General features: G+C 37.8%; 43 protein-coding genes. 36 read left to right on the plus strand and 7 right to left on the minus strand.

Going from position 1 to position 45162, the window contains the following annotated elements; all coding sequences use genetic code 11:
• From NC799_RS15165 to NC799_RS15250, 18 genes are all read left to right on the plus strand, one after another.
• The coding region (locus NC799_RS15165; protein ID WP_272447286.1) for an FGGY-family carbohydrate kinase at nt 1-399 on the plus strand (399 nt) is incomplete at its 5' end.
• Nucleotides 400-703: 304 nt separating this feature from the next.
• Entirely contained in the window at nt 704-1681 is a 978-nt protein-coding gene (locus NC799_RS15170; RefSeq protein WP_272447287.1) for a sugar ABC transporter substrate-binding protein, read from the plus strand.
• On the plus strand, nt 1678-3144 hold the full coding sequence (locus NC799_RS15175) for a sensor histidine kinase (RefSeq protein WP_272447288.1): 1467 nt from the start codon (nt 1678-1680) through the stop codon (nt 3142-3144). Before NC799_RS15170 ends, NC799_RS15175 begins: the two co-directional genes overlap by 4 nt.
• On the plus strand, nt 3119-4654 hold the full coding sequence (locus NC799_RS15180; RefSeq protein WP_272447326.1) for a response regulator: 1536 nt from the start codon (nt 3119-3121) through the stop codon (nt 4652-4654). The genes NC799_RS15175 and NC799_RS15180 overlap by 26 nt, the downstream gene beginning before the upstream one ends.
• Nucleotides 4655-4687: 33 nt before the next feature.
• Nucleotides 4688-5773, plus strand: coding sequence for a sugar ABC transporter substrate-binding protein (locus tag NC799_RS15185; protein ID WP_272447289.1), 1086 nt, complete (start codon nt 4688-4690; stop codon nt 5771-5773).
• 347 nt (nt 5774-6120) lie between these two features.
• Entirely contained in the window at nt 6121-7230 is a 1110-nt protein-coding gene (locus tag NC799_RS15190; RefSeq protein ID WP_272447290.1) for a sugar ABC transporter substrate-binding protein, read from the plus strand.
• An 83-nt stretch (nt 7231-7313) separates the two neighbouring features.
• Nucleotides 7314-8834 (plus strand): sugar ABC transporter ATP-binding protein, encoded by a 1521-nt coding sequence (locus tag NC799_RS15195; RefSeq protein WP_272447291.1) that lies wholly within the window; start codon nt 7314-7316, stop codon nt 8832-8834.
• Nucleotides 8835-8846: 12 nt separating this feature from the next.
• Nucleotides 8847-10022, plus strand: a complete 1176-nt coding sequence (locus NC799_RS15200; protein ID WP_272447292.1) for a sugar ABC transporter permease — start codon at nt 8847-8849, stop codon at nt 10020-10022.
• Between the two features lie 134 nt (nt 10023-10156).
• Nucleotides 10157-11173: an NADH:flavin oxidoreductase/NADH oxidase gene (locus NC799_RS15205; protein ID WP_272447293.1), complete on the plus strand. Its 1017-nt coding sequence runs from the start codon at nt 10157-10159 to the stop codon at nt 11171-11173.
• Nucleotides 11174-11341: 168 nt separating this feature from the next.
• Entirely contained in the window at nt 11342-12337 is a 996-nt protein-coding gene (locus NC799_RS15210) for a substrate-binding domain-containing protein (protein ID WP_272447294.1), read from the plus strand.
• Between the two features lie 21 nt (nt 12338-12358).
• Nucleotides 12359-14167 (plus strand): cache domain-containing sensor histidine kinase, encoded by a 1809-nt coding sequence (locus tag NC799_RS15215; RefSeq protein ID WP_272447295.1) that lies wholly within the window; start codon nt 12359-12361, stop codon nt 14165-14167.
• Complete coding sequence (locus NC799_RS15220) at nt 14160-15350, plus strand: response regulator transcription factor (RefSeq protein ID WP_272447296.1); 1191 nt, start codon at nt 14160-14162, stop codon at nt 15348-15350. The genes NC799_RS15215 and NC799_RS15220 overlap by 8 nt, the downstream gene beginning before the upstream one ends.
• Before the next feature lie 240 nt (nt 15351-15590).
• Nucleotides 15591-16670 carry a multiple monosaccharide ABC transporter substrate-binding protein gene (gene chvE / locus NC799_RS15225; protein ID WP_272447297.1) on the plus strand — a complete coding sequence of 360 codons (1080 nt, stop codon included), beginning with the start codon at nt 15591-15593 and terminating at the stop codon, nt 16668-16670.
• Nucleotides 16671-16740: 70 nt separating this feature from the next.
• A complete protein-coding gene (gene mmsA / locus NC799_RS15230; protein ID WP_272447298.1) occupies nt 16741-18291 on the plus strand; it encodes a multiple monosaccharide ABC transporter ATP-binding protein in 1551 nt (516 codons plus the stop codon).
• Complete coding sequence (gene mmsB / locus NC799_RS15235) at nt 18275-19438, plus strand: multiple monosaccharide ABC transporter permease (protein ID WP_272447299.1); 1164 nt, start codon at nt 18275-18277, stop codon at nt 19436-19438. The genes mmsA and mmsB overlap by 17 nt, the downstream gene beginning before the upstream one ends.
• A gap of 467 nt (nt 19439-19905) precedes the next feature.
• Entirely contained in the window at nt 19906-20085 is a 180-nt protein-coding gene (locus NC799_RS15240; protein WP_272447300.1) for a hypothetical protein, read from the plus strand.
• A gap of 6 nt (nt 20086-20091) precedes the next feature.
• Complete coding sequence (locus NC799_RS15245) at nt 20092-20805, plus strand: sensor domain-containing protein (protein ID WP_272447327.1); 714 nt, start codon at nt 20092-20094, stop codon at nt 20803-20805.
• A gap of 157 nt (nt 20806-20962) precedes the next feature.
• Nucleotides 20963-22333: a hypothetical protein gene (locus NC799_RS15250; RefSeq protein WP_272447301.1), complete on the plus strand. Its 1371-nt coding sequence runs from the start codon at nt 20963-20965 to the stop codon at nt 22331-22333.
• Between the two features lie 139 nt (nt 22334-22472).
• Here NC799_RS15250 and NC799_RS15255 read toward each other — a convergent pair whose 3' ends face one another.
• Entirely contained in the window at nt 22473-23315 is an 843-nt protein-coding gene (locus tag NC799_RS15255; protein WP_272447302.1) for an aldo/keto reductase, read from the minus strand.
• 285 nt (nt 23316-23600) lie between these two features.
• On the opposite strand from NC799_RS15255, the gene NC799_RS15260 reads away from it, so the two are divergent.
• The 4 genes from NC799_RS15260 (at nt 23601) to NC799_RS15275 (ending at nt 26917) form a co-directional block, all read left to right on the plus strand.
• Nucleotides 23601-23801 carry a hypothetical protein gene (locus tag NC799_RS15260; protein WP_272447303.1) on the plus strand — a complete coding sequence of 67 codons (201 nt, stop codon included), beginning with the start codon at nt 23601-23603 and terminating at the stop codon, nt 23799-23801.
• Nucleotides 23802-23807: 6 nt separating this feature from the next.
• Complete coding sequence (locus NC799_RS15265; RefSeq protein WP_334313868.1) at nt 23808-24452, plus strand: GAF domain-containing protein; 645 nt, start codon at nt 23808-23810, stop codon at nt 24450-24452.
• A 175-nt stretch (nt 24453-24627) separates the two neighbouring features.
• On the plus strand, nt 24628-25089 hold the full coding sequence (locus NC799_RS15270; protein WP_272447305.1) for a hypothetical protein: 462 nt from the start codon (nt 24628-24630) through the stop codon (nt 25087-25089).
• An 874-nt stretch (nt 25090-25963) separates the two neighbouring features.
• Entirely contained in the window at nt 25964-26917 is a 954-nt protein-coding gene (locus tag NC799_RS15275; protein ID WP_272447306.1) for an arabinan endo-1,5-alpha-L-arabinosidase, read from the plus strand.
• A gap of 179 nt (nt 26918-27096) precedes the next feature.
• Here NC799_RS15275 and NC799_RS15280 read toward each other — a convergent pair whose 3' ends face one another.
• Together NC799_RS15280 and NC799_RS15285 are read right to left on the minus strand one after the other, a co-directional pair.
• A complete protein-coding gene (locus NC799_RS15280; protein WP_272447307.1) occupies nt 27097-27948 on the minus strand; it encodes a DegV family protein in 852 nt (283 codons plus the stop codon).
• A gap of 212 nt (nt 27949-28160) precedes the next feature.
• Entirely contained in the window at nt 28161-28610 is a 450-nt protein-coding gene (locus NC799_RS15285; RefSeq protein WP_272447308.1) for a CoxG family protein, read from the minus strand.
• A gap of 260 nt (nt 28611-28870) precedes the next feature.
• On the opposite strand from NC799_RS15285, the gene NC799_RS15290 reads away from it, so the two are divergent.
• The 4 genes from NC799_RS15290 to NC799_RS15305 all read left to right on the plus strand — a co-directional run bounded on the left by NC799_RS15290 (nt 28871) and on the right by NC799_RS15305 (nt 32020).
• Nucleotides 28871-29458: a DsbA family oxidoreductase gene (locus NC799_RS15290; RefSeq protein ID WP_272447328.1), complete on the plus strand. Its 588-nt coding sequence runs from the start codon at nt 28871-28873 to the stop codon at nt 29456-29458.
• A 158-nt stretch (nt 29459-29616) separates the two neighbouring features.
• Complete coding sequence (locus tag NC799_RS15295) at nt 29617-29868, plus strand: HPr family phosphocarrier protein (protein WP_272447309.1); 252 nt, start codon at nt 29617-29619, stop codon at nt 29866-29868.
• Between the two features lie 199 nt (nt 29869-30067).
• Nucleotides 30068-30439 carry a hypothetical protein gene (locus tag NC799_RS15300; RefSeq protein ID WP_272447310.1) on the plus strand — a complete coding sequence of 124 codons (372 nt, stop codon included), beginning with the start codon at nt 30068-30070 and terminating at the stop codon, nt 30437-30439.
• A gap of 375 nt (nt 30440-30814) precedes the next feature.
• Complete coding sequence (locus NC799_RS15305) at nt 30815-32020, plus strand: MFS transporter (protein WP_272447311.1); 1206 nt, start codon at nt 30815-30817, stop codon at nt 32018-32020.
• A gap of 194 nt (nt 32021-32214) precedes the next feature.
• On the opposite strand, the gene NC799_RS15310 is transcribed toward NC799_RS15305, so the two are convergent.
• The gene (locus NC799_RS15310) at nt 32215-32730 is read right to left on the minus strand and encodes a YehS family protein (RefSeq protein WP_272447312.1); all 516 of its coding nucleotides are present in this window, start codon (nt 32728-32730) and stop codon (nt 32215-32217) included.
• A 476-nt stretch (nt 32731-33206) separates the two neighbouring features.
• Between NC799_RS15310 and NC799_RS15315 the strand changes: the two genes are divergently transcribed.
• From NC799_RS15315 to NC799_RS15345, 7 genes are all read left to right on the plus strand, one after another.
• Complete coding sequence (locus NC799_RS15315; protein WP_272447313.1) at nt 33207-33587, plus strand: GntR family transcriptional regulator; 381 nt, start codon at nt 33207-33209, stop codon at nt 33585-33587.
• A gap of 1 nt (nt 33588) precedes the next feature.
• Nucleotides 33589-34278 (plus strand): ATP-binding cassette domain-containing protein, encoded by a 690-nt coding sequence (locus tag NC799_RS15320; protein ID WP_272447314.1) that lies wholly within the window; start codon nt 33589-33591, stop codon nt 34276-34278.
• Nucleotides 34275-35108, plus strand: coding sequence for a hypothetical protein (locus tag NC799_RS15325; RefSeq protein WP_272447315.1), 834 nt, complete (start codon nt 34275-34277; stop codon nt 35106-35108). The genes NC799_RS15320 and NC799_RS15325 overlap by 4 nt, the downstream gene beginning before the upstream one ends.
• Nucleotides 35109-35124: 16 nt before the next feature.
• Nucleotides 35125-36342: a hypothetical protein gene (locus NC799_RS15330; RefSeq protein ID WP_272447316.1), complete on the plus strand. Its 1218-nt coding sequence runs from the start codon at nt 35125-35127 to the stop codon at nt 36340-36342.
• Nucleotides 36343-36608: 266 nt separating this feature from the next.
• Nucleotides 36609-37535, plus strand: coding sequence for a nuclease-related domain-containing protein (locus tag NC799_RS15335; RefSeq protein WP_272447317.1), 927 nt, complete (start codon nt 36609-36611; stop codon nt 37533-37535).
• Nucleotides 37536-38293: 758 nt separating this feature from the next.
• Nucleotides 38294-38800 carry an RNA polymerase sigma factor gene (locus NC799_RS15340; RefSeq protein ID WP_272447318.1) on the plus strand — a complete coding sequence of 169 codons (507 nt, stop codon included), beginning with the start codon at nt 38294-38296 and terminating at the stop codon, nt 38798-38800.
• Nucleotides 38790-39923: a BsuPI-related putative proteinase inhibitor gene (locus NC799_RS15345; RefSeq protein WP_272447319.1), complete on the plus strand. Its 1134-nt coding sequence runs from the start codon at nt 38790-38792 to the stop codon at nt 39921-39923. The genes NC799_RS15340 and NC799_RS15345 overlap by 11 nt, the downstream gene beginning before the upstream one ends.
• Nucleotides 39924-40024: 101 nt before the next feature.
• Here NC799_RS15345 and NC799_RS15350 read toward each other — a convergent pair whose 3' ends face one another.
• The 3 genes from NC799_RS15350 to NC799_RS15360 all read right to left on the minus strand — a co-directional run bounded on the left by NC799_RS15350 (nt 40025) and on the right by NC799_RS15360 (nt 42178).
• Nucleotides 40025-41227 (minus strand): MFS transporter, encoded by a 1203-nt coding sequence (locus NC799_RS15350; RefSeq protein ID WP_272447320.1) that lies wholly within the window; start codon nt 41225-41227, stop codon nt 40025-40027.
• Nucleotides 41228-41248: 21 nt separating this feature from the next.
• Entirely contained in the window at nt 41249-41653 is a 405-nt protein-coding gene (locus NC799_RS15355) for a MarR family winged helix-turn-helix transcriptional regulator (protein WP_272447321.1), read from the minus strand.
• Between the two features lie 147 nt (nt 41654-41800).
• Complete coding sequence (locus tag NC799_RS15360; protein ID WP_272447322.1) at nt 41801-42178, minus strand: SET domain-containing protein; 378 nt, start codon at nt 42176-42178, stop codon at nt 41801-41803.
• Nucleotides 42179-42346: 168 nt separating this feature from the next.
• Between NC799_RS15360 and merR the strand changes: the two genes are divergently transcribed.
• From merR to merA, 3 genes are all read left to right on the plus strand, one after another.
• The gene (gene merR / locus NC799_RS15365) at nt 42347-42748 is read left to right on the plus strand and encodes an Hg(II)-responsive transcriptional regulator (RefSeq protein ID WP_272447323.1); all 402 of its coding nucleotides are present in this window, start codon (nt 42347-42349) and stop codon (nt 42746-42748) included.
• A 146-nt stretch (nt 42749-42894) separates the two neighbouring features.
• Nucleotides 42895-43194, plus strand: coding sequence for a putative mercuric transport protein (locus NC799_RS15370; protein ID WP_272447324.1), 300 nt, complete (start codon nt 42895-42897; stop codon nt 43192-43194).
• 107 nt (nt 43195-43301) lie between these two features.
• Nucleotides 43302-44942, plus strand: a complete 1641-nt coding sequence (merA, locus tag NC799_RS15375; RefSeq protein ID WP_272447325.1) for a mercury(II) reductase — start codon at nt 43302-43304, stop codon at nt 44940-44942.
• Nucleotides 44943-45162: the final 220 nt, after the last annotated feature.

Below are 45162 nucleotides of genomic sequence, written 5' to 3' on the forward strand. Positions count from 1 at the left end.
GTTCATTTGTTTACAGCGCTTGGTGCGATGAAGCTAGGCATGGATATTTTACTAAAAGAAGAAGGTGTCAAGCTAGACAAAATTCTAGGACACGGAGGCTTGTTTAAAACAAAAGGTGTTGGCCAAATCATCATGGCGGGCGCACTAAATGTTCCTGTCACTGTAATGGAAACAGCTGGAGAAGGTGGTGCATGGGGGATTGCCTTGCTTGCATCTTATATGATGAACAAACAAGATGGTGAAATTTTAGATGAGTATTTAAATGAGAAAATATTCGGTGATGAAGCAGGTGAAACGATCTCCCCTAATCCGAAAGATGTAGATGGCTTTGCGCAATTTATGGAACGATATACCAAAGGCCTAGCTATTGAACGTGCGGCCGTAGATAATTTGAAATAACGGTTTGTTTTCTGTTAGATGGTTGATATAGAAGATCAATTTCCGGTTCGAAAAGAGCCATAAATTAACACGGTAGTTGTGTCTCACGCTAAGAAGAGTGAGGCACAACAACCGTTTTTTTTTAAAAGATAAGAAAGCAAAAAAAAGATCCAAGAGCTGTCTAGCACAGGGCGTCTACCGAAGTGGTAGGACTGATGAAACGAAGAAAATAGTTAGTAATTACTACCATCTTCAAAACAGATTTTTTTATCAAATATTTGTTATAATTTAAAATAGTTTACTGACGATAAAGGAGTTAGCCCTCATGCGCAAAGTTAGTGTATTAGTCATTGCCATCATCTGTGTTACTATTTTTTATTTTACAATTGTATCAGCAGTTAAAGTTTTTCGTAGTAATTGGCAGTTGCCAGAGTCAACGGATCAAGCTGAGATTAAAAATAGAATTATTTTAATTACACAAGGGCTGGACACGCCTTTTTGGGACAAGGTTAGTGAAGGGGCATTAAACCAAGCGAAGGAAGAAGGAGCAAGGCTTGAAGTATGGGGGAGTATTGGAAATAACCAGGAAGATTTTCTAAAGAAAATTGATATAGCGATCTATTCAAAGGTAGATGGTATTATTGTTCAAGGTTTAGATACGGATGAATTCAAGGAACTTACTAAAGTGAAGGCAGCCGCTTATGGAATCCCTGTTATTACTGTAGCGAACGATGTACCGATGGCAGAAAGTCTTCGTAGGACATACGTTGGTTCTAATCAATACCGGTCTGGGAAAATCATAGCAAAGCAGCTTATCGATGACATGGGCCAGGTGGGCAAGGTTGTCCTCTTGATTGATAATAGAAATGAATATTACCAAACCCAACGTTTAGAAGGAATCACAGACTTGCTAAGTCGCTATCCAAACATTGAATTAATCGAGGCAGTAACAGGAGATAGGAGAGAGGAAGTAATTGAGACGACAAAGAATGTAATGAATCAACATCCAAACATTGATGCGTTAATAACCGTCAATGCTAAATTCACCGGGGATATGGTAGAGGAAATTGAAAGACGTTCAAAAGTGGAGCCGTACTATATCTATTCATTTGACGATGACCCTGTACCGTTATCACTTCTTCGCGAAGGTAAGATTGATGGAATGATTGAGCAATCTCCAGAAATGATGGGTGAACTTAGTGTTACCTTGGTCATGAAATGGCTAAGTGGGGAAATGCTTCCACTAGATTTAAAAGGCTACTTAACGGATATACGTATGGTTAAGCAGGAGGACGTCCAATGAATAGTATTCAGAAAAAGATATGGGTGCTCGCGTTAAGTGTTCTTTTAGTTATGTCAGTCATTTGGATTTCGCTTATTTATTACAATCAAAAAATGCAAGACCAATATAACAATATATTAGAACGGTATTTAATTATGAATGAAGTAACAAGTTCAAGCCAGGAAATGATAACAGCATTGAACAATCACCTGATTTTTCCTTCATCAGAAAATCAACAATTAATTAACCAAAAAAGAGAAGAAATAGTACAAATGAAGGATGAGATTGCTGATTTTACAAATGTCGAAAATGAGTTAGCCTTAACTAACTACGTTAATTTAATCGAAAGTCTTGTGGAAGCAACTCAACGTTCGATGGCTTTTCAAATCGAAGAACAAACGGAGAACTCGAATACTGCATTTACTGAATCGAACAATATTTCTAACTATATATCGGAAATGACGCTCACACTAATTAATAAAGAACTGAAGACATATGACCGTTTTTACAGAGGCATCATTAATCAATCGAAAGAGTTAATTAAACTTGGAATTTGGTTGCTACTATTAATCTCAACACTTCTACTGTTTTTTACTTATTGGTTCTCAGTTCGCATTACAAAACCAGTGGAGAAGCTAACACGTGCAGCAAGTGCACTATCGAGAGGGCGTTTTGATTTAAAAGTAGAAGTAGATTCTAAGGATGAAATTGCCTTTTTAGCAAAAATGTTTGATCAAATGCGAATCAATATTAATAATCTTATATCTGAAATCCATCAAAAAGCAGAGCTTGAAAAAGAGTTACAAGAAAGTAAATTGCTTCTAAAAGAAAGCCAATTGCGAAGTTTGCAAAATCAAATTAATCCTCATTTTTTATTTAACACATTAAATACTCTATCAAAAAAGGCATATATGGAAGGATCAGAAGAAACGAGTGATTTACTTGTTGATGTTGCTGGTTTACTTAGATATAACTTGAAGCACTTAGATAAGACGATGACGCTTTTTGATGAAGTGCGAGTATTACAGCAATATATTGAAATTCAAAAAGCAAGGTATACAGATAGACTGAGCTTTTATAAAGAAATAGATGAGTCTTGTCTAAGTATCGAAATACCGGGTCTAACATTACAGCCAATTGTGGAAAATGCAGTAATCTATGCTGTAGAGCCACAAGAAGAAGGTGGCGTTATTTGGTTCCGTATTAAGGATGACGTGGACAGGGTCAAGGTAGAGGTGGAAGACGATGGTCCAGGTATGACAGAAGAAAAGCAGAAACAACTTTTGGCGGACAAGCCTGAATTATCTAAAGGTCATGCTTCTGGGATTGGCTTAAGTAATGTAATGAAACGCCTCCGTCTTTTTAATGGCAGAGAAGATGTAATGAACATCGAAAGTGAGTTAGGAAAAGGAACAAAAGTGACGATCTATATTTACAAGGAGAAGGGAGTTGATCAAAATCATCAAGATAATGATAGTAGATGACGAGCCAGTTGAGCGTGATGGGTTACAAATTATTTTAGAACACAATTTTTCCAATCTTGAAATAAAACAAGCGAAAAATGGAAGAATTGCCATTGAATTAGCGACAGAATTCCAACCAGACTTAGTGTTTATGGATATTCAAATGCCGGGTGTTACTGGTCTAGAAGCCATCGAAAAAATCAGTGCTGACAACTCCCGTATTAAATTTATTATGGTAACTGCTTTTGCTACATTTGATTATGCCCATGAGGCAATGAAACTGGGTGTAAGAGACTATATTGTGAAACCGAGCAGGGCGAAAGAAATTGTAGAAATAGTAGGAAAAGTCCTATCTAAAATAGAAGAAGAGCGGGAGTCACTAAAAAGAAATAATTTCCAACAGGAAGCATTGCAAAAGGCAATGTCTTTATTTGAAACGGATATCGTGACACAATTGTTATTTGATCATGTTCATGAAGTTCATCTAGAAGAGTTGGTTGAGCTATTGGAAATCAAAGTAACGGAGGAAAAATTCGTTATGAGCCTGCTCCTTCCACTGGGTTCAGAAACATATTATTCTACAATCAGAGATCATATTAGGCAGACAGGAAGTGGTTGGGTTGGTGCCCTTTATGGTCGGCAACTGCCAATGATTATTTTCCGTAATGATGATCTATCATTTAGGTCCCAAGCAACTTTGTTAGCACGTGATCTCCTCTCGTTAGTTAAATCTGGTCAAGATACGGAGTGGTTTATTGGGATTGGAAATGTCTATCAGTCCTTAGATCAAATCAGACTATCCTATCAAGAGTCGTTAATTGCAACAAGAGATACAGACCTGCCAGTTAAGTTTCGCTTTTATAATGATTTACCTGCCCTTGTTCCTGGATTTGATGAACAAACGACCAAGAAAAATGAACAGCAATTTTTTGAACTAATACGTAGTGGTCAGTGGAATGATATTTTCAAAAGTTTTGCTGGATTTATTGATCAATTAGAGTTAAAAGGTACAAACTTATTACAAACACAACAGCGTGTAATGGAGCTTTTTTGGATTGCTTCCCGTGTACTAAGTGAAATGGGGGTAGAACTAGATGCGCCGTTGTATTCCTTTCATGCTACCGACTACCGGCAACTGCGCGGTGAGACAAGCCATTTGCTCAAGAGAATGAGGCAATCATATGAAACGCGTAATGCGGAGCTAGAGGCTGATACCATCCAACAGATCAAACAATATATTGTCGACCATGCCCATCAAGATATATCATTAGAAGCAATCGGCAAAAAAGTAGGATTGAGCCCAATTTATATAAGTAAACTTTTCAAAGAGCAGCTCGGGATTAATTATATACACTTCTTAACAGAATGTCGGATTGATAAGGCAAAGAAACTGATGAGAGATCCGGAAAAAACGTTAAAGGAAATCACCTTCGAGGTTGGTTACCATGACCCTAATTACTTTAGTAAGGTGTTTAAGAGGATTTGTCACGTCTCGCCAACTGACTACCGGAAGAAGTTGCATGAGGCATAACGGTTTATATAATAGGGAAAGGATCTGAGCCGATTGAAACGTTTGTTTTTTGTACTAAATATAGGAGTGTTTTTATTCCTACTAGGTACTATCCTTTCTGCCTGTGAAAAGGATCAGAATCTTAATACAAAGTTACCACTACAACCAATTAGTGATTCTAAAGACGTTATAACAGGACCAGAACAGGTTAAAATTGGTTTTGCAATGGACACATTGGAAGAAGAGAGATGGCTAAAAGACAAAATGCTCTTTAAAGAATCTGTAGAAGCATTAGGTGCAGAAGTGAAGATTATGGCCGCTAACGGTGATGATGCCTTGCAGGTTTGGCAAGCTGAAAAGATGATCAGTCAAGGAGTTGATCTGTTGGTGATTGTACCACACAACGCTGAATCAACGGCAGCTATTGTTAAGAAAGCGCATCAAGCTGGAATTAAAGTAATTGCGTATGACCGCTTAGTGAAAAATGCAGAACTCGATATGTATGTTTCTTATGATAACGAACAAGTAGGTGTCCTACAAGCGCAGACAATCACAAGTATTGTGCCTAGAGGGAATTACGTGTATATCGGAGGTGCTGTTACGGATAACAATGCATATTTGGTTAAAAAAGGAGTTTTTAGCGTACTACAGCCATTAATCGATAAAGGTAAGATAACCGTTGTATTTGACGATTGGACGAAAGATTGGCTGCCAAGTAACGCTAAAGAAAATATGAAGCTTGCATTAGAAGTAAGTGCGAATCAAATCGATGCGGTTATTGCAGCAAATGATGCAACAGCGGGTGCTGTAGTTGAAGCGCTTGAGGAACAAGGATTAGCAGGACAAATTCCTGTTGCTGGCCAGGATGCAGAGTTAGCTGCAGTCAAGCGTATTGTTGCCGGAACACAAACAATGACCGTTTATAAACCCATTAAAGCATTAACGGAAACGGCGGCAAATCTAGCTGTTAAACTAGCAAGAGGAGAGGATGTTAAAACGGTTAAGCAAGTTAATAACGGTAGAATTGATGTACCATCGATTTTATTGTCGCCGATTGCTGTTGAGCAATCAAATATAAATGATACTGTTATTGCAGACGAATTTCACACGAAAGAAGACGTTTTTCGTGGTCAACAATGAGTTGAAAATGGAGCAGAGAAACTTGAGTCTCAATCAAGTTTCTTTTTATTTGAAAAATCCAAGAGCTGTCTAGCTCCGGGCGCCAAGCCCGCCTGATGTCATAAGTCAAGCCCTTCTGTGGCAAAGACCACCACGTCAGGGCTTATCTTATGCCTGACTAGTCTAGAAAGGAGCTTTTCTTAATCTTGAAATTTGGCTTCTTCATTTCTAGTAAATTTTTACTATATTAAAAAAATACAGAAGGATAACAAAATAGTACTATAAGAAACCGTTTTTATGTGAATGCTTCGATGATATATTTACCTTGTAAGCAATTACAACAAGTTTTGAAAGGGGATTCAACAAATATGAAAAAACGGTTTAAATTTATTCCTGTATTAGCTGTTGCAATTATGACAGTACTTTTAATTGCAGGATGTAGTAATAGTGGAAGTCAAGGCGGGCTTAGTATTGGTATCGTGTTACCAACAAAGGATGAGCCGAGATGGGTTCAAGATGAAGCAAGATTTAATGCTGCTTTAGAAGATTCCGAATATACAACTGAAATTCTTTTTAGCCAAGGGTCTTCTGCTAAAGAGAAGGAAAACGTAGAAACATTAATTAGTAAAGGTATCGATGTACTTATTATCGCTCCACAAGACGGGCCAGCTGCTGGTTCTGCGGTAGAAGCTGCTAAAGAAGAAGGAATCACTGTCATCTCTTACGATCGTTTAATCACTGATACAGAGGCAGTAGATTACTATGTAACGTTTGACAGTATCGCAGTAGGAAAAGAGCAAGGTCAATATCTAATCGACAACACAGAAGGCACAGGAGTTCCTCTTTACTTATATGCTGGTGCATCTTCTGATAACAACGCATTCTTATTCTTTGAAGGGGCATGGAGCGTACTTCAACCAAAAATCGCTGATGGCACATTTGTAATTGCAAATTCATCAGAGGCAGAAGCATTAAAGGATAAAGCGGAACTATCTCGTGATGAAATGGGTAAAATTCTAGGACAAATAACAACGAACTGGGATCCAAATGAAGCAAAAAATAAAGCGCAAACAAACTTAACAGCAGCTAGTGCCGAACTAAAAGGCGATGTTGCAATCTTAGCACCAAATGACGGAACAGCTCGTTCCATTTCAGACGTATTCGGATCTGATGGTGATGTAACTAGCTATAAAATAACTGGTCAAGATTCCGAAAAAGCTTCTATTCAATACATTATTGATGGCAAGCAGTCAATGACAGTGTTTAAAGACGTCCGTACTCTAGTTACTGATGCAATGAATATGGCAGTAACAGTATTAGATGGTAATACTCCAGAAACAACTGGTTCTTACAATAACGGAAGTATTGATGTTCCGGCGAAACAAACAGAAGTTATCGTAGTAGATAAAGAAAATGTTAAAGAAAAACTTATCGATTCTGGATACTATGAAGCTAGTGAATTTACTGGATTAGAATAATTGATAAATAGAATTCAAGGGAATTAGTGTTAGATTTAAAATCTAACACTTTTCCCTAGTTGTCTGGTTAAGGAGGCAGAATGATGAGCGATTATATTTTAGAAATGAACCAGATATCAAAAGAGTTTACGGGTGTTAAGGCGCTCTCAAATGTCAATTTTAAAGTTGAACGAGGGGAAATACATTTTCTAGTAGGTGAAAATGGTGCTGGTAAATCTACGCTAATGAAGGTGCTTAGTGGTGTATATCCATATGGCGCATACTCTGGAGACATCGTTTTTAATGGGGAAGTACAACAGTTTAACAAAATTAGTGATAGCGTTGACGTTGGGATTGCAATCATCTACCAAGAGTTAGCACTTTTTCCTGATTTATCAGTTTATGAGAATATTTTTGCTGGAAATGAAATACAAAACAAAGGCAAGATTGATTGGAATAAAGCTATTGTTGACGCGAAAGTAATGTTAAACAAAGTTGGTTTAAAAGTAAATCCTGAAACATTAATCAAAGATTTAGGAGTGGGGAAACAGCAATTAATTGAAATCGCAAAAGCATTGAGCAAGGAAGTTAAATTACTTATCTTGGATGAGCCCACTGCTGCTCTTAATGAAGATGATAGTGAGAACTTATTACAATTATTACTCGAATTGAAAAAACAAGGCATTACCTCCATTATGATTTCACATAAATTGAAAGAAGTAATTGCTATAGCTGATAAGGCTACGGTAATTCGAGATGGTGAAACCATTTGCACATTAAATAGTTCAAAAGGCGAAATTACCGAAGCAAACATTATTAGAAACATGGTTGGTCGAGAAATTGAAGATATCTATCCAAAGCGACCGAAAAAACAACTTGGTGAGAATGTTTTAGAGTTAACTAACTGGACAGCCTACGATCCAAAACTAGGGAGAAACGTTGCAGCCAATGTGAACATGCACGTAAAGCAGGGTGAAATTGTAGGTATAGCAGGATTAATGGGTTCAGGACGAACAGAACTTGCTTTAAGTATATTTGGAAATGCAAAAAATTATAAGATTCAAGGTGACTTAATGTTAGAAGGTCAATTGACCAAATTCAAACATACGAGCGACGCAATAAAAGCAGGAATTGCTTATGTAACAGAGGATCGAAAAGGCGATGGATTATTTTTGCTACAGGATATAAAAAGTAACATCTCAATAGGTAATTTAAAAGAACTGTCTGCAACTGGTGTTGTAGACGAGAATAAAGAAATTGTCATAGCACAAGGTTACCGAGAATCATTAGGTATTAAAACACCAACCTTGCTGCAACTTGTTGGTAACTTAAGTGGTGGTAATCAGCAGAAGGTTTCCTTAGGGAAATGGCTATTTGTAGGGCCTAAACTTCTAATCTTAGACGAGCCAACACGTGGTATTGATGTTGGTGCTAAATTCGAAATCTATTCGGTTATGAATGAATTAATAAATAAAGGCATGAGTATTATCATGATTTCATCGGAACTTGGTGAAGTTCTTGGTATGAGCGATCGCGTTTATGTTATGGCAGAAGGTGAAATAAAAGGGGAACTATCATCTGAAGAAGCCAATCAAGAAAAGATTATGCAGCTTGCGACGCAATAGGAGGTAAAACGAATGAATTATATTAACGAGTTGAAAGGACTTTTAAAGACTAACATCCGTGACTACGGAATGTATATTGCATTAATTGTCATTATGATTACGTTTCAATTTTTAACGAATGGATTATTTATGTCTTCACGTAATATTAGTAACTTACTAGATTCTGCTGGGTATATTGCTGTTCTTGCAGTCGGTGTTATGTTGGTTATTGTTATCCGACATATTGACCTATCAATTGGATTCTTAGCCGGTTTCCTTGGAGCAATAGCAGCGATTCTATTGATGCAATACGGACTGCCAGTATATATTGTTATTCCAATTATTTTGGTTCTTGGAATTTGTGCAGGTGGAATCACTGGATTTCTAGTAGCTAAAGTTGGAATTCCGGCATTTGTTGCAACGTTAGCCGGTTGGCTTATTTACCGTGGCGCTATCCTACTTGCTACTGAAAAGACTGGTACAATAATTGTTGACAATGATGCATTTAACGCAATCGGAAATGGTTACATTCCATCCATTGCTGAAGTAGGTGGGTTGCATTTACTTTCTTTAATTATTGGTGCACTGGGAATCATATTTTATATTTATAGTGCCATCTCCAATCGTAAAAATAAGATTAAATATGAATTCGAAGTTGTATCAAAACCAATCTTTGTCTTACAGTTATTATTTGTTTCAGCAATTATGGCCTATATTACATGGTTGTTGGCAGGCTACAACGGTTTTTCTTGGACAGTTATTATTATCCTTCTTGTTGTTTTTGTTTATCATTTTATAACAACAAAGACAGTGGTCGGGCGTCATATTTATGCAGTTGGTAGTAACCCGGAAGCTGCTCACCTTACTGGTATTAATGTTAGTAAAATAACATTTTTAGTGTTCGGTTCAATGGGTATGCTTTCTGCACTATCAGGTATTCTATTTACAGCTCGTTTGCAATCAGCAACTACAACTGCTGGTACCTTATTTGAGCTTGATGCAATTGCTGCAGCTTTCGTTGGCGGTGTATCTGCAGCAGGTGGTGTTGGTAAAGTTACTGGTGCTGTGATTGGTGCTATTGTTATGGCAACCTTGACAAACGGTATGAACTTAATGGGTGTAGGTATTGCACCACAGTACATGATTCGTGGTGGAGTTCTTGCGCTGGCAGTTATCTTCGACGTCATGACACGTAAACAAAAAGCGTAATTACTAAGGGGCCAAGGCTTCTTGTCCGGAAGGGATGAGAAGCCTTGGCCCCTGTTTAGTAAATTAATCGCCATCCCCATTTATATAATTATGATAAAATAAAATGAGACGAAGACAGGGAGTGAGATTTTGATATGGATATGATGACACCGTTCTCTTATAAAGGTCTAGCATTGAAAAACCGAGTGGTTATGCCGCCAATGTGCCAATTTAAGGCAACAGCTGAGGACGGTATTCCGAATGAATGGCATTATGTTCATTATGTAAGTCGAGCGGTTGGTGGTGCCGGACTTATTATTTTTGAAATGACGAATGTTGAGCCAGATGGACGTATTACTGACCGATGCTTAGGTTTATGGTCGGACAAGCATACAGAAGCTTTTCGGAAAATAATAACGCAATGTAAGCAATATGGAGCAAAAACGTGTATCCAAATTGCTCATGCAGGACGAAAAGCAGAAGATGCTGAAGTGCCGGTAGCTCCGTCTGCCATTCCTTATTCGGAAAGTTCAAAAGTACCTCATGAACTAACGAAAGCAGAAATCAAGCGATTGATCGGTGAATTTCAAGCTGCGACAAAACGTGCTGTTGATGCAGGCGTTGATGCGATTGAATTGCACGGAGCACACGGGTATTTACATCACCAATTTCTTTCTCCACACCTCAATCAACGACAGGATGAATATGGTGAGGACCGTGCATTATTCGGAGTAGAGGTAATTGAGGCCATGAAAGCGGTAATGCCAGTAGAAATGCCACTAATCATGCGCGTTTCTGCAAACGAATATGTTGACGGTGGTTATGACTTAGCCTACCTTGTTGAGATGTGTACGCGTTTTAAGGTGGCGGGTGTCGATATGTTTCATGTTTCCTCAGGTGGTGAAGGGCCATTACTCACACAGTTTAGTTCAGAACCAGGTTACCAGGTCCCTTATGCAGATGAGATTCGTACACAGCTTGGCGTTCCTGTCATTGCAGTTGGAAAGCTCGATGACCCACACCTTGCTAATCAGGTGTTAGCACAAGGGAAAGCCGACTTAGTTGCGGTTGGTCGGGGGATGTTAGATGATCCGTATTGGGCACACCATGCAGCAATTAAGCTTGGCCAAGAATATCAGGCTCCAGGTGTGTATCAGGAACATCTTAAATAGCAGGTAAGGCCAGGTACAGGTACCTGGCTTTATTCGTTCGCCAAATGTTATAGGTTATTGGAATCTTAGTTTTATATAACAAGGTTGATCATTATCAGGAATTGGGCTGAAATTATTTTGGATTAGAGAATAGATTTTAGATATTGTGAATTGGAAGGGGTTACAAAATTGAAAAAACTTCTCCTCGTCTATTTGTTGTTAATCGGATTATTTGTTTTATATGTTTATAAATATCAAACGGATGTTGCAACCACACGACAATGGTCAGAATCGAAATTTCAAGGAAGCATGGATGAAACCTATGTGATGGTCACGTTTCAAGTCGGCATTGATTATTGGAAACGGGCACTAAAAGGTTTTGAAGATGCAGCCGAAGCATTGAATGTATCTGTCGAGTACAGGGGCGCTACACAGTATGATGTTAATGAAGAAATTACTGTGCTAGAACAGGTTATAGCTCGTAAGCCTGCCGGTATAGCTGTTTCAACAATGGATCCAAAAGCATTAAATCCAGTCATTAATAAGGCTGTCGAAGCAGGTATTCCGGTTGTCATGTTTGATGCAGATGCACCGGACAGTAAAGCGTATTCTTTTTTAGGGACAAATAATTACAATGCGGGAGTTGAGGCAGCAAAAAAAATGGCTGAGCTTCTAGGTGGAAAGGGAGAAGTGGGGGTTGTTACACAATTGTCCCAATTAAATCACCAGGAACGGACACAGGGCTTTAAAGATACTATCTTTCGGGATTATCCAGACATGGAGGTTGTCTCAATCAAAAGCGGAAGAGGGGACCAACTAGAATCGAAACAGGTGACAGAAGATATGTTGGAACAATACCCTGAGCTAAAAGGGGTATTCGCTACCGAAGCAAACGGTGGGGTAGGAGTTGGTCAAGCAGTAAAGGACAATCAAATCATGGATTCTGTTAAAATCATTAGTTTTGATACAGATAAAGGAACACTTGATATGATTGATGAGGGTATCATTTCGGCTACACTGGCTCAAGGAACTTGGAAGATGGGATATTGGTCGCTTCAATTTCTATTTCATCTTAATAAAGGGATTGTCGAAGATGAGGAAAATGGTTCGCCCCTACCAAACTATCTCGACACAGGTGTAACAATCGTAACAGAAGAAAATGTGGATGATTTTTATCCAAAATAAATTTCGTGAGGATTGATTTAGTTGAGGAATTGGATACAAATAAATAATATACCGATTAGATTTAAATTGATTTCTCACTTTCTAATTATTGGAATTATTCCAATTCTGTGCTTGGGGCTACTAATCAACTGGACAGTGAAGCGAGTTGTTGAGGAACAAGTCAATGAAAACACTCTACAACTGATTAGTAAGGTCAACGAAACACTTGAATTTTATATGAATAATATGCAAAGTATCACTTATTATATTGGCTCAAATGAAAAAGTAATTGATTTTTTGGGGACGGGTAGCGATCAAATATTAGATGATGCAGAATACGAATTACAGAGGTATCTTCGTAAATTCACCACACTATCACCAGAAGTAGCAGGTATCCTAGTAGTTAACAATCAGGGAAACTACATTAGTAATGAACTTATAGTTCCTAATAACCGTGACCTTACGAAAGAAACATGGTATAAAAAAGCAATTAATAACAAAGGAATTTTTACAATTATTGGACAACCAACGAATAGAAGCATTTCCTCATTAGTAAATTATAAAAACGATGAGGTAGTAACTGCAGTTCGGGCAATCATTGATCCGTTTTCACAAGAGGTTCAGGGTGTTATTCTAATAGATTTAAAGCTAAGGGTTATCGCTGAAACGCTGGTCGATGTTCGATTAGGTAAATCGGGGTATTTAATGGTGGTGGATGGATTAAATGAGACGATATATCAACCAGATGATCCCCTAATCAAAGCGTTACCGGAGGATCGGCTGTTTACCAGCGAAAATTCTGGTTCTTTTTCAAAGGAAATTAATAACGAAAAAATCCAATTTATTTACCAACGATCGCCATTCACTAATTGGACGACAATAGGAGTATTTCCTACCAAGGAGACAATTTTTGAGATTAGAGAAATTCAATTTTATTTAATTGTTTTCATCATGCTTATTTTGTTCTTTGGAATACCGGTGTCCTATTTTTTTGCGAATTCAATTTCAAGTCCGATATCTCAGTTAATGTCATTTATGCGTAAAGCTGAAGCTGGTAAACTAAATGTCCGCTATGAGGAAAATCGCTACGATGAAATAGGAATGTTAGGGCGGAGTTTTAATAAAATGTTAAGTCAAATCAATGAATTAATGCGTGTGACGGAAAGAAATGAGAGAGAAAAGCGGCAAGCAGAGTTTAAGAGTCTTCAAGCAAATATTAATCCGCATTTTCTTTATAATACATTAGATACGATTCAGTGGATGGCAAGAAGAAAAAATGCAGATGAAGTGGCTGAAGTGGTAGAATCGCTAGCAAAACTATTTAGAATTGGTTTAAGTAAAGGAAGAGATATGATAACAGTCGATAGTGAATTCGAGCATATAGAAAGTTATTTACTTATTCAAAAAACGCGGTATCGTGAAAAATTAAATTATCAAATCAACGTCGACCAGCGAGCCAAATCCCTTTATGTGCTTAAATTTATTTTACAACCGATTGTTGAAAATGCAATTTACCATGGTATAAAACAAAGGCGAGGTCCAGGAAATATCTTAGTTTCTGTTCAAGAAAAAGAAGATAAACTTATCATAGTTGTTCAGGATGATGGCATTGGGATGTCAAAAGGTCAACTTCATCAAATGCGACAGGCGTTAAACGAGGCAGTTGAAAGAACTGAAAGCCAAACGGATGATAAAGAAAAAAAAGGATACGGAATTCTGAATGTACAGGCTCGTATATTGTTAGCCTTTGGCAAAGATTACGGGATCCAAATTGATAGTCAAGAACAAGAAGGTACTACAGTGGAACTAATGCTACCAATCTTGAAAGAGGGGGAGAGGCCAAATGCGTAAATGGAAAGTACTTATTGCAGATGATGAATTTATTATTCGTGATGGTATACGGTCCTCAATTGATTGGGAAAAGAACGGTATGGAAGTCGTAGGCGAAGCAGAAGACGGGGAAGAAGCCGTTGAACTTGCCGTTGAACATCAAATCGATGTTTTGCTCATTGATCTAAATATGCCTATTGTTGATGGGATTAATGCAATGAAGCAACTAAAAGAAAAACTACCACATTGCAAAATGGTCGTTATTTCTGGGTATGATGATTTTAGTAATGCACAGGAAGCAATTAGGCTACAGGTGGTAGATTATTTACTAAAACCAGTAAATCCAGAAAAACTTAATCAGCTAATCGAAGACTTAAAAGGAAAATTAGAAGATGAAATGAACCATCAGAATTATTTGGAACAAGCAACGAAACAAATTAACAAGAATCATAGCCAGTTAAAGACAAGGTTTTTCCAGGATTGGATCGATGGTAAGCTGAAACAAGAGGAAATTGAGGCACAATTACAATTTTTAAAGCTCCCACAAGTAGTGCCTGTCCAACATCTTGCAATCAAATGGCCAGATTACCACTTAAATCAAACAATGATTCAGGAACATCAACGGCAGAGCTTCTTGTATGCGATTGAGAACATCATTGAAGAAATGTTAGAATCTAACCAAATAGCAATATTCCGAGATAGGTCCTATTTGTTAAATGTTTTCTTATGGGACTCCATTAGCGTAGAACAAGTGGCTCAAATTGGAGCAGCTATTCGAACTTATTTGAATATTAATGTCTATTCTCATCTCGAAACGATGGAAAATATCAAGTTAACAGACATATACCGAGTGTATGAACGGAGTAAATTAGAAGTTGAAAAACAGTCACAGGTTTCCCCAATTGTTAAGGGAGTTCAACAATATTTAAATGAAAATTATCATGATTCAACGATGAATTTGGCTAAAGTTGCTGATGAGTTTCATGTGACAAAGGAATATTTAAGTCGAATCGTTAAGCAGGAATTAGGGATTTCCTACGTAAGTTTGCTTAGTGAAATTAGAATAAACAAAGCTATCGATCTACTAAAGACGACAGACATGACAATAAGGGAAATAGCTGAAAAAGTTGGGTATGATTCACAGCATTACTTTAGTACAGCTTTTAAAAAAGTGGTTGGGTTATCGCCAAAACAATTTAAATAGAGTGAGTGGTATGGTTCATGATAAATGAGCAAAGTAAAAACGCTAGGGAAATTATAGTAACCAACAACTCGGGGGGTGGGTGGGTGGTTCTGTATCATTCCATAGTGTTTTTTTGTTGTTTTGTATTGTATAATTCAAATTTTTATAAAAACTGTTTAATTTAATGTAAAGCCTTTCATTCACTTAGGTGGTATCTTTTTTTAGAAGGATAAATAAAAGAAATGAAAGGGGTTACTATTTGTGAAAAGACTCAGTATATTAGCACTTTTTATTAGTTTTATATTAGTTTTAACTGCATGTGGCAATGCTGCTGGATCAGGAGGATCTGATGATAAGTTAATTGGTATTGCAATGCCAACAAAATCGTCCCAAAGATGGGTAGATGATGGAAAAAATATGGTGGAGCAGTTAGAGAATCTTGGCTATAAAACTGATCTAAAATATGCAGAAGATGAAGTAGATAAGCAGGTTGAGCAAATTGAAAATATGATCGTAAAAGGTGCAGATGTTCTAGTAGTTGCATCTATTGATGGAACTGCGTTAACTAACGTTCTTCAAAAAGCAGCAGATCAAGATATTGAAGTTATATCCTATGATCGATTAATTTTGGGAACACCAAATGTAAGTTATTATGCGACCTTCGATAATTTTCAAGTAGGAGTACTACAAGGTTCATATATTGTAGACGCTTTAAATGTAAAAGAAGAAGATGGACCGTTTAACATTGAATTATTTGGTGGATCACCTGATGACAATAACTCGTACTTCTTCTGGGACGGTGCAATGTCTGTTCTTCAACCGTACATTGACAATGGCAAATTAGTTGTCAAGAGTGAACAAACGGAATTTGAACAAGCTGCAACAATGCGTTGGGATGGGAATAAGGCAAAAGATCGAATGGAAAACATTTTAAGTAAGGCCTACTCAGATGAGGAACAAGTAGATGCTGTACTATCTCCGTATGATGGAATCAGTCGTGGTGTTATCCAAGCATTAAAGGGTGTTGGGTATGGTTCTAATGACCAACCACTTCCTGTCATTACTGGACAAGATGCTGAAACAGCTTCTGTTAAATCAATTATTGCTGAAGAACAAACCCAAACTGTTTTCAAAGATACCCGTGAACTTGCTAAAGTAGTGGTAAACATGGTTGAGGCAATTTTAAATGGTGAGGATGCAGAAGTTAATGATACAGAAACTTATGACAATGGCGAAAAAGTTGTTCCGTCGTATCTAGTGAATCCTGTTTCAGTTGATATTAATAATTATGAAGAAGTACTTATTGAAAGTGAGTATTACTCTGAAGACGATTTAAAATAGAGTGATAAAGTGGTGGCTTTGTCACCACTTTATCCTTTCTTCGGTTAATGTGAAAAAAGGTGGTGAAAGTATGTCTAAATACATTCTTGAAATGAAAAATATAACGAAAAGATTTCCTGGTGTAAAAGCATTAGATAATGTTAATTTGAAAGTTGAAAAAGGGGAAATCCATTCATTAGTTGGAGAAAATGGTGCAGGAAAATCTACCTTGATGAAAGTGTTAAGCGGAGTGTACCCGACTGGTTCCTATGATGGAAGTATTCATTTTGAGGGAAAAGAAGCACATTTTAAAGACATTAAACAGAGTGAGAATATGGGTATTGTAATCATTCACCAAGAACTTGCCCTCAGTCCTTTTTTATCGATTGCAGAAAATATTTTTTTGGGGAATGAGATCCACTCACGTAACATAATCAAGTGGCAAGAGACAATCCAGCAATCAAAAGAGTTACTAGATCGTGTTGGATTACAAGAGTCACCTGAGACAGCAGTTATGGATATTGGTGTTGGAAAACAACAATTAGTTGAAATTGCTAAAGCATTATCTAAGAATGTTAAGCTATTAATTCTTGATGAGCCAACAGCTGCTTTAAATGAAAATGATAGTGAGAACTTATTAAGATTATTACTAGAGTTAAAAAAACAAGGAATTACCTCAATCTTGATTTCTCATAAGTTAAACGAGGTATCGAGTATTTCTGATGCAATTACTATTATAAGAGATGGGCAAACAATTGAAACCATCGATACAAAAAAAGAAAAAGCTTCTGAGGATCGTATCATTAAAGGTATGGTTGGTCGTGAATTAACTAGTCGATTCCCAGACCGGGTACCAAACATAGGCGAGACAGTTTTTGAAGTGAAAAACTGGAACGTATACCATCCTCAACATAGTGATCGGAAAATGATCGATAATATCAATATCCACATTCGTCGTGGTGAAATTGTTGGAATTGCAGGTTTAATGGGGGCAGGGAGAACAGAACTTGCCATGAGCATTTTTGGTAAATCTTTTGGGAAAAAGATTGAAGGAACACTACTGAAAGATGGGAAAGAAATTGAAGCCAATACAGTTAGTGATGCAATTAGATATGGAATTGCTTATGTTTCAGAAGATAGGAAAACATACGGACTAAATCTAATTGACGATGTTAAACGAAATATTACTTTATCTAATTTAAAACGTGTCTCTAACAATACTGTTATTGATGAAAATAAAGAGATTCAGGAAGCGCTTTATTTGCGTGAGAAGCTTAACATTAAAACACCTACTTTAGAACAGCTTGCTGGAAACTTGAGCGGTGGTAATCAACAAAAAATTGTATTAGGAAAATGGATATTTACCGAGCCTGACATATTAATTTTGGATGAGCCGACACGTGGAATTGATGTAGGTGCAAAATTTGAAATATATTCGCAAATTAATGAGTTGGCAGCAAATGGTTTGGGTGTATTGGTCATTTCATCCGAATTACCCGAAGTACTTGGACTCTCAGACCGTATTTATGTTATGAACGCAGGTAAAATTACTGGAGAGTTAACAAGGGATGAGGCGAACCAAGAAAGTGTGATGCGGTATATGACTGGATTTGGAGGTGCGAACGGTGCAAACACTAATTAATTTATTTCGAAATAATATTCGTGAATACGGAATGATTATTGCCCTTGTCTTAATCACAGCGCTGTTCTGGGTTTTAACAGGTGGTATAACGTTCAATTCATTGAATTTGACAAACTTAATCTTGCAAAATGGTTATATATTGGTCCTTGCTGTAGGGATGGTTTTAGTTATTATAACTGGTAATATTGATTTATCAGTGGGCTCTGTTGTTGCTTTCGTTGGGGCGATTGCAGGGGTACTGATGATAAACAATAATGTACCAGTTTGGTTAGCTATCATATTATCCTTAGTAGTCGGAGCAATCATTGGGATTTGGCAAGGATTTTGGATTGCTTATGTTGGTATTCCTTCTTTTATTGTTACATTAGCGGGCATGTTGATCTTTAGAGGACTTACGCTATATTTACTCGATGGAAAATCTTTGGCTCCTTTTCCAGATTCGTTTGGAATGTTTAGTAGTGGATTTTTACCAAATATAGGTAGTGGCGACTTCCACATATTGTCGATGGTTTTATCTGTAATTCTATCTATCTTTTTAATTTACCTAGAAATAAATAAACGAAAAAGGCAGTTAAATTATAATTTTCAAGTAGTGCCAATGTGGATTATGGTAACTAAATTGGTCCTGTTACTATATGTGATAAACTGGTTCACCTATAAATTAGCACTAAATAAAGGGATACCAATCGTATTATTAATTGTGCTTGCGCTTATTTTTATCTACACATTTATTATGAAAAATACAGTGTCCGGTCGCCATATTTATGCAACTGGTGGTAACAAAAAAGCAGCTGATTTATCTGGAATTAAAACAAAACGAGTAGAATTCTGGGTATTTGTCAATAATGGCATCATTGCAGCATTAGCTGGTTTAATGTTTGCTTCTCGATTAAATTCCGCAACACCTTCAGCAGGTAACATGCTTGAGTTGGATGCCATTGCTGCCGTATTTATTGGTGGTGCATCAATGTCCGGCGGGGTTGGTACTGTTATTGGTGCTATTGTTGGTGGTTTAGTAATGGGTGTCATGAACAATGGGATGTCGTTGATTGGAATTGGAATTGACTGGCAACAGGCCATTAAAGGAATGGTATTATTACTTGCGGTTGGATTCGACGTATTCAATAAAAAAAGAGCAGGAAAGTAAGATAAGGACGGTTCACCTGTGGCCCAGTTTTTGGGCTCAGGGACCGTCTTTTTTTATAAGGTAAGAAGGTACAAAAAATCCTAGCATGGATAACATTCAGCGACAGCCACGTCCAGCTTCAGCGTGATAATAAAGAAAATTTAAAGATGTCCCCCCAGCTGTCTCCCTAAAGGCTGAACAAGCCGCTCGTTCTCGTGTGAATTTGGAATTTCCGTTAGCACTCTGCTAGGACCAGTGTTAATTACTATAGTTGCAAAAACAATCGAATCAATTCTGTGTAATCACGAAAGGCAAGTACCCCCTATTAAATTGTAAATGATATTCACCTTTTTTACAGATTTCTGACTAGATAGCATGGTAAAATAAATAGATAATAGTGTGATTTAAGTAAAAGCGTATGTTGACTAATCCACGAATGATTAATATTGATGTATGTTAAGGCAAAATGACCGAAAAAGGTGAGGAATATGAATTATAATGGTGCTTCTGATTTATTAGACTTAGTCAGTGGATATTTCGAGGATAAAACCTTATTTTTGTCGCAAATAAATGACGGAACCCTTACTGTTATTAAAACATTAGAGGGGCAAAACAGTATGATTAATCTTGCTGAAGGTCAGAAACTTCAGATTGAGGACTCTTACTGACAAAGAATTTATTTTGGTGGTCGTGAACCACTTTTAATTAATGACACTTCTAAACATCCACTTACAAGAGATTTATCGATTACAAAGCAAGCTAATATAGGTTCTTATGTAGGTGTGCCTGTTTTCTATCAAAATGGCGAGATGTTTGGAACATTATGTGCAATTGATAGTGCCCCATCGCATTTTACGGAAAAAGACATTCATATACTTGAAAGGTTTTCGAACTTATTTAGCTATGTCATTGAGTTAGAAAAACAAGTTCAACTCGATTCATTAACAGAACTATATAGTAGAAGATATTTAGTTGATCGGATGGAAAATGTCGATAAAGGAATGGTCATGCTAATAGATTTAGATGGATTTAAAGAAGTAAATGATACGTATGGGCATGATGTTGGTGACTTAGTGTTAATAGAAGTTGGTCATCGTTTGAAATCTTTAAGTAGTAGTAAGTTAGTTTTTCGTTTAGGTGGTGACGAATTTATTATCCTTTTTCCAGGCGAGCAAGACGATTTCTTAATGAGGGAAAACGCACGCCTTATCTTAAATAGCTTGTCAACATGGGATAACTTTAGCCATGCTGTTTCTATTTCTGCATCTATCGGAATCGTGAAAATGGAGCATCCAACTAAGTTAAACGATATGTTAAAGAAAGTTGATAACGCGATGTATAGGGCTAAAGGGAAAGGGAAAAATTGTTTGCACTTTGATTCCATGTAAATGATAGGGAATGAACACCCTTTAGCATGAAAAAATTATACAAACGAGCATGCACCGACTAAAAATCTGAATATTGGTATTTTTGCCCATTGCACGATGCTAAAGGCTTTCGTAAACTTAGACTAAAGAACTGCTTTTCTGGAAGGAGAGCTAACAGTTGGATTTACATAACAAGATTTCTAAGCTTTCAAAAGATGAGTTGGTTGAATTGATTATGTATCTTATTGATGGGGATGAGGATGTTGAAAAAAAGCTAGAATATAAGTTAATTTCCCCTGACGATGAGGTGAAAGCTAGTAAACAACTAATTCGGAAGTACATTAATGAAAATAAATGGCGAGGGTATATTTCTTGGAGAAACGTTCATGCATCACTTCAAGGAGCTGATATGGTTCTAGGTAAAGGAAGAACAAAGCTTGTTAATGGGGAAGAAGAAACAGCAATCCAGTTAGGGCTAACTGTATTATCGATGGTGATGGATATGCTCCAGTACACGGACGATTCTGGCGGTGAGATCGGCTTTGTGGTAAATAGGAGCATTTCCCTGCTGAAGGATGCATCTTCGTTAGTTCTTGTTTCTAAGGATTACCATGTTCAAGACAAAAGTTTTGAGCTTATCTTAAAGGAAGCAATGCAGAAGCGTTACGATGGCTTTAGCGATACCCGATTTGATTTATTAGAGGTGTGTACCATCTATTCTGGTCGACCGTCTATTAGGACAAAACTAGAGGAAACATTGGAAAAACTTCTTAGTCAAGTTAGCAAAGCAGCCTCTTGGTCGGTTAATTATGAGCAACAGGCAATTAGACGACTACAACTGAAAGTGATGGAAACGAATGGTGAATTTGATCAAGTGGGTCAGTTTATTTACCAAAATTTACAATATAGTGATTTTAGAAAAATGGCAATTGAAAAGGAATTAGATGAAAGTAATTTTGATGCAGCATTAAAGCTTTGTCAGGATGGGGAAAAGAATGACAGTATGTATCCCGGTCTCGTAAAGGATTGGAAGAGCTATCGTTTACAGATCTATGAAAGACAGGATGACACGGAAAAACAAAAGGAGCTTCTGCTTGATTTTGTTTATGCCAATGACTACGAGTCTTATGCGAAATTAAAAGATCTTTGTTCAAAACAGGAATGGGAAACGGTCGTTGAACAATTATTTGACACGTTTGAAAAGCGGGATCGTTATTTACCAAATGTCTATCAGTATATTGCTCAAGAAGAAAATCGAACAGATAAACTTCTTTTGTATTGTGAAAAGTCACCGATTACGATTATGGACCTTTATCCATACTTGCTGGATGATTACCCGGATAGGGCGGAGGAAATCTTTACTGCCTATTTGCAAAAGGAAGCAGAGGCAGCAGGGAATAGGAAGCAATACCGCAATGTTTGTAAGAAGTTAAAAAGATTTCATTCCGCATTTGGGGATGCAACGTTTGCTGAGTTGGTAGCGGAACTGAAGCGTACCTATGAGCGAAAACCTGCTTTTGTAAATGAACTGGAAAAAGTAGAGATATAAATCGGTGTGGAGCCCTATTACTGTAACGATAAAAGGGTTCAAGAACAAAAGTATTGTTCTTGAACCCTTTTTTGCTGATAAGATCAGTTGATGTAGGTAACAAGTAAATTTAGCTACGTCCCAACTTGCGCTTTTCTAATTATATTTTGTTGAATTCGTCTGGGTCAGCGAAGGCGCGTTGGTTTGTATCTAGTGCATCGATTGCTGCCATGTCTTCTGCTGTTAGTTCGAAATCAAAGACGTTAGCATTATCGATAATCCGATGTTCTTTAATTGATTTTGGAATGGTCACCACTTCACTTTGCAGGTCCCAACGGATAATTACTTGGGCAGGTGATTTACCATACTTTTCACCGATTTCTTTCAATGTTGGATTGTCTAACAGCTCTCCTTGCTTAAGTGGGGACCATGCCTCTAATTGGATGCCATGCTGTTTGCAATATGCACGCAATTCTTTTTGAGCAAAGTTTGGATGGAATTCCACTTGATTGACCATTGGCTTAACCTCTGCATCCTTTAGTAATTCATCAATATGATGCTCCTTAAAGTTGCTAACACCAATTGCTCGAACTTTCCCATCCTTGTATAACTTTTCCATCGCTTTCCATGATTCTTTAAATTTTCCCTGTGCTGGAACTGGCCAGTGAATCAAATAAAGATCTAGGTAATCTAAGCCTAGCTTCTTTAAACTTGTTTCATAAGCAGCTAAAGTCGATTCGTAGCCTTGGTCACTGTTCCAAAGCTTCGATGTTACAAAAAGTTCTTCGCGAGCAACACCAGCTTCTTGGATACCTTGGCCAACACCTTCTTCGTTTTTGTAAATAGCAGCAGTATCAATGCTCCGGTACCCATTTTTAATGGCAGCTTTCACCGAATCGACTGCTTCTTGGCCGTCTTGTACTTTAAACACACCTAATCCTAGCCAAGGCATTTTCACACCATTATGTAAAGTTGTTGTATCTTGTAAACTTTTTACCATCATGAATTACCTCCTTTTGATTGTCTCCTTATAATTTTCGCATAATTTAAAAAAAATACAAATGAAACGCTTCCAAGTTGGTTGAAATGCTTGCTAGGAGCCATAATAGACATGACTACGTTGGTCTTCATTCCCTCGGATTGACTACCACCGTTCCTTTTGGATGAAAAAGTGGAAAGCATATAGAGCTGAGTAATTAAGCCATCATTTTTAAGCTTTTATGTTATTATTGCTTTATTGTACATATTTTTTTGTATACCCACCCTCAAGAGTAAAGGAGGTTTGTAAATGGCTGAGCAACCAATGCATTTTCGATCTTTGGAAGAAGCATCCCATAGTATATTCGATTTGTTGAGTGATTTCGTTGGGATTAATACATTTTTTATTGCGAAAAATGATGGCTATCAAGTGGATATATTGGAAGTATTAAATAAAGACTATACCCTTCTTGAGTCAGGATTTCAAATTGAATTTCAACAATCGTATTGAGTACTTATTGTAAAGGGTGGTCGGGAACCACTCGTTATTCCTGATTTAAATAAGAATGAAATGACAAAGGATATGGACGTCACCAAAGCTTTCGGCGGGGGATGTTTGATAGGGGTTCCACTTGTTTTTAAAAATGGAAAAAAATTCGGGACTTTGTGTGGGATGGATGATAAACCTTATAACTTTACTGAGAAAGATATTCAACTATTTGTCAATCTAGCAAGTATGATTTCTTATGTGTTAGAGGTCGACGATGCCTATAAGGAGATTACAAGGTTATCGGCGCCGATTGTACCTATCTGTGAAGGGGTGGCCATCCTGCCTTTGGTCGGTAAGCTGCGAGAAGAAAGGGCTAGCGAGGTGACAACAATTGTTGTTAAAGAAAGTCAACAATTGAATCTAGACTACTTGATTATTGATCTATCAGGTGCAAGTGAAATAGAAAATGAAGAAGCAGAACCAATGTTAAAGATGGTTAATGTTTTAAGCCTAGTCGGCATACAAGTAATCTTTACCGGAATGCGCCCTGAATTTGCGAGGCATGCATTGTCAGCTTATCACGAGTTAGGTAACCCTTTATTTAGCACAAATCTTGAAAGGGCATTACATTTAACGGGGGTAGAAATCAAAAGAAAGAATAAACTAGACTAGTCTTAGTACTAGATTTGGGGTCAGAATCTGTGGTGTTCATGCAGCGTCTGACCCTGTTCAAACGTTTAAACAACTTTTATTCGACAAAGTTTGGACGAACGGTGATAGGCGGTATCAAAAAAATTGGTCTATTTATCTATTAAACTTAATAGATTGGAGGTAGGAGGTGTATTCTTTGGTTCAAATCGGGAAAGAAATTTTTGGTGATCATGTTTCGCAGCTAGTCACAATTGTTGTTAGTTTGTCATTAGCTATTGTTGCCCAAAAGCTATCTGGAGATATTGCAAACATGTCTTTTATAACATTTATTATGGATGGTTATGGGTTAATGGATAGTAATCCGGAGGTTGGCTTTTTTTCAAATATTTTGTTGCCATTCGTCATGTACTTCCTATCTTGTGCGTTGCTGTTGTGGATAGGGATTTGCAATTTAGTGACATGTAATGACGAGCGTGACAAATCCAATGTTGTGTTAAAAGCTATATTAGGCTATCTGCAGCTTATAATGTTTGGAATGCTATTAGTCATGTCGGGTACATTATTTGCTTATTTTATGCTACTTATATTTACAGCGCTTATTTTGACGCTGATACTGGACTATGCAGCATCATACACCGATATGGAGAAAAGTACATAATCGCTGCGTTTACCATTTCTTTATTTTTTGACACAACAAGGTGGTTACGACTAGAAGTATAGGTGGTGTAAAAGACGGAAGTTAGAATAAAAATGATGACTATAAAAAGAAAGAGCAATTCTTCAGGCAGGAGAAATGCTCTTTTCATTGAAAGATAATAAAGTATAAAAAATTCAAGACCTGTCTAGCTCCAAGCGCAGAATCGAGGCTGAATTCGGACAGAAAAGAGTGAATCCGAGTAGATTGAGTCCGAATAGAGGTTGGATTCGGACAGAAAAGAGCGAATCCGAGTAGATTGAGTCCGAATCGAGGTTGGATTCGGACAGGAAAGAGCGAATCCGAGTAGATTGAGTCCGAATCGAGGTTGAATTCGGACAGAAAAGACTAAATTTGAGTAGATTGGTCCGAATCGAGGCTGAATTCGGACAGAATAGAGCGAATCTGAGTAGATTGAGTCCGAATCGAGGCTGAATTCGGACAGAAAAGAGCGAATCCGAGTAGATTGAGTCCGAATTGAGGTTGGATTCGGACAGAAAAGAGCAAATCCGAGTAGATTGAGTCCGAATAGAGGTTGGATTCGGACAGGAAAGAGCGAATCCGAGTAGATTGAGTCCGAATCGAGGCTGAATTCGGACAGAAAAGAGTGAATTCCCGCTTCTCCAGCCATTACGAGGCTAAGCTTTCCCTGAGGTGATCAAGGCGAGACTAGCGCTTTTCTTTCTGACTAGCTCCAGCGCCTAGCCCGCCTGAGGTCTTAAGTCAATCCCTTCTGTGGCAAAGACCACCACGCCACGTCAGGTCTTGTCTTATGCCTGTCGGGTCTAGCAAGGCGCTTTCGCTTTTCTTATAATAACAATGAATGGGAGAATGTTTTATGTTTAACACTAAACCGTTTGAAGGAGTAAATTTTTATGAGATGGACTGGAATTTAACTGGTCAATTATGGGCACACGATCCAGTCATTTCTAAAGAGGGGAACACATGGTATGTTTTTCATACAGGCCGTGGTGTGCAAATCAAATCGTCAAGAGATGGCGTGAATTGGAAGGCGGAAGGCTCTATTTTTGCAAGTTTACCGGAATGGAGTAAACAATATGTTCCGGAAAAAGAAGATGAGAGTCTATGGGCACCGGATATTTCATTACATAATGGGGTGTACTATTTATATTATTCTGTTTCTACATTTGGTAAAAATACGTCTGCAATTGGATTAGTAACAAATACGACCCTTGATGTGAACAATCCTGACTATCAGTGGAAAGACGAAGGGTATGTCATTCATTCCACAGCTGCAGATGACTATAACGCAATTGATCCAAATTTAATCGTCGACAACGAAGGTCAACCATGGTTAAATTTCGGCTCTTTTTGGTCAGGCAACAAATTGGTTAAATTAGATCCAACAACAATGAAGCCTGAGCAAGGTGCACAGCTTTTATCCATTTCTAGTCGAACCGAAGCGCCAAATAGTATTGAGGCACCATTTATCATCTATCGTAACGGTTACTATTATCAGTTCGTTTCGTTTGATTTTTGTTGTCGGGGAGTAGATAGTACCTACCATATCGTTGTTGGAAGAGCGAAGGATATTACTGGACCTTACATTGACAAAGATCGCGTCTCGATGCTCGCTGGTGGTGGAACTTTGGTTGATAAAGGGGATGATCGTTGGATTGGGCCTGGGCATTGTGCTGTCTACTTTGCTCATGATGGGGAATCTTCCCTTCTCGTCAATCATGCGTATGATGCCTTGAACGAGGGAAAACCAACCTTGCAAATTAGGCCGTTATACTGGTGCACAGATGGTTGGCCATATTTGAAAAAGTAATGCAACTAAACCAATGGGGAGATGAAGCGGTAATTACACAACATGGGCGTTACCTGTCAATTTCTGTAACAGACTTGTCATTACTCCTCGTAATTTGGTTTAAGTGTTAAGGTTACACATGGTAAAAAAGGGGGTATTTACTTATGTCAGCTTAAGTAAGATACCCCAAAAAACAGGACTTATACTTCTAATCCGGCGATACCAAAGCCTCCGGGTCCTGCGTGGGTCGATATCATGGCACCAGCTTCGATCCAAGTAATCTCTTTGAATCCAGCCTTCTGTATCATTTCGTCCACCTGGTGTTTGACCTTTTCATCAAGTCCGAGTGAGTAAATTAGATAAATACGTTCTTTGTCGAGGTTATATTGCTCGAAATATTCAGCTAAGAGTTTTTCTGCAATCGTGCTCATTTTTCCGCGGTATTTCTTTGTGGAAACGAGTTTACCGTCAACTAAATCAATCCTTGGTTTAATTTTTAACAAAGCAGCTCCGAGATAAGCTGCGTTACTGACACGTCCGCCAGCCCGTAAAAATTCGAGTTTTCCAGGAACAAATGCGAGCCTCGTTTTAGGAATCTTTGCCATTATTTTCTGCGTGAGCTCATTCGGAGTAATATCTGGCTGATTTTCTATTAACGAAACTGCATACATCACCATAGCGGCAAGCCCGCCTGTTACATTTAAAGCATCAATTAAGTGTACATCGTTTAATTCCTTTGCTGCATTTACTGCATTTTGAAATGACGAAGATGCTTTTGAAGTGTACCCAATATGAACAGTTGTACAACCTGGATTGTCTGCTTGAATTTGTTTGAAAAACTCCAGGTATTCATGGATATTGGTAGCTGTTGTCGAGGGTATTTGTTTGGTACGGTCATAGAAGTCATATATTTCCTGCACGGGTAAAGAACCATCTAAATAATCCTTCCCATCCATGATGATGTGCATTGGAACTACATGAACACTGTGTTTCTTTGCTAGATCGTTTGGTAAATCTGCTCCACTTTCCGTTGTTATAATTATTTTTTTCAAGAATGAACCCCTTTCTCGAACAATTTCCACTAATAGTATATATTCTACTAAAGTGCTTATACACCCTGGGTGATCGTGAATGAAATGGGAAAAAAGCACCAACTTGTCCGTTTCGAAAGGGTAAAATACCGGTATGTTGTGTGAACAGCACAAAGAAGAGGTTCTCGCAAGTCCTAGTAGTGTACAAGAGCTCGAGAACCATCTACAACACCTTATACTGGATTTATTTCTTTCAGTTTGTTAGCGATGTTATTCGTTAATTCGGTTGCTGTTTTCGGAACAAATAATTTGAGAACGGGATTTACAACACGTGCCATCATCCCGTGAGCGGTTATATCTAAATTTCCGCTCATCTTCGTGTTGCTAATCGATATAGCTTCAGCTTTGAAATAGCCCGTTCCAGCAAAATTTTCATTTAACCCTTTTAAGTCAAACGTGACAAGATTTGGTTCCTGCCAGGCTGTAATATCAATTTGTAATTTTATTTTCTTTTGCATAATCCCAAGGTCTCCCTTGAACGTCCATGTGGATTGGTTATCGTTAAGGATGTTATGGTCGATGTAACCAGGAACTAGCGGTGCCCAGTTATTCATGTCTTTGACAAAATCCCAGATTGAATCAATCGAGATGTTAAGTTCCACCTCGTGCGTACCACTTGGCATGATTAACCCTCCTCCATATTCCTTTTAGATTTTATAAAACTTATTGGAGAATTATTCCTATCTACGTCATAAATAAAACCAATTAATTGACATTAGGTAGAAACAGGTGTAAAACGATTAGTGGAATAAGGAGCAAGGAATGCCTTTTTCCGAGGGTGAAAATAATTATGTTAGACATACTAATTTTTAGATACAGATAACGGAGGGAAAGAGCTATGCATATTGAAATGTGGACAGACTTTGCTTGACCATTTTGCTATATTGGCAAAAAGCGTCTGGAGGACGCGATAAAACAGATTGATCAACCGATTGAAGTAACGTATCGTGCGTTTGAACTCGATCCATCGGCACCACGCGATATCGATTTAAATGTATACGAATCTTTAGCGAAAAAATACGGCATGAGTGTGGAGCAAGCAAAAGCAAACACCGAGAATATGGTGCAGATGGCGAAGGAAGTTGGGTTAGAGTATAACATGGATACACTGATTCAAACGAATACATTTGACGCCCATCGTTTAGCAATGCTTGCAAAAAAACACGATTTGATGAAGGAAATGACCGAGAGAATATTACGGGCTTATTTTACAGACTCAAAGCACATTGGCGATCATGAAACATTAACAGAGTTAGCTGTAGAAGTTGGACTTGACCACGAAGAAGTTGCTAACATGCTTGCTAGTGATGACATGGCGGAAGAAGTGCGTTCAGACGAACAACAAGCACATGACTACGGAATTAATGGTGTTCCTTTCTTCCTCATTAACAAAAAATACGCGATCAATGGTGCGCAACCTACAGAAGCATTTGTCCAAGCCCTTCAAAAGGTTATTGCAGAAGGCGAATAAAATAAAGCATCCTTTAATGACTATCGTTGTTGAAGGGTGCTTTTTTTAAAAGACAAGAAAGCATAAAAAATCCAAGGCGACTTGCGCTTTTCTTTCCGTTGTTCTAGCAATGATAAAAAGCATGTATAATAAATACATGAAAATAGGGAGTTGATGACATGTATATTAAAGAGATACGCGTTAATCGATTTTTAAATGCGCAGGATATTGCAGCATTAACAAATTTAGCAAGTAAATATGTAAGCGATATCACGTTGGAGTCTAAGCATTATAAGATTAATGTAAAAAGTATGTTGGGACTGTTATCGCTTGTCCTTGATAAAGGGACGGAGGTTTCGATTATTGCTAAAGGAGATGATGATAGAGAGGCGATGTTAGCGATAAGTGCATTTTTGGAAGAAGAAAGCTAGGTTTTAAGTAAAAGAAAAGAATAAGCAGACTTTGCTATTTTCCTGCTAAATGATTCGTTCTAATTCTTAAATGGATGCATAAACTAGTAATTGTCGGAGATAACCTGTACAATGAATAGTAAGGATTTACCTTTAGGTCTTCTGGTGTAAAGACTCACCACTTAAGGGTGCAGACCAACACAGGAAGGATGACCAACAAATGACAAGCGTTCTATATCAAGCGAAAGTCGGAGATGGATTTACGAAGAAAGGAATACTTCGGAAAAACTCCTTGTTCAAAACAGCTGGAGAGGCAGTATCGGAGGCTTTGGCATTAAAGGAAGTACTCGATAAGAAATATAAGAATAAGATAAAGTGGGACTATAATGGTGACATGTCAGGTTCTTTAGAAAAAGTAAAGATACTCCAAGGATTGTTGAATCGAGAAAACGAAAAGATTCCCTTTTTCTTACAAATTGTGGCTGTCGATGATCAAACATCAAAAGTAAAACCGACAACGCCAAAGAAACCACACACGATTAGTAAAGCCGATAAAAAAATGGCTAGTGAAGCACTTAGCTTTTTGAAGTAAAATACGTAATTTTAAATGGAATGAGGGTTGTCTAAGGACAGTGCTCATTCTTTTTTTCAAAGATAAGAAACCACAATGGCTTTATGCAGCCACCATCTATGATGAAAAAAAGGATAGCATTTATTAATTTTGAGTATATTGTAATTTGTTTTTGATATACTTATTAATTTTTGCTGCTTACAATACCTTTTTTTATACAAAAATATAAAAAGATCCAAGAGCTGTCTTGCTCCGGGCGCTTTTACTTATATCTCTAACCTAGTGATAAATCGCTACCCCCCCAGATTTATCCAATTGGAAAGGAGCCGTGCAGTATGAACAGTCCAATTTAACCATCCCTAAAGTAATCAACAATTCTACTTTTGGGGGATAAGAATGAATTGGAATCGGAATTTTTTACTATTGTTAATCGGCCTGTCGCTCGCTAATATCGGTGATGTCCTATATATGGTGAGCGTAATTAGTACGATTTTTGCTCGAACTGGTTCAGCAACTGCATCATCGCTTGTGCCATTTACGATTACTTCATCAATGTTTATAGCAAGCTTGTTAACACCTCTTTTGATTGGGAAAATAAGTTTAAACCAGTTATTGGCAGGGTCTCAAATCGTTAAAACGATATTGCTTGTTGTTCTTGGATTTTTGCTACTTTGGATAACAGCATCAAATTATTATCTGGTTTTGGTCAACATTGCTTTGATTGCATTACTCGACGGCTGTGCAAAACCGATCAGACAGACCTTGATTCCGCACTATGTTAAGTCAGAACACTTAATTCAAGCAAATGGAGTAGCAGAAACAGTGACGCAAATGATCCAGTCTATGATGTGGTTTGTTGGAAGTTTATTTTTAATGGTAATGAGTTCACAACAACTGGTTTGGGTTGTAGGAGGTTTGTTCGTAGTTGCTAGTATCTTCCTTTGTTTTTTAGAAACTGTGCATCATAAACCGTCTGAGCCAAAAGCGAAACTAGAACAAATAAATGAAGGTTGGAAGACCTTATCTCACACACCAGTATTGAGAAAATTTGCTTGGATTGATCTATTTGAAACCATTGCAGGAACAGTGTGGATCGCAGCCATTTTGTATGTATTTGTCAGCAATGCGCTCCATGTTAGTGAAAAATGGTGGGGATTTATCAATGGTGCTTTTTTTCTAGGGCTAATTTTTGGAAGTGTTTTTTGTGTGAAATTCACTTCTTTTATCGAAAAAAAACTAGGAACGACTATTTTTATTGGTTTATTTCTTAGTTCTACAATCACCTTTTTATTTAGCTTAAATAGTATTCCAATTGTTGCTCTCCTTTTATCGCTGTGTGTGGGGTTTTTCGGTCAAATCAAAAATATTCCACAACAAACCATTATCCAAACCAGTGTTATTAAAGCGCAGTTAGCCACTGTTTATAGTTCATTAGGTGCGATTGGGACTGGGACTTTTGGAATTGCTTCACTTATGATGGGTTTACTAGCAGATTTGTTTGGGATCCGAATTGTGTTCGTTATTTCAGCGCTATTCCTTGCGATTGGTAGTGCAATTGTTTATAAAAATAAGCAATTGTTTGTTAGCAATGTTGGGGAATAAGAAATAGTGGTAATGTTTTAGCTTAATGGGATTGATGCAAGGGTGCTTCATGAAACTAGTAAGATGAATTAGAATGGAGGCTACTAGAAAGGGTGGCCTCCAACAGTGTAGGAGATAATGAGTCTAGTGCCTGGCCATTTCTCGAGCAAGGAAAGGTGGAAGTTTTTCTTCTTTATCGGTTTGCCTCTCGTTATTTATCGATATTTCAAAGCTAATCCTTTTAGAAAATTCCTCGCAAATTTATCGCCGCACTCTTTATAATTTTTGTGACCTTCTTTTCTTAAAATAGCACTAATCTCCCCTTTTGAAACACGGACCCCGGCATTTGCTAAGATATCAATTATATCTTCAGTAGTTAATGATAAGGCAATCTTCAATTTCTTCAGTAAAACGTTGTTGACGTTGGCTTTACTCTTAATTAGCCTCTCTGGATTGTTCGTTTGTCCAGGCTTAGGGTCCTGTTTGCCTCTTCTGTCGGTGATAAGACCATTTAGGAAAGACTCCAATGTTGCATTTGTGCATTTCATATAGTCTTCACTATCTTTTTCCTCATCCGAGTCGTTATCGTCCTTTGTCTTGGTAAGCAATTTCTTCACATTATCGGCGGTAATGTCTATACCTCCCTGCTGAAATAAATCAACCATTTTTTCATCTTTGATATCGAGCGCATATCTAATTCGTATCAAAATATCATTGTTATCTAAACCCATTTTTTATTCCTCCAAACAATACTGATACTACTATTTTAACCATTGTTTGTTCACAATATCTACTTTAAAGGGATGAAAGGGATTTTTGGCAGTCTCGGTATGTGTTTGAAAGGTCGATTATCGAGTCATCGACAGATTAGTGGAACTAAGATAGGAAAGTGTATAAAATGCAAGAGCTGTCTAGTGCTGGGCGCCTATCCCCTCGAAGTCTTAATCTTTGTGACAAAGAGCGTCACAAGGATTTTCTGCTTAAGCTTGCCTTAGGCTGGGCACTAAGGAACACTTCTAAGAATAGACATCGCAGAAACAAGTGGTTTTCTTGTTTCGAAGGCGCGACTTGCGCTTTTCTTATAAAAAACAGGATTGACAAAAAGCGCGTATTAACCATATAATACACTATAAGCGTATGAACCACTTAATACATACACTTATACGAAAGATTGAAAAACATCTAATGATGTATAGGAGTTGTTTGGATGGATGTGAAATTTAATAATCGCGGTCCGGTCTATTTGCAGATAATACGTAGCTTTAAAGAAAAGATTGCAGTGGGAGAACTAAAGCCTGGGGAGGAGATACCGTCAAGAAGGGAGCTCGCTAACCAGATGAAGGTTAATCCAAATACGGCCCAGCGAGCGTATAAAGAAATGGAGGAACAAGGATTGATTTTTACAGAGAAGAATCACCCAAGTAAAATCACGACCGACGAAAAGCTGCTAGGGCAAGTCAGAGAAGAGTTAATTATGGAAGCAGTTGATACATTTGTCACATCTGTTCGTTCTATTAATGTGCCGGTTGACGAACTGCTTCATTTGGTTAAGGAAAAGTACACGGGGCATGACGAGGAGGAGGCTTAGGATGATTGAGGTTAGAGCGGTTGAAAAGAAGTATGGACGCAAGCAAATACTGAAAGGAATATCGTTTTCGGCAAACAAAGGGGAGATTACTTGTTTGATTGGAATTAACGGGGTTGGCAAAACAACAATTTTAAATGCGATTATGGGATTAACACCGATCAACAAAGGTGAAATCTTAATCGACGGGCAGCGGTTAAAAGAAAAAATGTTCGATAACATTACTTTTATTCCCGATGCGATCACGATGCTCCCGGGCATGACGATCGGTCAAGCAATGGAGTTCATGGCTGATTTTTACTCATCCTGGAATCAAGAGCGCGCAACAGAATTGCTCGAATTTTTCAGATTAAATGACACGAATCGAATTTCTTCGTTATCAAAGGGGAATGCAGCGAAGGTAAATTTATTACTTGGTTTGGCGCTTGATGTTGATTATGTCTTGATGGATGAACCATTCTCAGGCATTGACATGTTCAGCCGTGAAGAGATTGCGAAAGTGTTTACCAGCCACTTAATTGAGAATCGAGGCGTCATTATAACCACCCATGAAGTAGGCGATATTGAACATTTAATTGATAAAGTTGTCCTGATGGATGACGGAATGGTGACAAAGGAGTTCAATGCAGAAGATGCACGAGAACAAGAAGGAAAGTCTGTCATCGATGTTATGAGAGAGGTGTATCAAAGATGAAAAGCTATCTAAAGCTAGTCAATTTTGAATGGAATCGAGTTACCCGACTATTTGCAGTCTTACTAGGTATCACATTTGTAGCACAGATGATTGGTGTCATTGTCCAGGCAAATAAATATGTAAAGATGGCTGATCAAAGCATCAATGTTGACTTAATGCCAAAAGCACAGTTTTTGCAAGACTTCGGCCAAATTGATTTTGTGCGCGTAGTAAGAAGCGTATGGTTTATGGGACCAATTATGTTATGTATCGCTGGTGTTGCGTTTTATATCTTTTTCATTTGGTACCGAGATTGGTTTGGAAAAAATACATTCATTTACCGTTTGTTAATGCTACCAACTTCAAGGTTAAATATTTTCCTTGCTAAGCTTACCACTATCTTGTTAATGACGTTTGGCTTTGTAGCATTTCAACTAATGATACTCCCACTTGAGAACGTGGTATTTAAATCGATGGTCCCGGCTGAATTTCGCTTAGACTTCGGGACACGAGAAGTGATAAGAAGAGTTCCTGAGTTAGGTTTGATTATTCCCAGTAGTATCGTGGAGTTTTTCTTATACTACGGTGCTGGGTTAATGGCTGTTTCTATTATTTTCGCAGGGATTTTGTTCGAGAGAAGCTTCAAGTGGAAAGGGATCATCCTGGGTGCAGGGTATGCTACTGTTGCGGTCTTTGCTTTTATTTCCCCCTTACTGTTACAAGACTTTGTGCTAAATGGATTTCTTTATCCAATCGAATTGCTGTTGCTTGAAATCTTAGCAGGTTTGATTGTACTTGGAGTATCTATCTGGACGAGTAAATATTTACTTAAGCAAAAAATCACCGTATAAGGAGTGTCTTTAAAATATGAAAAAATACTGGAAAATGACGGTTACCATTATCGTTATAATAGTAAGTATCGGGTCTTTTTATCTAACTAATAAGGTAGCGGCTGACCAAAATCCAGATGTTACAATTGAAACAACAAGTGGTGACATGGCGGAGATAAAATCATTAGTATTAGATGGGTCTTTTTTCGATTCATCATCTAAAAGTTCAACCCAGGTGAAAATTACGGCAGAAGGAACCAACCGTAACAATAATTCCTTTTTAAATAGGTTAATTGGGAACCCTCCAACTGTTATCAAAGATTTACGACAAAAAAACCGTAATTTTATGCGAGGGAAAGACCCTATTGAGAATCTATTTTTTGAAAATGATCAGTTTCTTGCTTATGCAAATGTCTCCTACCAGACATCTGGTTCGTTGCAGTCGTATAATTATCAATTTGACATTTCCATCTTGAATAAAGAAGAGTCTAAGACGGATTCTTTCAAACTGCAAGTACCAAATCAAACAATGGTTGAGCATGTATTGATGGAAGATGTACAGATTATCGGCGGTGAATTGAAGCTAATTACGCAAAACATGACTAGGGATAATGGAGTAAACAATACCGAGCAACATGTTTATACCGTTGATATTGCGAGCCAACAAATAAGTGGGGATGAAGCAGTCCTCAAGCTTCCGGAAGACCAAGGAGATACCCAAATGAATGCACAATTAATTCAAACAAGCCCACTTCAAGACGATGAAAATCTCATTTTTATGGTAACAGAAAGCAGTATAAAAAAAGACTTGGAATCAACTAGATTTGAATCGGTACAAAAAGAAATGGTTACCTATAATCTATTAACGAAAGAGACAACTAGTATCGAGTTGCCAGAAGACATTCAAACGACAGATAACCAGGCTAGCTTTTACGACGGTGAAATGATTTACTTTGTGAAAACAGAGGGTGGAAAGCTGATAGTAACTTCACTTAACCAGGAGAGTGGAAAGGAAGATACTAGCTTTGAAATAGAGCTACCCTATAAACTGAAAGATCAAAATCCACCGCTAATGACGATCGATAATGGGAAAGTCTATGTCGCAACCAGGTCAATGAATCAGAACCAGAAAGCATTTGTCGTTGCTGTGGACACCCAAACAGGTAAGTTGCTTTATAGTGGCGAATTAGCTGTTACTAGTGCAGAAGAAATGGAAGAATACGTGCTGTATCTGTATGAATTATCTGTAAAATGAATAGTTTTAGAGGATTTTGAAAACTAGTGTGGAAGAGGTGGTGTTAACTTGAAAACAAGTGATACATTTTTGACCACGACCTTCAGGAACTAAATGCTAATGAGTTTAATCACAGGGGAAAGTATACGATGGAAGAAATTTTACCGAAGAGCGGTGGTGTCATTGAAAAACCAGACTTTGATTGGTCTGGTTTTCTTTTTTTTACATAATTGACACTTTTTTATAAGATGGTAAGATAGTCTTATCAATTGAAAAGGAAGTGTGCCATGGTAGTGCTTAAGCGGCGGTTTGTGTCTAAAGAACTAATGGTTATGCGAGCATTGCATGTCCGAACAGTGTTAACAGAAAAAGAGACCTTTCATTACTTGAATCTTGAAAGGGGATTAGAAGGAGAAATTCAGTTTGACTTATTAGTAGAGGGGATTGGTGAAGAAGTATATGTGCTAAATGATTTATTATTTGAAGTTAATAACTCTTATTTCCAGATTGATTCGATCATCATTTCCCAAGCAACTGTTCACCTTTTTGATATAAAAAATTATCAAGGGGACTGTTACTATGAGTTGGACAAACTTTATGGTGTATCGTCCAAACGTGAATACAAAAATCCTATCGATCAATTAAAGAGGAGCACAACCCTGTTCGGTCAGTTACTTCAAAACCTCGGAGCAAACTTCCTTGTCAACCCACTCCTTATTTTTATTAATCCCGAGTTCACCTTATACCAAGCCCCTATGAATCAACCCATTATCCTACCCACACAAGTTCACCGCTTAATAAATGATTTGAATAGTACCCCTTCTAAGTTAAATGATGGACATAAGATGCTTGCTCAAAAATTACTGTCCCTTCATCAAACAAAGAATCCTTTTGAAAGAATACCAGAGTATAGCTATGATCAACTGCAAAAGGGCATTTACTGTCGCAAGTGTAAGTCTTTTATGCTTGAAGTTAATGGTTATAGTTTTGTTTGTAGACATTGTCAAGAAAAGGAGAAAGTAGATTCAGCAATTTTACGAATGACGAAAGAATTTGAGTTATTATTTCCAAATGATAAGATTTCAACAAATGGAATTTATGATTGGTGTGATTGGGGTAAAATTGGTTGCAATAAGGTAACAATCTCAAGAGTCCTTAAGAAAAACTATCAATCTATTGGTACAAAAACTGGTACTTATTATCATTCAATTTAAACAAATGTGCCTGATGTGATGCGGGAAACAGCCCTTCTGCGTCGACTATTTTCTAATTTAGTTTAGTTGGTGGCTGTGATCTTGCTCTTTTTTAGAATCTTCTCCTTGTTGTGTCGATGATGGGTGCATCATCGACACTTTTGCGTTTTGGTATCGTAAATCTGTCGATGGTGGGGTGAATCATCGACACAATCGCGGGAAGGGATAGCAAATCTGTCGATGAAGTGGTGAATCATCGACAGAATCGCAGGAAGGGATAGCAAATGTGTCGATGAAGGGGTGAATCATCGACACAATCGCGGGAAGGGATAGCAAATCTGTCGATGGTGGGGTGAATCATCGACACAATCGCGGGAAGGAATAGCAAATCTGTCGATGAAGGGGTGCGTCATCGACAGAATCGCGAGTGAGAATAGCAAATGTGTCGATGAAGGGGTGAATCATCGACACAATCGCGGGAAGGAATAGCAAATCTGTCGATGGTGGGGTGAATCATCGACAGAATCGCGAGTGAGAATAGCAAATGTGTTGATGAAGGGGTGAATCATCGACACTCTGTCCCCTAGATTCCGCAACTCTGATGATGACGTGCCCCGTCATCATCATACCGTTCACCACATATATCCGAAATCCTCCTTAAATAAAATTACTTACGAGTGCCATTTTAGTGATAATCTAAAAAAAACTGTTAACAAGTGAAATAAAGGAAGTGCTGGTTCGACTAAATGATGAGTTTAAAAAAATCGGAGGAGAAGTGGATGGCTAGCAACCAAATTTCAGAGTGGTATCACCTGTATAACAAAGATATCTACCATTTCCTAGTTTATTACGTTGGTTCTAGTGACGTAGAAGACTTGGTCCAAGAGGTTTTTATCCGAGCAATCAAAGGTGTTGATTCCTTTCAGCAAAAATCAAGCCCCAAAACATGGATTTTTTCTATCGCACGTCATGTCGGCATAGATGAGATAAGAAGACGGAATCGGTCGAGGATCAAACAAATGCTTAGTTTTAGAGGGGAGCAACAGGATGAAGATACACCAGATGCAATTTTACAATTCAATGAAAATAATAAGCTACTTTATCAGGCGATTCAATCTTTAAAAGCGACCTACCGAGATGTGCTTATTTTACGAGCGATAAAAGAACTGACTGTGTCTGAAACAGCGGCAATATTGAATTGGAATGAGAATAAGGTTCGGATAACCTATCATCGAGCACTGAAGGCACTACAAAAAAATAAGGAGGATTTTTTTGATGAAAGATAATGAGAAATTTTCCGATATAGTGAAGGAAATTAGAGCGCTTCCTGAGCCGGATTATGATAAAACATTCGGTAAAGAGACCCAAAATAAAATCTATCAAAACATATTACAATATGAAAGGGTCTGGAAGAAAAAGCAGAAGCGAAGGGTGAGGGCAAAACGAATGACGCTAGGACTAGCAAGTGCCGTTGCCATCCTATTGTTTATTATGTTTAATGGTCCGCTTAACCAGGAGAATAGCGCATTAAATGATGACCAGCCTGACCAGATTCAAAAAGGAGAAGAAAATCAGCCATCAGATAGTGAAAAGGATGAAACTACTGCCAACGACAGCGGCACTGCTGCATCAAATAAAATTATTTACAGAAATGCCGAATATGGATTTTCATTTTCCTTACCAAAAGGCTGGGAAGGTTATACTGTTGTAACAGAAACTTGGGAGGGGACGAATAATCAGAGCGAACTGGTGGAAAGTGGCCCACGCCTTGCGATCAGACACCCAGACTGGACCGCGGAAAATCCCCGACAAGATATTCCAATCATGGTTTTCACTATTGATCAATGGGCTGCACTTGAGAAGGGAGAATATCATATTGGTGCTGCACCTATTCAACCAAGTAAACTAGGTGAGAATAACAACTATGTTTTTGCACTACCAGCGAGGTATAATTTTGCCTTTCCAGATGGTTATAAAGAAGTGGAGGATATATTAAAAGGTGATCCACTGCAACCGAATAATGTGGAAAGTGATTCTGTTGAGATAACACAACAACTTCAGCCAACGTTAACAAAAATGGATGGTGGTAATTCCTTCCAATACGTGCTTAAGAATAGTTCGCAACAAGCTGTAACACTAACGTTTGATACTAGTCAAGAATTTAATTACATTGTTTGGAAAAAGGATGCTGAAGGGACAATGGTTTATGATTATAGTGAGGATCAGTCATTTGACAACACCCCTCATAAAAAGACTATAGCACCAGGCGAAGAACTATCCTATACCATTGATTTAGGCCAAGATTATGAACGACAAACCTATATATTAGAAGTGTACATGACATCCAATGAACCAGAAGAAGATAGTTCGACCAAATTTCATCAAAACTTGGAGTTTACGATAAACTAAGGAAGAGGGTCAGGCAACTAACTACTGATGTAGTGCCTGACCCCAGGGTTCCTTTTTGACACCCGAACGAGTCGTGCCAACGATCAAACGGTAGTCAATACCTATCCTATTTTAACAGGTTTATAGTTTTTCACTTCTGTTTCTTTTCGTTTTTTCATCATCAATTTATAAGCGAAAACTACAACAATCATGAAGATTCCGGTTGTGATGTATAGTTGTTGAAAGCCAAAGTTTGTTGCAATTAAACCAAGTACATAAGACCCTGTGGCAACACCTGTGTCAAAGAGGGTAAAGAAGGTTGCTGTTGCATGAGCACTTCTACCTTTTCCGGCAGATTGGATTGCCAACGTTTGTAAACATGGGACAACTGTACCGTACCCGAGACCAACCAATATAGCAGATAGAAAAAGCATCATTGGTGATTGCACTATACTTAAGACGAGTAGCCCAGCTGCAAACAAGCCAATCGACGGATAGATAACAATATTTGGTCCAACTCGATCAAACAAGCGTCCGACAAATGGGCGGGATAGGAGCATTGCCGCAGCAAATAGGACATAAAAGTAACTGGCCGCTTCGATGAGACCGATTGATTTTGCATAAATAGAAATAAACGATAATATCGCCGAATAACTAAATGCAATTAAGCTTGCAACTGCGGCAATAGGCAGAGCTTTTCCATCAAATAAGTCACTGACACTAAGCTTCCTTTTGCTTGGCTTTGCTGCAGTTGGATCGCTAACTAGCGATGTAAACACGATAGCTCCAACCATCAGTACGCTTAACACCAAAAAAAGATTTTGAAAAGTAGTTACTTGTAACAGGGTTAAGCCGATGAATGGACCAACAACTACAGCGATATTTTGCGACATTACATAATAGCCCAACCCTTCCCCGCGACGGGTTTCCGGAACAATGTCAGCAGCAATAGCTCCTGTTGCTGTTGACGCAATGCTAAACCAAATTCCATGGAAAAAGCGTAAAGCAAGTAATAAATAGAGACTATTTATACCAATATATAAAAACGAGCTTGCCATAAAAAGTAGCATACTGATAATTAACATTTTCTTTTTCCCAAAATCTCCAAGTAGCCTTCCGGAAAATGGCCGTACAATAATCGCTGATAATAGAAAAATAGTAGCGACTAGTCCTGCTTGTGTTTCTGACCCACTTAGTTCCTCCAGTACAAAAATAGGAAGTGTTGTCAGGAGTGCATAAAATGTAAGAAATAGGAAGAAGTTACTTAAGAAGATAAAGACAAAGCTTTTTGTCCAAATTTTTTCCATTGATTGATCATTATTCATTGATTCCATCCTCTCTAGGTGTTACCTACCTACTTTAGCTAAGAGATTTGAGAGCTGTTCACACTCTTCTGGACTAAGTCCTTTAAGCATTTCGCTTTCAAATGTATCGATTGTCGTTTCAATTTCAGTAATTTCTGATTTTGCTTTATCGGTCAAGTCAACAATTTTCTCTCGTTGGTCTTTGCCCTTTTGCCGGACAATCCAGCCATTTCTTTCAAGCTTAGTAAGTGTTCTTGTGACAGTCGGGGCTTCAACATTTAGATATTTCCAAATCTCTGTTTGCGTCATTGGCCCAAATTTCTTTATACAATATAAAATCATCCACTGAGACTGGAAGATGCCATGCTTTTGTAACCGTTCATTAACAACCTTGGATAAAAAACGTGTAGTTTGATGTAGCTCATGAATAACAGTATTGCCTTTCAATTTACCACCACCTTAAATATATTTACCTAGGTAAATAAAATAGCAATGTCTATTATACTCTGATTCATAAATTTGTAAAGGGGTCAGGTACCACTGATGGATATTTGTCCGTCGGTGGTACCTGACCCCTGTTATATGTACCTTTTCTCAATCTTGATTAAACCAAAGTGGATCTTGGATATCTACATCGCCGTTATAATTGATGAAAACCTCATCGCCTGCTTTTATGTCTTTGTAAGCATAGAAATCAAAGGTATCATTTTTAAAATTAATCTCATAGCGTGCATTTGGTTCATAGGAATGGTTAAATAACATCCCATAACCAAGCAGAATAGCAGAATGGTTTATCCCATACTCAAATGCATAATCAGCAAGAAGGGTTTTCTCGATGTGTTGATGCTGGTCATTCGGATAAGAAATCACAGGTGCCTCGTGCAAAAGCTCCCCTTTTTTTATATCACAAGTAGCAAATACCCCTCTATTGAATTCACCGTCACTAACTGAAGATGTTTTTATCTCAATCATGCTGTGCCCCCTATCTTTATTTATTTAATTGTACCAAACCTTGGTGTCAGGCACCACTAATGGACATTTGTCCACGGGTGGTGCCTGACACCGTTAAGGAAAGTTTCATTAAATCTCTTGACTATGTACCATGATACACGGTTTATTATATTTCTAGGGGTGATTCATGTGAGTTATCGTATTAGTGAGTTTGCTGAAAAATGTGATGTGAACAAAGAGACGATTAGATATTACGAAAAAAAGAAGTTATTACAAGAGCCATTAAAAACTAATGCAGGCTATCGGATTTATTCAGATTCAGATGTTCAGCGTGTCAGGTTTATTAAAAGGATGCAGGAGCTTGGTTTTTCGTTAAGTGAAATTTATAAATTATTTGGGGTTGTCGATAAAGATGAAGTTCGCTGCGCGGATATGTTTGCATTTGTTTCAAAAAAAGAAGCAGAAGTTCGTAAGCAAATAGACGACTTAAAACGAATTGAAACAATGTTAAATGATTTAAAGCAGCGCTGCCCAGATGAAAAGCAATTACATGCTTGCCCAATCATTGAAACATTACTGTTTGATTCGTAACGAAAGGAAAAGGTTTATGAAATATAAAAGGACCTTTTCGTCAGGAACTCTTCTAGTTTTGATTCCTGTTTTGCCGTTTTTATTGGAATAACCTTTGATTCCTATGTTAAATATCAGGAATCGACTAAAAGTCAGGAGATGTATAGATGAAGGAAAGAGTAGTAGCGATTGCTTCAATGTTTTCCGCTTTCTTAGCTAGTCTTTGTTGAATTGGCTTAGCGATTTTGATACCACTTGGTCTAAGTGGTTTAGCTGGAACACTTGCGGTTACATTGGCTCCATATCGAATCTGGTTTATTGCTATAACGGTTATTATGCTTGCCGTTGCTCATCTACTTGTATGGCAACAAAAAAATAGTTCAGAGAAAACAAAAAAGCTGTTATGGATAAGTACTATCGTTTCTCTCACTATGCTTATCTTTACATTATTTAGTCAAGGATTATAAATGAAGTATTTAACATATCTATTGGGTGAAATTGAACAAATTATTACCGATTTAGGGTATGAGATAAGGAAATAGGAAAAAGTAAACTCAAACAGGAGGTTGATGGTATGAATAAATATAAGCTTACTATTCAGGGGATGACTTGTACGGGCTGTGAAGAACATGTAGCAGTAGCACTTGAAAATATTGGAGCTAAAAACATTGAAGCAAGTTTTCGACGAGGGGAAGCAATATTTGAATTGCCTAATGACATAGGGGTTGAAAATGCAAAAAAGGCTATTGATGATGCGACATATCGACCTGGGGAAATTGAAAAACTTTCACCGGATACAAATATGGTATTGGACGATGAAGGGGACTATGATTTACTTATTATTGGCTCTGGTGGAGCTGCTTTTTCTGCTGCCATTAAAGCAGTTGAGTACGGGGCAAGAGTGGGCATGATTGAGCGCGGAACAGTAGGGGGAACATGTGTGAATATTGGTTGTGTTCCGTCTAAAACATTGCTTCGGGCTGGAGAAATCAACCGATTAGCAAAGGTGAACCCATTTACTGGTTTACAAACAACAGCTGGGGAAGTGGAACTAGCACCTTTAATTAAGCAAAAGAATGAACTGGTGAGTGAGCTCCGGAATCAAAAATATGTCAATTTAATTGAGGAATATGGGTTTGATTTATTAGAAGGGGAAGCAAAATTCATTGATGACAATACAGTTGAGGTAAATGGAGAACAATTTTCAGCTAAACGCTTTCTAATTGCAACAGGTGCTTCTCCGTCATTACCAAAGGTTCAAGGGCTTAAAGAAGTGGATTACCTTACTAGTACCACATTACTTGAATTAAAAAAGGTACCTAAACGTTTAACTGTCATTGGTTCAGGATATATTGGAATGGAACTTGGGCAATTGTTTCATCATTTAGGTTCAGAAGTTACACTAATGCAAAGAAGTGAGCGACTTTTAAAAGAGTATGATCCGGAGATCTCTGACGCAGTAGAAAAGGCTTTGGTGGAACAGGGCATAAACCTTGTCAAAGGGGCTACTTTTGAGCGTGTAGAGCAAGACGGAGAGACGAAAAGGGTTCACGTTACAGTAGATGGTAAGAAAAAAGTTGTTGAATCTGAACAGTTACTTGTTGCTACAGGGAGAAAACCAAATACGGATTCTTTAAATTTACGTGCAGCAGGGGTTGAAGTCGGTGAACGAAAGGAAATATTGATCAATCAATTTGCTAGAACTAGCAATGACAAGATTTATGCGGCTGGAGATGTAACACTTGGACCACAATTTGTATATGTAGCAGCATATGAAGGTGGAATTGTTGCCGATAATGCGATAGGTGGACTAAATAAAAAAATAGATTTATCAGCTGTTCCTGGTGTTACCTTTACCAATCCACAGGTTGCAACTGTTGGCTTAACAGAACAACAAGCAAAAGAAACAGGATATGAGGTGAAAACATCTGTATTGCCTTTAGACGCTGTATCTCGAGCAATAGTTAACCGTGAAACAACAGGTGTATTTAAGCTAGTGGCTGATGCGAAAACGTTAAAAGTATTAGGTGTTCATGTTGTTGCTGAAAATGCAGGAGATGTCATATATGCTGCAACATTAGCTGTTAAATTTGGATTAACCGTGGAGGACTTAAAAGATAGCCTTGCACCATATTTAACAATGGCAGAAGGATTAAAGCTAGCGGCTCTTACATTTGATAAAGATGTTTCAAAATTATCTTGCTGTGCAGGGTAATTAAAAATTGTCAGGCACCACTAATGGACATTTGTCCACGGGTGGTGCCTGACACCTTTTAAGTACAGTATAATTTCCGCAAAATTAGATAAACCTAGATTTCGAAAGCAATAACTTTAAAAAAAATAAAAAAGCACTCCAACCTTTGGTATAATAGGGTTTGCGACAACCAAAAAATCCAAAGAGAGGAGCACCATTTGGTGAATAATTATAACACATT

The sequence above is a fragment of the Aquibacillus salsiterrae genome, from assembly GCF_028416595.1.
Classification (GTDB): domain Bacteria; phylum Bacillota; class Bacilli; order Bacillales; family Amphibacillaceae; genus Aquibacillus_A; species Aquibacillus_A salsiterrae.

Coding starts and splice junctions, on each gene's coding strand:
- NC799_RS15170 (WP_272447287.1), top strand. CDS start 704: ATGCGCAAAGTTAGTGTATTAGTCATTGCCATCATCTGTGTTACTATT.
- NC799_RS15175 (WP_272447288.1), top strand. CDS start 1,678: ATGAATAGTATTCAGAAAAAGATATGGGTGCTCGCGTTAAGTGTTCTT.
- NC799_RS15190 (WP_272447290.1), top strand. CDS start 6,121: ATGAAAAAACGGTTTAAATTTATTCCTGTATTAGCTGTTGCAATTATG.
- NC799_RS15195 (WP_272447291.1), top strand. CDS start 7,314: ATGAGCGATTATATTTTAGAAATGAACCAGATATCAAAAGAGTTTACG.
- NC799_RS15200 (WP_272447292.1), top strand. CDS start 8,847: ATGAATTATATTAACGAGTTGAAAGGACTTTTAAAGACTAACATCCGT.
- NC799_RS15205 (WP_272447293.1), top strand. CDS start 10,157: ATGGATATGATGACACCGTTCTCTTATAAAGGTCTAGCATTGAAAAAC.
- NC799_RS15220 (WP_272447296.1), top strand. CDS start 14,160: ATGCGTAAATGGAAAGTACTTATTGCAGATGATGAATTTATTATTCGT.
- mmsA (WP_272447298.1), top strand. CDS start 16,741: ATGTCTAAATACATTCTTGAAATGAAAAATATAACGAAAAGATTTCCT.
- NC799_RS15240 (WP_272447300.1), top strand. CDS start 19,906: ATGAATTATAATGGTGCTTCTGATTTATTAGACTTAGTCAGTGGATAT.
- NC799_RS15255 (WP_272447302.1), bottom strand. CDS start 23,315: ATGATGGTAAAAAGTTTACAAGATACAACAACTTTACATAATGGTGTG.
- NC799_RS15260 (WP_272447303.1), top strand. CDS start 23,601: ATGGCTGAGCAACCAATGCATTTTCGATCTTTGGAAGAAGCATCCCAT.
- NC799_RS15275 (WP_272447306.1), top strand. CDS start 25,964: ATGTTTAACACTAAACCGTTTGAAGGAGTAAATTTTTATGAGATGGAC.
- NC799_RS15285 (WP_272447308.1), bottom strand. CDS start 28,610: ATGCCAAGTGGTACGCACGAGGTGGAACTTAACATCTCGATTGATTCA.
- NC799_RS15295 (WP_272447309.1), top strand. CDS start 29,617: ATGTATATTAAAGAGATACGCGTTAATCGATTTTTAAATGCGCAGGAT.
- NC799_RS15300 (WP_272447310.1), top strand. CDS start 30,068: ATGACAAGCGTTCTATATCAAGCGAAAGTCGGAGATGGATTTACGAAG.
- NC799_RS15305 (WP_272447311.1), top strand. CDS start 30,815: ATGAATTGGAATCGGAATTTTTTACTATTGTTAATCGGCCTGTCGCTC.
- NC799_RS15310 (WP_272447312.1), bottom strand. CDS start 32,730: ATGGGTTTAGATAACAATGATATTTTGATACGAATTAGATATGCGCTC.
- NC799_RS15315 (WP_272447313.1), top strand. CDS start 33,207: ATGGATGTGAAATTTAATAATCGCGGTCCGGTCTATTTGCAGATAATA.
- NC799_RS15320 (WP_272447314.1), top strand. CDS start 33,589: ATGATTGAGGTTAGAGCGGTTGAAAAGAAGTATGGACGCAAGCAAATA.
- NC799_RS15325 (WP_272447315.1), top strand. CDS start 34,275: ATGAAAAGCTATCTAAAGCTAGTCAATTTTGAATGGAATCGAGTTACC.
- NC799_RS15330 (WP_272447316.1), top strand. CDS start 35,125: ATGAAAAAATACTGGAAAATGACGGTTACCATTATCGTTATAATAGTA.
- NC799_RS15335 (WP_272447317.1), top strand. CDS start 36,609: ATGGTAGTGCTTAAGCGGCGGTTTGTGTCTAAAGAACTAATGGTTATG.
- NC799_RS15340 (WP_272447318.1), top strand. CDS start 38,294: ATGGCTAGCAACCAAATTTCAGAGTGGTATCACCTGTATAACAAAGAT.
- NC799_RS15345 (WP_272447319.1), top strand. CDS start 38,790: ATGAAAGATAATGAGAAATTTTCCGATATAGTGAAGGAAATTAGAGCG.
- NC799_RS15350 (WP_272447320.1), bottom strand. CDS start 41,227: ATGAATAATGATCAATCAATGGAAAAAATTTGGACAAAAAGCTTTGTC.
- NC799_RS15360 (WP_272447322.1), bottom strand. CDS start 42,178: ATGATTGAGATAAAAACATCTTCAGTTAGTGACGGTGAATTCAATAGA.
- merA (WP_272447325.1), top strand. CDS start 43,302: ATGAATAAATATAAGCTTACTATTCAGGGGATGACTTGTACGGGCTGT.